Source organism: Nostoc sp. ChiSLP03a (genome assembly GCF_034531215.2).
Classification (GTDB): Bacteria; Cyanobacteriota; Cyanobacteriia; order Cyanobacteriales; family Nostocaceae; genus Nostoc.
Genome location: NZ_JAVRBQ020000185.1, coordinates 1 through 57,671 on the forward strand (window position 1 = coordinate 1; position 57,671 = coordinate 57,671).

Below are 57,671 nucleotides of genomic sequence, written 5' to 3' on the forward strand. Positions count from 1 at the left end.
ATTTAATTGACACACTTTCTTAAACGCCAAGAAATCAAAGTTAACAAGTGAACAGAAAAAAGAGAACAAGGAGTTTTCATCCAACCGAGTATTTGTTGAACACCGAATTCGTTCTGTAAAAATCTTTCGAGTTGTTCAAGAAAAATTTCGATTAAATCCTAAAAAGTATGCTGAAGTAATTTTGACAATTTGTGGAGTAGTAAGATTCCGAATTGGGGCACTTGTATTACCAGCAGAAATATACGCGTTTACCTGAGAGAAAATGAATGCACATAGCCACGTTTTTTTGTCGGGTTATTAACAACAAACATCTCAAACTCCTATTCTCTCGTCGAAACTAGCTAATTGCTCTCACTGGCGATCGCACCCTATAAGTTAGTCACAGAGATACTTGGGCGGTTTTCGGAGATGTCTTTTAGTTACTCTAACTATAGAATCTCCATTTATATAATTTGAAGTATAATTGGGCGTTAATGGTAGATTATCACCCGATTCTAGTACTAAAATAACTCGAAAAAAGTATTCATCTATACTAGTATGAATCCGCTCAAGCTTAACATCAGTAATCTCGTTCAAAGAATATTGAAACAATGTTTTTCCTAACGTTCCAAACCACCTGTAACGACTAAGTTTTACAGTATTTGTTTCTTTATCAAAATTACAATTGATAAAGAAACCTAGTGACGCTACTAGCAACGCTAATATTCCACAGAATACAGTAATCATGACAGAAATGTAACCAGTAAAAGTCTCATCAAGTATAACCTCTAAATTCTTCTCTATAGGGTTTTTCAAAAAAGTATTAATTCTTAATACTATTGATTGCAATTCTTCAAGGTTCAATTTTGGGTATCCTGCGCGTGAAAAAGGAAAACTATCTCTATCATTTAATAGTAAAATGTTATATTTATAATACTTAGCCTGACCATCAGTATCAATCTGAGTTTCCAATTTAGCCTCTAGTAACTCAGAAACTAGCGTTTGACGAGGATTAGCTAGAGTCAAATAACATCCAGCACCTAAGTTAATTGTCAATAGGATGACAAATAATAAAAGAGTCATTTTATTTGTTGCTCCAGAACCGCTTTAGCAGATAGAAATATTACGGGTTTACCAATTAGATAATAAATTCAAGAAAGAATAACCTTAACTAGTCTTCTGTAGCTAGCGCCATCGAATATGCCGGCATTAATGGAATTCAAGTACTGTGATTTCTGTCCAGGCTCGGACTTTGCCACTGCTAATTATTACCTTGCTGATAAAGCAAGATGGCAATTTCTAATTTCAGTTCATCCTCAGTCATGTTTGATGCTTGGAGGATGTCATCGGGAATTATGACGCTCATAAATAAGGGAAAACTCCAATTCATAGTTTATTCTAATTCTTCTGTCATGCTGGGCAAGATTTTTAAACGCACAGAGAAGTAGCATCGGAGGAAACTTCCGTTTATAACTTTGGTGGGGCGCAGAGTCTTGCCGAATCTAATTCGCTAAGAATTAATGAGATGCTGTACTTAGCCATTCAAGTTGGGCTTCAATGGCTGCCAAAAGTTGGTGTTGCTGCCAATCTTGGCTAAGATGGGCGGCTATGCAAGCGGCTCCAGCGCCCATGCCTTCTTTGACAAAGCCCTGCTCATAAGCTCTCAGTTGGGGATAACGAGAATCAGCAAAGCTCAGATGAGTTGCTAATAGAGAAGGGGTTTCTCCACTTGGAGTTAAGCTGTTTTTTCCTAAGTTGAGGGCTAAGTCAACTGTAGCGCCAGTAGGGTCTTCCGCTACCCAACGGGTTGTGCCTACAACTACTGCTTCTGGTTGCCATGATAAGGCGTAAGCTTGAGCGATCGCACTCATCAACGCATAAACCGCCAGCATTTGTGTCCCTCCAGCCAGCATCACACCACAACGACGGCTAGCAGCGATCGCCATCCCAGCTACCACCGCTTGCATCGGATCGCCCACGGCGGCGACAAGTTGTAAGGGATCTACAGAATTTTGGATTTGAGATTTTGAATTTTGGATTTGAGATTGGAAGTTTATCTCCCCCTGCACCCCCTGCCTCCCCTGCACCCTGCTCTCCCTCATCTTCTCCAGTCCAGCTTGCACTAGTGCCCATTTTTGCGCATGGTTACAAACAGGGTGGCTACTGTTAACTTTTCCGGCAGCATCTATACCTAAACCAGTTAAGATTGCCAGGGCAGTTGTAGTACCTCCAACGACGCACTCACCGAGAATCAAATACCCCTGTTGAATATTGGCGGCTAGGCGTTCTCCCCAAAGTAGTCCTTGTTCAAATAAGTGATGTACTGTTGTAATTTCCATAGCAGCCCCTTGACTTAAACACTTAGCAGGAGCGCCACCCAAATTAATTACTGGCACAGCAGGAGCTTGGGGTAAACCAGCATTAAATAAATGAATTGGTATCTTTAGTGACTCAAATACCGCGCGAGAAATCAGCACAGGTGAAGCGCCAGCCGCCAATGGTGGTAGAGGATATTGGGCTTTATGTTCTGGGCCGTGATACAAAAACTCAGCATCGGCACAAGCTGTATATTTCCGATCCTCCGGAGTGCGACCAGCTGCTGAAATTCCTGGAATTAAACCAGTTTCAGTAAATCCTAAAATACAAGCAAATACGGGTAGACAGCCACGATACCTTCGCAGCCATTGTTCACCCTGTTCTTTTTGAGTATAAATACTAATTTGGGAATTGGGCATGGAACATTGGTTATTAGTTAGAACCGATCGTTTAACCAATGACAAATGACAAATGACAAATGACTAATAATTATCCCTCATAATCCATGAGAACTTGTACCCAGTGTGGTGGGCGGGGAATAGGGTTGCCCAGGCGGTCAAAAAGCAACCATGCTGCTAGGTGTACCACAAAAAGGTAGATAAAGTTGTTGAGTAAAATTAAAGCGATCGCTCCCACTTGAATCAAAAATACACTGGGACTCGCCAACAAACTCAAGTTAAAAAATACCCACTCAATGAACTCAGTCACCTGGGTAATCACATAAATCCATAGGTCTTCACCCGACAAAACCGACAGCAACCACAGCCTAAAAAAGACTCCTAAAGTACCCAATAGCGTACCCAAAGTGATAGAAACAATCCAGGGAAGACGACGACGACACCATGTAGCGCCCAAAAGCACGCCCATGAACCCGTAGGGCATGACAAACAGCAAACTGCGGGCTGGCCCCATCAGTACCGTCAGCAGTAACCCAGAGGTGAGTGCTGCCATCCATGCTGCACGTTTGCCCCAACGCAGATAAACTAGAGCGATCGGCACTGGAAAAAATATCCGCAAAACTGGGCCCAAAGGAAAGTAAAAATTTATAAACCAAATTAAGCTAGCGGTACTGGCTAAAAATGCCGTTTCCACCATCCTCAAGGGCGCATCAGCTTTGATTTGAGGAGGCATTAACTGCTGTTCTTTATCTAACCAATGATTCTGAGGAGTTGGAGATTCAGAGGATGGATCTTCCTCCGGTTCATCTGAGAGAGAATCTAAAATACTCATATCTGACAAGTTTTTAAACGATCATTCTTTCTAAGGCTGACAAATCGGGAATACAAATAGTGTCTTGATCCCGTTTAATCAAGCCTTTTTTTTCTAGCCTTGTCAATACTCGTGTCACCGTTTCCCGCGCCAGTCCGCTCAAACTACTTAATTCCCGATGAGGTAAATTGGGGATTTCGGTTCCGGTTTGCCCTTTTTTTCCCTGTCCTTCTGCCAAAAATAACAACGTATCTGCTACCCTTGACTGGCTATCAGATTCCCGCAACCGCAATCGGCGATTTACTTGCCGCAAACGTCGTGCCATTAGTTGCGCCAATCGAACTCCCGCCAAGGGTTCTATCTGAAGTAATTTGACAAAATCCTGAGCAGGCATACTACCAATTACCGTTGGGGCCAAGGTAATAACGTCGGTGGATCGAGGTGCTTCATCTAGCGCCGCCATTTCACCAAACAATTCACCTTTGCCAATAATATTCAGCGTTACCTCTTTTCCTTCCAGATTGTATGTGCGGATTTTTACCCATCCGTCCATAATAAAATACACAGAACCACCCCAGTCATTTTCCAGTAGAATCACCTGATTGGCTGGATGAGTGCGGGTAACAAGATGGGTGAGGGCTGATTCCACAGCAGTTTCTGGCAACCCTTGAAAAAAGGGAGCGGAGGCGATCATCCAGGAATTAGCCTGTGCTTGCAAGCTATATCGATCTTCCATTACGACATCTTTAACTCAAGCTGCTATGTACACACAAAAAACAGGAGCGCCATTTGTAGCCTAAGCTATCATTGCACAGCTCCCTTTCAAAGAAAAAACTAAACTATGCTACACAAGAAAGCGACAAGAAGTTTTTCTAAATAATCTTTACCTATAAGTTTAAACGGGATAAAAGTTTTGCAAAAAGTAGTTTATAGCCTGCGGTTGGATTGCTTAGGGGCTAGCTGCACTGCAAACTTGATTAGTTATGAATATAGGCAAACAACATTAATGATACTAAAGGGAGTAAATTATTGCTCAGGTATTTTAGCGATTTTCAAAAATAGGCAACCAATGACCTGCAAAATTAAGCTTTTCGAGCAAAGGCTGTCTGAAGAGGACAAGGAGAGGGAAAGACAAGGAGATGGGGGGACAAAGAGAAACTTTTTTCCTTGTTTTCTTCGATGATTGAAGATTGCCACGACTCCCAGTAATCCATAACATAATGACAGTCACAAGTCCAAGTAGCGGCTTTTGCCACTCAAAATTTCTTCTATGGTAGATGCTGCGCGTAGCAAGATCCCCATAGGGATACGGTGATTGTAAATTAATTGTCACATTAGTTGACATACATTTTTAAGTAAGGTAATCAAAGTGACTTTTAGTACAGATGAAATTCAAAAGCTGATCGCAGACATTGACAACTTACTTGCCAGCGGTGGCAAGCGCCTGTCTAAATTTCTGTCTGGTCAGGCGCAAGAGCCTAAAGAAGTTTTAGAGCGAATTCGCGACTTCTTGGTGAGGTTACAAGAAAAAGAAGCATTAGAGAGCAGCATCCCAAATCAGTCTTCTGAAGAACCGCGATCGCCCTTGGCAAAGCCATCGCCTTTGTTAACAAAATTTATCGATCGCGGTAATAACCAGTATCCACTACCGCAGCCCGAACTCACTCAGGAAGAGAATACTGTTGGCGCAGAACAATTAAATAATGAATTTTCGAGATTGATGCAGCCGTTGCGATCGGAATTAGAATTGCTTTTGCAAGAGCGAGCCACTCTCATACAAGAAATTCGGCAACTAGAACAAAAGCGATTGCAAAACTACTCCTTAGCGCAGCAGTTGACAAACCAGGAACAAATGATTACCGAGTTTTTACAGGTACTCATGAGTCGCCTTGTGCCAACTTTAACACCACTGATTGGACAGACGAGGGAAAATTCCGCCAGTTCTTCAGGAGGAACTAATTACACAAACTCTACAAGTCAATCTTTATTAGAATCCTCTGACGATGTGGAGCGCTTAACCCAGCTAGCTAGGGAGTTAGATCGACGCCTATTATCACTAGATGGGACGGTGAATGTAGTCTTTGAAGCACTACAGCGCAATATTAATACTTATTACGAATCCTTGTCCCAAGCACTGGCAAGAATGCATAGCAAGGGGATGCAAGGCGAACAGCTGATGACCAGCTTTGTCAACAATTTGACTCAGCATTTGCAACCAGAATCCTCTAGTTCGCAGTCATCTTTGCCGGGAGGAGAATCTGAAACACTACCATCATTGACTGAACCAACCGAGATTGCTGCCGGAGTTGCACCCCAATCCTTGGAGCTTATCCAGCCAGAAACTTCATCTCCACTCGCAATTGAGCCACAGGAAAATACGCTTACAGAGGATCTAGATGCAGTGCTGTTGCAGCTTGGTGTAGACTCATCTGAATATTCTCAAACCCCGACCGAATTACCGGAAGATATTTCTGCGGCAATTGGTGATGAAGTAGACCAACTTTACGCCAGTTTGTTTGATGCTGGTGATGTTAATAATCCCAGCCTTGATGTTCCTATCAATGACTTATCTGCTTCTACACCATCTCCATCACCGTTGAACATCACCCAGACCCCGCCTGTCTCTCCAAGCATGGATTCTGCGGCTGTGACTCCAGATACAGGTCTTTCAACTCAAGAGACTTTAGGCGAAACCACAGATTCATCAGAGCCACAGGAAGAACTATTTTTTGAAGAAGAGACTGACCTAGATTCACCTCTTAGCTTCTCTACTCCACAAATAGACAGTTTGCCACAAATTGGCACTCAGCCAGCTAGCGTTGATACAATTAATACCCTAACTGAGTTATTACCTGATGCCGATAGTGAACTGCAATTGCTGGAAGTCTCATCTTCTGTAGATAATGCCACAACTACAGCAACTGACTTATTGCCTGATACAGATAACGAACTGCAACTTCTGGAAATCTCATCTTTTGTGGATGATGCCACAACCACAGCACCAGTGGCTCCAGAAGTATCAGAAATTGCTTTGGCAGAGCCTACCGAAAGTATCCCCACATCAGAAGTATTAATTAACAGCGATCACTCCGAACTGTCTTCAGATAACTATATTGCTGCTTCACCCCAAGAAAACTTACTTTCTATTGAGTCAAACCAGTCTCCAGCCATACCAGATATTTCTTTAGATGAAGAACAGTTGCAGCAATTAGATCGGGATTTGGCTAATTTTGATCGGCAGCTAAATTCTGAGTCGCAGCCAGCTAATAACTTGGATGTTTTCTCGGAACCACTTAATAACATTCAAGACACAATCACCACAACTTCCCCTGAAAATCTCCAAATAGCAGAGAATACATCAACAAATGATTTCTCAAGTTTGGCAGTTACCCAGGTAGAAACTGAAAAAAAAAAGGAAGTCACAACTCCCGTACCAGAAAGTTCTTTACCTCCAATTGCCAACTCCATAAATAATCCAGAAGTTTCGTTCAATACTTTAGAATCAGTCTGGTATTTAGGAATTGATTTAGGTACAACAGGAATTTCCGCTACATTATTAAATCGCTCGACTTTTGTTGTACATCCTATCTACTGGTCAGCAGAAAATCCGCCAGGAACAAGTTCCTTTCAGCAATCGTTTCGTTTACCAACAGAGGTTTATCTGCCTACAGCTTCTGTACCCCACGGTGAAAACGAAACTATCGAAGCACATGAGCAGACAGCACCTGCGGCTGTTGCCCAAGATAAAGCACCCGATCGCTCGGCTACTACTCCTGCAACACCAAAATCGACAGCAGATCCGACGAAAAATAACCTCTACTCGGCGCAGTTGAAGCCTTACTTACAAGTAGCCATTCCCTATAAGAGCGAACGACAGAAATGGGAACCTGTTTTGCAATTAAATGAATTTTCGGCAGGGCCTTTGATTTGGGTTGTGCGATCGCTCTCTAAATTACTGTTAACTCTCAAATCCGAAAAAACAAGTACCACCCCTAGTTTAGTGGCTGCCGCTGTTGGGATCGGCGAACAAGATTTTCCCCAGATTATCAATAATATTGCTGGTGTAATTTGTACTTGTCCATCTAGCTGGTCGGAACAATACCGCTTTAATGTGCGGGAAGCTTTACTCACTAGCAAACTCATTCAACATCCGCAGCAAGTCTTTTTTGTTGAAGAAGCGATCGCTAGCCTACTTTCGGAACTTGATGCTGCTAATGGTGAGCAAGTAAAACTAAGCGATGCTCAAGGTACTCATCCAGCAAAAACTAGCGAACATCCGATTGTTGGCAACACCCTGGTGATTAACATTGGGACAACTGCCACAGAAATGTTGCTGGTGAATCTACCAGAAACCTTGCAGCAATTGACATACAATGATTTCATGCTCCACAGTTTTGCTTATGCTGGCAAGGGTATTGAACAAGATATAATTTGCCAACTGCTATTGCCACCGAAATCTCGGCAATCACGCAGAGAAACACCAAGCGATGGCAAAACTACCACGAGTAATTCTTGGCAATGGCAACCGTCAATTCCCGGTTTAGACCAAATGCATTGGCAGACTTTAGGGTTGGAAGAATTAGAACTACCTAGAGTTGGAGAACCAGATATCACCGCTCGAATTCGTCTCCAGCAACGTCTAGAAAGTTCTTTACTGGGACAGGCGGTATTAGATGCGGCATTAGCCCTAAAGCTGATTTTGCAACACCAAGACTCTTTTACCCTAGAATTAGCCGATCAGCGGTGGGTTTTGCAGCGACGAGACTTAGAAAGCCAGGTATTTATTCCCTTTGTGCGCCGCCTGAACCGAGAACTTAACAAGTTATTGGTAGCTCGTGGTATCCCCACAGAAGCGATTAATCAAGCGATCCTGACTGGTGGAGTGGCTTGTATTGGGACGGTGAACCGCTGGTTACGCCAAAAACTTCCCAGCACTAAGATTATTCAAGATTTATATCTCGGTGAAAACGGCGCTCCCAATTGCAGCCGGGTTGCTTATGGTTTGGCGATGCTGCCTTTGCATCCGCAGATTTTAGATATACCCAGGCAACAATACACTGATTATTTCTTGTTTACAGAATTGTTGCGATTGCTACGAGACCGCCCCTTATCTTTCGGTGAAGTTACTCAGTTATTTGAGGGTCGTGGGATTAATACTCGCATTTGTCAGCAACGGCTGCTGGCTTTTTTGGAAGGTGAACTGCCTTCCGGTTTGATACCTTCAATCACAGAATCAACCTGGCTGACCCAGAGTTCGCAAGAAAATCCTGACTATCAGGCGATCGCCACAGCACCACTTTTTGAAAAACAAGGAAGTCTCACTTATCGTCCCAATTCTCAACAACTGTTGTCTTTACGTCGCTATCTAGATGCAATTAAGGCTAGTAATCAGCAATCACTGGAGGAACCATATACGGTGAATTTTGCCTTAGAGGTCGATCGTTGAGACTAGCAGATCGCGCTAGAAATAAGAATACTACTCAAAATTCCAAATGCTTATGTTACGAGCATTTGGAATTTTGCGAATTACTACTAGTACTTCAGCACAGTAATTTTTGGGATATGTGGGATATGTACGATAGTATTATCTTTTTATTAGATGGATAAAATACCGTAATTTTACAATCTATCACTTGAATTGAAAGATTCTGTAAATTTTTGGTTTTTGGTTTTTATATCGGCTAAAATTTGTGTATATTAACACTCAGTAGTATCGACAACAGTAGAAAAAATCGCCTAACAATCATGTCTATGTCTACACTACTAATGTAAAAATTCCTGTTATAAAACTAAGTTAGTTCTTGTGAATAATCTTTATCTTTATTCAGTTAATTGTTTGCAACAGCCTTCACACCCGTCAACGTTAAGCGTGAGAAAACGATTAATTGACATTGTTGGAGCCATTGTCGGGCTGATTGTTACATTTATAATAGCAATTCCTGTAGCAATTGCTACTTTTATTCATGAGCCAAGTCCAATATTTTATTCTCAAATTCGCTGTGGTTTAAACGGAAAAACTTTCCGCATCTGGAAATTCCGCTCAATGATAGTCGATGCTGATAAATTCAAGCATTTGGTTGAGAACCAAGCCAAAGGTCATATTTTTAAATCCGTTGACGATCCTCGCATTACTCCTGTTGGGAAATTTTTGCGGCGTACTAGCTTGGATGAATTCCCTCAATTTTGGAATGTTTTGTTAGGGGACATGAGTTTAGTTGGTACTCGTCCACCTACTCCTGATGAAGTCAGCAATTACGATCCACATCACTGGGATAGATTGCGAGTCAAACCAGGCATTACCGGCGAATGGCAAGCTAATGGGCGTTCCAGCATTACAGACTTTGAAACCATTGTGAAAATGGATATAGATTATCAACGCAAGTGGTCTGTAACTTACGATCTGAGTCTGATTATTAAAACTATCTGGGTAGTCTTGAAAAAGACTGGGGCTTATTAAATTAGAGCATTGGGCATTAGGAGTACTGTTAGCGTCAGCGGGGCGTTTAGCCCGTGCTGAGTTAAGAGTTAAGAGTTAGGAGTTTTGTTTATCTCCTTGTCCCCTTGTCTCCCTTGTCTCCATCATCTCCCTCATCTACCACTTTCTTGTTCTGACTTCTGAATTCTGAATTCTTTTTTCATCCCTTAACACCGCTACCTGTTTCTGTAGGTACAATGTAACGTTGTAAAAACAAAAATAGTAATAATACTGGAGCGATCGCAATTACTGAACCAGCCGCTACTAACCGCCAGTCAAGGGAAAATGTACCTGCTAGCTTTGCGACTCCCAAGGGAAGAGTGTATAAATTTTCGTCTTGGATGACAATTAAAGGCCACAAAAAGTCACTCCAAGCACCAATGAATACGAAAATAGCTAAAGTTACCAGTGCTGGGCGAATTGCTGGTAACATAATATGCCACCATAATCCTAACTCTGAGCTGCCATCCATCCGAGCGGCTTCTTCTATTTCTTTCGGGACACTCATGAAAGCTTGGCGCAACAGAAAAATGCCAAAAGCAGAAGCTAAACTCGGAAAAATCATCCCTAAATAAGTATTTCTCAAACCCATCTGGACTGTCAAAATATAAAGGGGAATCATCACGATTTGGAAGGGAATCATAATCGTAGAGACTATTGCTACAAAAATCCAGTCTCGTCCGATAAAGGACAATCTTGCCAAGGGATAGGCAGCTAAAGCGCAAAACAGCAGATTTAAGCCCACAGTCAGTACTGACACCAAGGTACTGTTATACAGGTATTGTCCAAAAGGTAGGGAGTTCCACACACTAGAGAAGTTATTGAGTGTCGGTTGACTGGGTAGCAACTGTGGCGGCGACTGAAAAATATTTTCCGTTGGCGATTTCAAGGATGTACTGATTAGCCATAGTAAAGGAAAGAGCATCAACAGTGCGATTGTTCCCAACAGCGCATACATTAACAGATTTTGCGATCGTGATTTTTTCCAGTTCAGCATTTGATTAATAAATTCCAAATTTTGTAAATATTAATTTTTGACTAAGAGATTTTTTAATCTATTATTTAATAGCTCAATTTGAATTAATAAATGTCTCAATACTTTTAGTAATTAGCTGCCTTTCTTCATAACTAAAACTTCTATAACATTCATTTAGAGGTAGATTATTGCCTGATACTAATTTCAGATTAAAGCGATAAACTTTACCATCTTCACCATCACCTTCTTCTATTTGTAAACCTATAATTTGACTTAGCGGATATTCAATTACTTGAGTACTAAACCATTTGTAAGTAGTCATTTTTATCCTATTAGCTTCTCGACCTTCTTCAGTCAAATATTTGACCAGCGTTTCTCGAAGGTAATTTTCTGATTCTGGAAGTGTTTCTGGTGGTTTTTCAGGTTGTTGAGATTTGACAGATAATTTTACAATGCGCTCACCAAATTTAAACGGAGCCATACTCCAATATTGAATCAAAAGTGGATTTCCTAACTTTTTGCTACCAATTTTTTGCAAGATAGCAAAGGCGTAACCAAGTTCTTCCAGCCGTTCTGGGGAAAGTTTTCCACTACCTGCTTGGGAAAGGTCGGCGTAATCACGAACATCTTTAGTCAAGAAAATAGGATAATTGTTAAGTATAAAATCTTGAGTTTTTTCTTCATCATCCAAGACTTTTTGCCCCTCCACATTCATCACCTTGATGGCGATACCGCGAACATCAGGCTGGCTGTCGGAGTGGAATTTCCCACGTTTTTCAGGCGAACCACCACTAGAGAAACGAATCCACGCAGGATAGGTTTGAGGCATTTTGAACAAACCTACTCTCAGGTCTTCAGGAAGATTGGGTTCAATAATAAACTCTCCCCAAACGAGTCCATGACTTTTGCTATGAATTTGGCGGAGGTCTGGGCCTGTTTTTTGTTGAGCTTGGAGACTAGTTGCTATAATTTCGTCAATTATTGCTTCCTGCTCAGTGGTAGATGACGTTGGATTAGTCATAAAACATTTGATAATGTGTCCTCATTATCCTGAATCCAGGAACCTTTATGAGTCAATCCGGTTTCCGTACAAATAACTTGTAATGGTTTATCCCAAGGTTCAATAGGTATATGAGACAAATAGGCAAAATCAAAGACAATTCCGATAGTCGGCTTTGTCTGCCATTGCGGTAAACTGAGCAAGCGATCGTAATATCCGCCACCATAACCCAAACGATATCCTTGATAGTCGCAAGCTACACTGGGGACGAGAATCAAATCTACTTCCGCAGCATCTAATAGGGGAGCGTCAGGGTGTGGTTCAATAATGCCATAAGCACCGCTTTGGATAGAATCGTTAGGTGTCCAAATATGCCAAGACAAGGATTTATTAACGCAGCGAGGAAATCCCCAACGGTATTTGGTGTTTGTAAATAGGGGACTGAGGTCAGGTTCTTTGCGAAAGCTGAAATAAGCGAGTATTGTTTTTGCTTGAGTGAATAAAGTGGAGTTTTGTAAATGGGAGCATAAGCGATCGCTTTTTTCTCTCCATTCTCCAACGGACATTGATTTACGTCTTTTAAGTAGAGTGCGGCGCAGTTCTGCTTTATTTAGTTGATGATTAACTTTGTCCATATAAATAAAAATTTTCAAAAAAATAAGCTGGGCATCGCCCAGCTTGTATCACTCTACATTCAGCAGTACATTGTTATGCAGCGTGTTGACGATACCACTCAATGGTATTCTTTAGCCCTTGCTCAAAGCTCACCTGAGCCGTGAAATTAAAGGCAAGATTTGCCCGTTCAGTATCTAAACAGCGGCGGGGTTGACCATTAGGCTTATCAGTTTGCCACACAATTTCCCCCTTAAACTCCATCAAGTCGCAGATTAGAGTTACTAAATCACGAATGGAGATTTCATAACCAGTTCCCAAGTTAACTGGTTCCGATTCGTTATAGAATTGAGTCCCCATTACAATCCCCCGCCCTGCATCTTCTGAATAGAGAAACTCACGGGTAGGACTGCCATCACCCCAAACTTGAAGTTGCTTTTCTGCATTAATTTGGGCTTCGTGAACTTTGCGAACTAACGCTGGAATGACGTGGGAGCTTCCGGGGTCAAAGTTATCTTCTGGACCATATAAATTTACTGGCAGTAGGTAAATCCCATTAAAATCGTACTGCTGACGGTAAGATTGCAATTGAACTAAAAGTGCTTTTTTTGCAATTCCGTAAGGGGCATTGGTTTCCTCTGGGTAGCCATTCCACAGATCGTCTTCTTTGAATGGCACTGGAGTAAATTTAGGATAGGCGCAGATTGTGCCAACACAAACAAATTTTTCTACTCCCGCTTGGTAAGCAGCGTGAATTAGCTGGGTTCCCATGATCAAGTTATCGTAGAACAACTCTGCGGGTTTTTCACGGTTTAAACCGATACCACCGACATGAGCTGCTAGATGGATGATTATGTCTTGCTGGTCAACTGCACGTTGGCTATTTTCCCAGACACGCAAATCCTGATCGCGCGATCGCGGTACTGTAATTTTCTCGCGATCGGCTCCTGCTTTACACAATTGATCTATCACCTGACGGCCTAGAAACCCCGATCCACCAGTGACTAGAATCCGTTTATTTTTTAGTTCTAAGGCGGTCATATTTTATCCTCTGTGATGCCAAATCAGAAGTGCAAAGCGCCCAGTGTTTGACGAATAGTCGCAATGTCATCTGGAAATTGCGAACCTTTTCCATTGGGTGAAGTATGACCCAATGCTTGTAAGTCTGCTTCTACCATTAGGGAAACTAGTTCTTCAAAGGTTACTGATGGTGCCCAGCCCAAGTTCTGCCGTGCTTTGGTAGAATCGCCAATCAACAACTCTACTTCAGATGGACGCAGGTAACGCTCATCAAACTCTACATAATCTTGCCAATTGAGATTCACATAACTAAATGCCAGTTCCAAAAACTCTCGTACCGAGTGGGTTTCACCAGTAGCAATTACGTAATCGTCTGGTTGGTCTTTCTGCAACATCAACCACATTGCTTTGACGTAATCCTTCGCATAGCCCCAATCTCGCTTGGCATCTAGATTACCCATATAAATCTTTTTCTGCTTCCCAGCAACGATACTAGCTACCGCTCTAGTAATTTTGCGGGTTACAAAGGTTTCACCCCGCCGTGGTGACTCGTGGTTAAAAAGTATGCCATTACAAGCAAACAAATTATAAGATTCACGATAGTTTACAGTTTGCCAGTGAGCGTAAACTTTCGCACAGGCATAGGGACTGCGGGGATAAAAGGGCGTTGTCTCAGTTTGAGGTATTGCTTGTACTAAACCGTACATTTCTGAAGAACCCGCCTGGTAAAATCGCACCTGAATTCCGGTACGATGCTGGTAGTCTCGAATTGCTTCCAACAGACGCAATGTCCCCATTCCTACTGCATCTACTGTGTATTCTGGTGAATCAAAGCTAACTCTGACGTGGGATTGAGCGCCGAGGTTGTAAATTTCTACTGGCTTTACTTCTTCTAAAATACGCCGTAATGTTGTACCGTCTGTCAAGTCACCGTAGTGAAGAAACAAGCGCACTCCCTCTTTGTGGGGGTCTTCGTAAATGTGATCGATGCGGTCTGTGTTGAAGGTAGAAGTCCGGCGAATTACCCCATGAACCTCATAACCTTGTTCCAACAAAAACTCACTTAGATATGAACCGTCTTGTCCAGTAATACCAGTAATTAACGCTCGCTTCTGTTGCGTCATACTCAATTATGCCTTATTGTCTTTGATTAAAAATTTACAGCCAATCTGATACAACCTAGCAACTAATTGCTGAATTGCCTAATGGGAAACCTACGAGTTCTTATATGCTATGAGACTTTTTCCGTAAATAAATATACTGAAGAAAAAGCAATCTAGCACGTAAGTCCAACATTTAGATAACTCAAAATTATTTAATTATGTATATTTTCTTTTACCAGACGATCGAGATTATTTTTATATATATTTTTTGTTAAAACTTCATATATCTCTAGTTATGTGAAGACTTAATAAAATAGCCATTTGAAATTAGACTTATGGCAAAAGTACCAAATATTCACACTCACAGAAGTCTGAATTAAGTAGAAAAGCACAAATGATAGAAATAAACATGAGCAATCCTGTGAGGGGAGAATTGGTACTTAGGGGCATTAACTGCCCCACAGAATCCACCCTAAGTATTTACTTAGTATGCGCCGTTATTTTTGGGTAGAATTACTACATCAACAGTTTTCAAGATGATCCATAAATCAAGCCAGAAATTCCTAAATTTGACATAATGCAGGTCTATTTGGACTCTCCGAGGATAGGGAATGTCATTACGCCCAGATACCTGCCACAAACCAGTAATTCCTGGACGGATTGTTAAAATCTCATCAATGTGATAACCGTATTTTGGAAGTTCTTCTCTTACCAAGGGTCGGGGCCCGACTACACTCATATCCCCTTTTAAAACGTTCCAGAACTGGGGAAATTCGTCTAAGCTAGTAATTCGCAAAAATCGACCAATTTTGGTAATCCGGGGGTCTTGTTTTAGCTTAAAACTGCTCTCAAATTCTTCTCGCAATTCGGGCGATGTTTCCATCATTTGCATGAGGATTTCATCCGCATTGCTTACCATTGTTCGGAATTTAATACAATTAAACGCTTTGTAATTTTTCCCTACCCGTTCCTGGACATAAAATATTGGCCCTTCTGAGCTGAAGGCAATCAGCAAGGCCAAAATTAAGTAGACGGGGAAGAACAAAATCAATACCGACAGCGAAAACACTATATCGAACAGTCGCTTGGCAAACTCTCCGTTTAAACCCTGAAAAGATAAACCTTTGGGCTTAACTTTTGGCGTCTTCGTTTTTTGACCGCGTTTTAAGAAACGCACAGACGCTCTAGTGTCTTGCCTTACGCCTCGCTTGCCGGAGAGGAGTGAGCTCTGGGCAGTCATCATACTCCTTAATAATCCACACCACACATAGTCCCAATATTAAAGCCAAAATGAGATGCTTCTGGGGGAAATTGCCAAAAGCCTAAAAAAATAAGACGTTAATCAAGACCATCATTGCAAAAATGGTCTTTTTTCGTTGCACTTGTTTACAAAATCTAGATAACGATCTGCAAAGATTTGCGGTGAAAACTGCGCAGCGTGCGATCGCATATACTCGGAATTGAATGAACCCTCATACATTTCAAATTTTTCTACTGCCTCCACCAAAGCCGCCTCTGTTTGCGTCTTGAAAAATATACCTGTCCCTGTATCCGCACCAGAGCGAATATCTCGCACTGTTTCTAAAGCACCCCCTGCACCATAAGCAATTACTGGCGTGCCGCAGGCTTGTGCTTCCACTAGGGCAATACCAAAATCTTCACAAGCTGCATACACAAACGCCTTAGCCTTAGACATATATTTTTTTACCACATTATCGGGTTGCCAACCGAGTATTTGGATATTTGAGTTTGCCATCTCGCGAATTGTGTTCATTTCATCTCCTGTACCAATGACTACTAATGGTCGTTTTAGTTGATTAAAAGCCTTGACAATCAACGATATTTGCTTGTAACTCACTAACCGGGAAACTGTCAGGTAAAAGTCCTCTTTCTCAGATACAAACGGAAATTGAGCAATATTCACTGGTGGATAAATGACTGTTGCTTCTCGCCGATAGCAACGCCAAATCCGCCGAGCTGTATGTTGCGAGTTGGCAATGAAATAATCAACGCGATTGGCACTCAATACATCCCACTGGCGCAAACGATGTAATAAATATCGCGTCACCCATCCAGGTAAGCCACTACCCAGTTTGCTGTGGCGCAGATAATCAAAGGTCAAATCCCAGGCATAGCGCATCGGGCTGTGACAGTAGCAAATATGCATCTGTTCGGGAGTAGTAAGGATTCCTTTGGCAACAGCATGGGATGAAGACAGAATGACATCATAATGCCGCAAATCCAGCTGTTCGATTGCCAAGGGCCACAAAGGCAAGTATTTTTGTATACCGTTGCGGGCAGATGGAAAGTTCTGGAGAAACGTCTTGCCAATTTGACGCTTATATAAATAACTTTCTCTATTGCTGGATTCAAAATCTATGAGAGCATACAAATCAGCATCAATGTGATTCAAAATTTCTCGGACAACGAGTTCTGAACCACCTGTGGCTTTGGGTGTCAGCCACTCATGCACTAGAGCATATTTCAAGGGCACAGCTAAACAATTCAAAATTCACGCATTCAAAATTGAAGATAGTTTTTTTAGACTCCGACTGAAAAGTTTCCTCTTGTGATTAATTAACGGGAAGTGCTTCAGATTAGCAAATGGGACGGAATCTTTCCCTCAGAGGTTCCAGATGGATACTACAACCTGATAACCTCAGATTGTGAATGGGACATTGGGTATTGGGGATGGGTTATTCTCCTTGTCTTCTTAGTCCCTAGTCCCCAATACCTACTCCCTTAATGACAACTGATATAGAAAGGGTGAATTTATGCGAATTCTGATTATGGGTGGTACTCGGTTCATTGGTGTTTATTTGACTCAACTACTAGTGGAAAAAGGACACGAGGTAGTGCTGTTCAATCGTGGAAATCGGCCAGCACCTTCTTTACAGGGAGTAGGACAAATTATAGGCGATCGCACTGATGCTACTCAATTAAAAGCAAAATTATCACAAGAAAGCTTTGATGTCATTTTTGACAATAACGGGCGAGAACTTACTGATACTCAACCACTAGCAGAAATTTTTCAAGGCCGAGTGCAACATTTTGTCTATATGAGTTCTGCGGGAGTATATCTCAAATCCGATCAATTGCCCCATGTAGAAGGCGATGCAGTAGATCCCAAAAGTCGCCATAAGGGTAAACATGAAACAGAAGCTTACCTGACTCAATTGGGATTGCCTTTTACTTCTATTCGTCCTACTTATATTTACGGGCCTCGTAATTATAATGAGTTGGAAGGCTGGTTTTTTGACAGAATTGTGCGCGATCGCCCCATTCCCATCCCCGGAAATGGTTTGCATATCACCCAGCAAGGTCATGTAAAAGACTTGGCACTGGCAATGACTCAGATTTTGGGCAATAAACAAGCCATAGGGCAGATTTATAATATCTCAGGCGATCGCTTTGTCACTTTTGATGGTTTAGCCCGTGCTAGCGCTGTTGCGGCTGGCAAATCACCCGATGCTGTCAAAATCGTCCACTACGACCCGAAAAAGTTTGATTTCGGCAAACGCAAAGCTTTTCCGATGCGGGTGCAGCATTTCTTTGCTTCGGTGAATAAAGCGCAAACAGAATTAAACTGGCATCCTGAATATGATTTGATTTCTGGGTTACAAGATTCTTTGGAAAATGATTATTTGGCTAATGCAAAAGACAAAGCTGATGTTGATTTCTCTGTAGATGAGGAAATTTTACAAGCTGTTTCATAACTAGATTCCCGACTTATTTAAATAAGTCGGGAATCTGAACCTTATATTTCAACTGGATTAATACCTAATTCACACGTTTTTGTGAAGTAAAAATATATACTTTTATTTAATCTTTAAATTAACTACTTATGGGACAATATCCACTCCACAATGTTCTAGAAGCCCGTGCCCGCTTGGGTGAAGGCCCGATCTGGGACTCTACCCAAAACCTACTGTATTGGGTTGATATCTACAACCATCGGGTGCATCAGTTCAATCCTGCTACGGGGGAAAATTGCTTTTTTGATGTGGGAGATGTGGTAGGTGCGATCGCAACAGCAGGGAAAGATAGATTAATTATGGCACTACGTCATCACCTGGCATTTCTCAACACCCAGACAGGCGAAGTTACTCCCATTTTGGAGATTGAAGCAAATCTGCCAGAGAACCGCCTCAATGATGGCAAATGTGACCCTCAAGGCCGCTTTTGGATCGGTTCAATGTCTTCTTCAGAAAAACCCCAGGCTAACCTCTATCGCTACGATCGTGACGGTTCATTGCATGTGATGGAAACGGGATTGACTATCTCTAATGGTCTGGGGTGGAGTCCCGATCAAAAAACGTTTTATTTGAGTGATTCTCCTCAACAAAAAATTTATGCTTACGACTTTAATTCAGTTACAGGTAACATTACTAATCGCCGGATTTTTGTTGATTTAACTCATGAATCTTTTTACCCAGATGGTTTGACAATAGATAGTCAAGGAAATATTTGGTCAGCCATGTGGGATGGGTGGTGTGTGATTCGTTTCAACCCCAAGGGTGAGGAGATATTGCGGATTAATCTACCCGTTCCACTTGTAACGAGTTGCACCTTTGGTGGCGAAGATTTGCAAACACTCTACCTCACTACTGGTTCCGTTGGACTCAGCCAAGCCGAAATTGATAAAAGTTTCTACTCAGGTGATTTGTTTGCTCTGCAAACTGATGTTACTGGATTACCTAGCTATAATTTTTAGGAATGAAACTGAAAGGAAACGTTTGCAGTCAAAGGCTTTGGCAATGGTTTTCCTTGGGCTTGGTAATCTTCAATCAAAAGTTCCAGCACTTGCTCACCATTATTTAGAGCATCTGCGTAGGTATTTCCATGAGTATGTGCATAGGGGCCAAACTCAGGTAGGCTGACAACGTACTTTTTATCTTCATCAGACCACTGAATAACAATACTATATTGTGGTTTCATTCTTGTTCTCCTTTGTTTTCTTCTTCCTCCAGTTGTTTTATTTCTATGAGCGCATTTTTAACATCTTTTTCTTAGTAACGATCTGCATCTGCCCCATATTTGCCAGTTAAAAATTTCTGACTAGCTACAAATATTTTGTCATGATTATCTAGGAAAATCTCAGACTTATAACGATCATACAGTAGATGTTTTTAATCAGCAGTGCTAACTTTTTGTGGTAAAAGATAAATACCCCCAGATATTAAAGTCAAGGTGACAGAAACCCAAAAGGCAATCAGAGAGTGAGTTTGCCAGACTTCAGGTAGGGGTGCAATTAGAAGTGCGATCGCCACTATTTGACTAACAGTTTTGAGTTTACCCCAAATATTCGCCCCGGTAATTGTTGTTTGATTCACCCGCCAACCAGTGATCGCTAATTCCCGCGCTAAAATCAAAAACACTCCCCAAGCTGGCACTTTTCCTAGTTCAATAAAAACCATCAACGGCGCAAGTACCAGAAATTTATCCACTAAAGGGTCAAGAAATTTACCCAACTCACTAATTTGGTTGAGTTTTCGCGCTAAATAGCCGTCTAACCAATCAGTTAACGCCGCAACGATAAAAATCGCCAAACATATCCACCTAGCTTGTGGTGTGGGGTTGTACAAGCCATAAAGTAGAAATGGTACACCTAGAAGGCGAGAGAAGGTAATCCAGTTGGGTAGAGTCACGTTGCTTCGCTCCGAATTCAAAATTCAAAATTTAAAATTCAAAATTAATAATCCCCATAAATAAATTTAGTTGCCCTGTTATCAGGAAGAGGGCGGAGGGGACAAACTTACTACAACTTCTCTTTGTCTCCCCACTTTCTCCCTAAGCGTGGGAAAATCTGTTTTCTGAAGCTCTCTTAAAACAATACTATGACTGAACACACAGACTCTCAATTCCGCATCGAACGCGATTCGATGGGCGATCGCCAAATTGCTAGTAGCGTTTATTACGGCATTCAAACGCTGCGGGCGATTGAAAACTTCCCCATTAGCGGCATCAAGCCTTTAGCTACTTACGTAGATGCTGGATTAATAATTAAAAAAGCTACAGCAATTGTGAATGGAGAACTAAATTGTATGCCCCAAGATATTAGTCAGGCGATTGTGCAAGCAACTGATGAAATCTTAGCTGGGAAGTTCCGAGAGCAATTTGTTGTGGATGTTTATCAGGCGGGTGCTGGAACATCCCACCATATGAATGTCAACGAAGTTCTGGCAAATCGCGCCTTAGAAATACTTGGTGAAGAAAAGGGCAATTACAAACGTGTTAGTCCTAACGATCATGTTAATTATGGACAGTCTACCAATGATGTGATTCCGACTGCAATTCGGATTGGTGGATTATTGGCATTATCTAAAACATTACACCCAGCAATAGATAAAGCGATCGCATCTTTAGAAAAGAAAGCTGTAGAATTTCAAGATATCGTCAAATCTGGCAGAACTCATTTACAAGACGCAGTACCAGTGCGCTTGGGTGAGAATTTTCGGGCTTGGGCGCAAATTCTTACAGAACACCAAAACCGGATTTATACCGCCTCTGGTGATTTGATGGTGCTGGGTTTGGGAGGTAGTGCAGCCGGAACGGGATTAAATACTCATCCTCTGTATCGCGCCCGCGTGGTAGAAGTTCTTTCAGAATTGATTGATACTCCTTTAGAACCTGCGCCCCATCTCATGGCAGCTATGCAGAGTATGGCTCCATTTGTGAATGTTTCTGGTGCGTTGCGGAATTTAGCCCAGGATTTAGCCAAAATATCTCATGATTTACGGTTGATGGATTCGGGGCCAAAAACTGGTTTGAAAGAAATTCAACTTCCCCCAGTGCAACCCGGTTCCTCGATTATGCCAGGAAAATATAACCCAGTCATGGCAGAGATGACATCAATGGTGTGTTTTCAGGTAATGGGTTACGATAGTGCGATCGCTTTAGCCGCCCAAGCCGGACAATTAGAATTAAATGTGATGATGCCGCTAATTGCCTATAACCTAATTCACAGTATCGAAATTCTCGGCAATACCATCGCTGCACTCACCGAACGCTGCATTGAGGGAATTACTGCCAATCAGGAACGTTGTTTAGCTTATGCCGAAGGCAGTTTAGCTTTAGTAACCGCACTAAATACCCATATCGGTTATTTAAATGCCGCAGCTGTCGCCAAAGAATCTTTAGAAACTGGTAAATCTCTGCGGCAAATTGTTTTAGAACGAGGATTAATGAGTGAAACAGATTTAGCCACAGTGTTAAATCTAGAACAAATGAGTGGTATCTTACCGCTCAAAACAGAATAATAAGGTATTGGGGACTGGGGATTGGGTATTGGGTATTGGGTACTGAGAAAGTATTCCTAAATATTTATTTCTTAGTCCCCAGTCCCCAGTCCCCAGTCCTCTATCTATACCATGCAGACTCAAAAATCATCTGTCAGTCTCATTCGGGCTACATCCTATGAAAAAGAGGCTTTACGGGAATCTTTAACGATTCTCCTGGAACCTTTTAGAGGTATGGCAGCGTTTGTAAAAAAAGGCGATCGCGTTTTACTCAAACCGAATCTACTTACAGGATCGCGTCCTGGTAAAGAGTGTATCACCCGTGCCGAACTAGTTTATGAAGTTGCCCAAATGGTAATTGAAGTTGGCGGTAAGCCATTTTTGGGCGATAGTCCTGCTTTTGGTAGTGCCAAGGGCGTAGCAATAGCAAATGGTTATCTGCCTATTTTAGAAGAACTCAATCTTCCCATCATCGATTTTCACGGTCAGCGTTACCAAACCGTCAGTGACAATTTTAACCATTTGCGACTGTCTAAAGAAGCAATGGAAGCAGATGTAGTGATTAACCTACCGAAAGTTAAATCACATGCCCAGTTGACATTAACACTGGGTGTAAAAAACCTGTTTGGTTGTGTCCCCGGCAAAATGAAAGCTTGGTGGCATATGGAAGCGGGAAAAGACTCGAATAGATTTGGTGAAATGTTAGTAGAAACTGCCAGAGCGATTAACCCTGACTTAACGATATTAGATGGTATCATCGGTCACGAAGGTAATGGCCCCAGCAACGGGGAACCTCGCCAACTGGGCATTTTAGCAGCTGCATCAGATATATTTGCCTTAGATCGGGCAATGGTAGAAATCCTCAATGTTTCTCCTGAACAAGTGCCCACAGTTGCAGCTTCTCAAAGGCTAGGAGTTTGTCCAGAACTTGCTGCCATAGAGTTTCCACATTTAAATCCTGACTTATTAAAAATAGAAGATTGGCGGCTACCAGACAAGTTAATGCCCATTGATTTTGGTATGCCCCGCGTCATTAAGTCTACCTTTAAGCATCTTTACACCCGATTTATCAAGGAACCAATCAGTGTTTATGGAAGGCAGTAGGGAGTGAGGAAAAAGCATGGGAGGCAGGGGAGGCAGGGGAAGCAGGGGGAGAATAACTCTTAACTCCTAACTCCTAACTCAGCACGGGCTAAACCTTAGCTTTCCGCTAAAGGCACTGTTTTGATCGATCCTCAATTTAGTGCAAACGTCGTTACAGCAATTTCATTTATTAGCAGAGTAATCTGTAATTACCCTCCGATTGCTTAACTAAACCGCCCTATTATATTTAGTGGCGGTTTTTTTAGCTGATTAATTTGTTATACAATTTCTCATCTGAGATTTTGATTTATTCAAAAAGTTATACGGATTTAGAATCTGGAAATTGGGATTGGGGATTTTGTTCAGATATGGGGATTTGGTAATAACTTACTATACCTCTAGGCTACCTTCTAAAACTTGTTTACTCTATCTTTATGTAGATTGACAAAACGGCTGTAATATTACACAGATTGCAAAATTTAAATTCTTAAATATTTGTTTAGTGATATCACTGAATTCATTCAGCCTTATACAGTTAATGTATCTGTGTTTATTCGGTAGTTATCATTGGTTACAAAAATCATTACTACTATTTCTTCTCTGGTGTCAAATATTTTGTGTATAACTACTATATAACAATCAAAAGCACTGAATATCTATCAGTGCAATTGCGGTTTTGTGTCCTGTATCACAAATTAGCAATTCCAGTAAAATGACCTTATCAAAAGCTTTATAGAATGTTATAATCATGAAGTATCGGATAAATATGTTTTGCTAATTAATCTTTAATCAGCGAAAAAATGTAACTTATGATGCTGTCAAAGTTTGCTTTGCGTATGCAACCCGTTACACCATACAAGGAAACACCTGAAAATATTAATTACAAAATAAAACATGATTTGTTGACTTGTAACTTTGTATTAAGAATTCCATGTATAAAAAGGCTACTATGACAGTTGTATAACTGGTTTAAATTGTAGAATGCTACACATTTTACAGTTTAAAAATAGCTAAAATAGCATTAATACTCTCACTCAGAGAGTAAACCTACACAGTGTTGCGAAGAACTTCAATTTTGTATGAATTCAAATAGCCAGTCTGCCAATGCCGATACATATTCCCAACGTTTGGCAGACATTGTGGGAACTGCGATCGCTCTGTTGACTCTTACCCTACCCGTATTTGTCATCGCCCACTATTCTTCAACTAATGTTCAAAATAACCAGCAACCTCTGATCCAAAACATACAAAAAAATCAAGATTGATCGAGCTTCCCAGTCGCATTTTCTCATAAGGATATCTACAAAAAAGCAGAACACTGATTTTGTAGAGAATCTCTGAAGATGTGGGTGTAGTTAGTCAAAAACTAAGCTAAATCTGGATTGTGTGATTCTAGATTTCAGGTGTGTTAAACATTGTTAGGACAGACATCCCCCTAACAGCAATTAAGGGCGGAGGATATCCATAATACCCTCTTGGAAAAAGCGTTGCGAAGTTTGCTCGTAACGCTTTTTCTATTTTTTCCCCTCCGCACCTCTGCTTCTTGTACCCAACGACCCCATGCCATATAACAAATACCTTGGGAAGAGATCCATATTGCCCTAAAATTCTACACGGGGAGCGAAGCTGACAGAGTGCCCCCATGATTCACAGTTATCAGAGGAGTTTTTTGTGGACTTATCTCGTATTCCTGCCCAACCGAAACCTGGTCTAATCAACGTTCTGATTGAAATTACTGGCAAAAGTAAAAATAAATACGAATACGACAAGGAACTACAAGCTTTTGCTCTAGACCGAGTACTTTATTCCTCAGTACAATATCCTTATGACTACGGCTTTGTACCCAATACTTTGGCTGATGATGGCGATCCCCTAGATGGTATGGTGATAATTGATGAGCCAACCTTTCCCGGCTGTATTATTGCTGCGCGACCAATTGGCTTTTTGGAGATGATTGACGGTGGCGATCGCGATGAAAAAATCCTTTGTGTTCCTGACAAAGATCCGCGCTACACTCAGGTAAAATCTCTGAAAGACGTATCACCACACCGCTTAGATGAAATTGCTGAATTTTTCCGTAGTTATAAAAATTTGGAAAAAAAGGTGACTGAAATTCTCGGTTGGCAAGATCTAGACAAGGTTGCAGCTTTAGTAGAAAAATCCGTCAAAGCTTATAGAGGATAATAGAGGAGTTAGGAGTAGAGACGCGATTAATCGCGTCTGTACATGAGTTAAGAGTTAAGAGTTATGAATTTTTATTCCTCACTTCTAACTCCTAACTCCTCACTTTTTATTTCTAACTCCCATACAGACGCGATTAATCGCGTCTGTACTCATAACTTTCGCTTGTTACGGATCGCAAAAACTGCCACCAAACCCAAACCAGAATGCAGCGTACTCTCCTTTTGGCAAAAATTCATAACTGCACCCTTACAGGGGCAAATATCAACTACGTAGGTAGTATTAGTATTGATGAAATCCTTTTGGAAAAAGCTGGTATCTTACCTTATGAGCAGGTGCAAGTAGTTAATAGTGCCAACGGTCAGCGCTTTATTACTTATGCGATCCCCGCTCTAGCTCATTCAGGAATCATTGAGCTAAATGGGGGTGCGGCACGTCTAGGCATTATTGGCGATCGCTTGATTATAATGACTTACGGGCAGTTCACTCCAGAAGAGTTAAAAAGTTACTCTCCTACGGTAGTCATTGTGGACGAAAAAAACAGGCTGTTGGAAGTGCGGCGCTACGATGACCTGCTCACTAAGGTCTAATTTCAAGGAAAATGTCAAATTTTGAGTTGTCGGATTCCCAGAGCTACATAAGAGAAAAGTCATCTACCCTGCCAAGTAGCCCAGCAGGTGAGTTTATCGTGCAATTCTGGGGTGTAAGAGGTTTAATTCCTACTCCCAGTAGCAATACCAGTCGTTATGGTGGTAATACCGCTTGTGTAGAAATACATGTAGCTGGGAAACGTTTGATATTTGATGGCGGTACAGGCTTACGCATATTGGGTAAAACTTGGCAAGAACTGCAACAGCCACTAGAAGCCCATTTATTTTTTACCAACTGCCAATCAAACCGAATTCAAGGATTTCCCTTTTTTGCTCCTGCATTTATTGGGGAAAATTGTTTCCATATTTACGGTACAGCTGCCTCCAATGGAGCTTCAATCAAACAATGTCTGTACGATCAGATGCTCCAGCCGCACTTTCCTTACCCTTTACAGGTAATGCAGTCAGAATTGCAATTTTACAATCTGACCCCAGAAAGTGACGTAAAGTTAGATGATGTCACCATTACCACTGCATTAATTAATCAAACTCAGCGGTCAGTTGGCTACCGAGTTAGTTGGCAAGACTATAGTGTTGCTTATATCACAGATTTGCACCAAAATGCCGATCAAGTGGAGCGAGAACGGATTTTAGAGTTGATTAAAGGCGTTGACTTGCTGATTGCCAATGCCACTTACACTCCGCCTACATCTCACAACCATGATTCTGCTGATTTACTCTGGCAAGCTGCGGTGAATGCAGCTCTTAGTGCTGGCGTTAAACGGCTAGCCATTTCTCATCATCACCCAGATGACCATGATGATTTTCTTGACCAGGTTCAAGTCGATATTAAATCTGCTTTTCCTCAAGCCATATTAGCCCATGAAGGTCTAGTATTAGCTGTTGGTAAGTGAATTAATCTTGTTGGTATGAGCTGCAAAAAAGCTCGCTTAATCAGCGACCATTAGACCTGGAGCGATCGCACCCTTTTTTAACTATATTTTAGTTGAAGTCGGGCTTGCTGGCGCTGAGAAATTAGATGTAGCCTCACAAAGAGCATTCCCAGCCAGAGGCTGGGAACGAGAGAAAGCTTTTCTAGACTGTCTAATATGCTTAAGTTGACACCAATAACAGATGTGTTCTACGAAGCATTTTGCAACTCGGCTGTACGGACTGAAAGCTGCTCTGTCTTATTACCTCGTTGCACTTTTACCTGTAATACTTGACCAAGACGACTGTCTTCCACAACATTCTGCAATTGTTCGGCACTGGTAATAGCTTTACCATCAATTTGCAGAATTACATCCCCGCGTCGGATACCCGCAGATGCGGCTGGAGAATTGGGGACAACTCGCATAATAAAAACACCATTAATTTCTGGTATCTGAATCGGAGAGTTGGGATCGGTGTTATTTTGCTTGGCGAGATCGGGTGTCAAAGTTAGCATTTGCACGCCTAGATAGGGGTGAGCAACTTTGCCATCGCGTTGTAGTTGTGCGGCGATCGCTTTAGCTTTATCAATAGGAATGGCAAACCCAATACCCATCGCGTCGGGACGAATGGCTGTGTTAATACCAATCACTTCCCCTTGACCATTCAATAATGGCCCGCCAGAGTTACCAGGGTTAATAGCAGCGTCTGTCTGAATGAAATCCAAACGTTTGTCACTAATGCCAACTTGGGCGCTGGAACGTTTGAGGGTACTGACAATTCCCAAGGTAACAGTGTTATCGAATCCCAAAGGATTACCAACCGCGATCGCCCAGTCTCCTACTTGGACATTAGTGGAAGAACCCAAAGGCGCGACTGGTAAATCGTTACCAGCGTTAATTTTGACTACTGCCAAATCTGTGACTTCATCAATACCTTGAACTTTTCCTTCAAAAGTGCGGCCATCTTTGAGTCTGACTGTTACTTTATCGGCCTTATCGACCACATGAGCATTAGTCATAACTAACCCGCTCTTGTCAATAATGAAACCTGAGCCTAAACCACGTAACTGCTCAGACGGCGGCATTTGTTGGGAGAAACCGTCACCAAAAAACCGACGGAAAAAGGGGTCTTCCATAAATGGATCGACGCGGCGAGTAATTGTTCGCTCAGTATCAATGCGGACAACTGCTGAACCAACACGATTCACTGCTGCTGTCACAAAGCTACTGCTTCCGATCGCAGCACTAGCTGGTGATTGCCGTTGAGCAATTAGATTTGAAGTATCAAGAGCAGTTATTGTGGGTGCTGGTTCGGCTTGGGAAGGTGACACTTGCAATGTGCTAACCGCTAGCACAACTCCCAGCGCGATCGCTAAAACATGAGTACTTAGTTGCCGTAAAGACCGAGATAATTTGGGAAATCGCATAATCACAACCTAATTTATAAGCTTAATTGTTGCTTAGTCGTGACAAATCTATTTACAGTTATTTTTATTTCAGGTTTCGCTTGCTCTTTACCCTACTGGGGTTAGGGCATTTTGCGAAATACCTATAATCAACTTAATAGAAAATTTAACCCAAAAGCTATTATGGACATTACCCTTTCAAGTTCGGTTTTTACCCATCAATAAAACTTTTGGATTGCGAATAAGATTAGTCCGCTCTCTGTTCTAACTGTAGATTATGGAAGTCCCTAACTTTTGTATAAAATTTCATTCCGGTTAACTGCACCTAGTTGGGGTAAAGAGTTAATGGCTGAGTGGGGAGTGAGGTTAACAGGAACGGTTGGAGGTAATTGTAATTGTTTAACAACACTTTGCAAGAGTTGATCTTGTCCAGTCCGCAAACCCCAGACATTTGTGCCACGGTTGATAATAGCAAACCAAACCAAACCGCGATCGCGTGTGGGCATCACTCCCGCTAAAGCGCTCACATCCCGGAGAGTACCAGTTTTGATTACAGTCGCCAGGGGAATGTGTCTGGCGTGCAGTGTCCCCCGGTGATCGAATCCAGACATGGGGAACAAGTCAGCTAGATTCAGTTGATGGGCAGATGCCTCAGCTTGAATAGCCATCAACATGGCACAAGCCGCTCTGGGGGAAATGCGATTTTCGGGGCCCAGTCCAGAACCATTGATTAACTGAATTTCCACTTGTGGCACCCTCGCCAGGTGAGCAGCAGTTGATCGTACTACAGTTGCTCCTCCTACTGAGTCTGCCAGCATCTCTGCCATATCGTTGTTACTGTAAACGTTCATCTCCTTGATTAGTTGCTTCAAGGGCAATGAGCGATGACGCAGTAACAAAGTTTGTTGAGGGTTTGGTTGCGCCTCAACTTTCACCGCACCTGCAATGATAACTTGAGGCTTGGGTGTTCCCTTGGGCATGATTGAGTGGGTGTAAATCGCAGGGCGTCCCCAAGTGGCCCGATTTAGTGTTTGCTTGAGCATCAGACCGGCTAGCATTGGCTGACGTTGAAAATTCATGGCAAAACTGCCAGTAATAATCAAATTCCCCTTTACTTGCTTGATGCCCATTTGATTGAGAGTATTACCAAGAGCGATCGCTTCTTCCCAAACAAACAAAGGATCGCCACGACCTGTAACCACCAAATCGCCCTGCACAACTCCATTTACCACTGGGCCAGTGACACTCACCAAAGTATCAAATTGGTAATCTGGCCCCCAAGTTTTCAAAGCAACTAGTGAAGTGGCAATTTTAGTTAAAGAAGCAGCCGGCAGAGGTGTCGTACCTTGGTGATTTGCCATCAGCATTGGTCCCGACTGCATCCAAATTCCCTGACTCTCAGCCAGATTTTGCGCCACCACTTTTGATGTGATGAGCTTTTTCAAATATTCCTGTACCGTAGTCGCCCCCGTTGGATTTGGATCGGGGGCAAGAACAAAGCCAGGGCTACTTTGCCAAGTTAGTGCATCTAAGGCATCTAGAGGTTTGATTTGTACTCCAGCCATTTCCAGCCAAAGCGACACCAAACCTGAACCCAATAATTCCAGCATTTTTTATTCCTCTGTTAGGATCTCAAGCGTTGTTTACTGTGCTAATATACAAGCTTTTTTACAAAAATCAGTATTGAGTCATAATAACTGGTGTTTTTCTCATCTGTAAGTAGGGTGAATTATATTGTTTTCGTGGCTTGCTTTGACTGTGCCAAACAAAATCCCCATAGACAGCGATTCATCGAGTCTCTTACCTTAACCTACGCGCACGGTATCGCAGCCTGATAATAAAAGGCTTTATGCTGTGCGATCGCTCTTGGTAATTCCATAACCTTGAAACAAGGAAAGGGAAAGTATTCAAAATTCTCTCCCTTTTTTCCCTTAATACACTAATCAGCATTCAAGTTGCATAATCAGGGCGGACATCTTATCCGCCCTACAAGATAGTGAGAAAATTTTAATATGCAAATTAGATGTGTTTTAGCTTACCTACTTTCTTTCTGGATGCGCTGCATCCTCTGGTGAAGGAGTACCCATCCGGTTAATTGTGGCAATCATCTGATACAAGCGCCCTAAATCGCGTTGATTGAAGTATAAAATGAGGCGAGGTAATCCAACAGTTTCATCTTGTGCTTCTTGAGGTAATGCCTGACTTTTTTCAATTCTTCCTTGAATAATAATGTCGCTAAAATCAGCATTAAGTTTTTCTAAAAGAGCGTCTGATATATCTGTCTTCAGACGGATGACTAACTTATCGCTTACATAACGACTGGAATGATAAACCTGGTAAAAACCGGTGATAGCATCACAAGCCACATCCAGGTTATCTGTCACCGTGTAAAGGCTGGGGTCTTCAGGATTGACAAGACCGTTTTGCACTAATTGCTTATCAATATATTCGCTCCAAGAGCGCCAGTAATCACCACCAGGGCGATCGATTAAAACTAAAGGTACTGGCCCAAACTTACCAGTTTGGCTTAATGTCATACATTCAAAAGCTTCATCTTGAGTACCAAAGCCTCCTGGAAACAAGGCTACAGCATCACTTTCTTTAAGGAGAAACAACTTGCGGGTGAAGAAATATTTGAAGTTAATTAGCTTGGGATCGCCCTCTATAAAAGGGTTTGCTTGCTGTTCAAAGGGTAACTGAATGTTTAATCCAAAGGAATTTTCTCGCCCAGCACCTTCATGACCCGCCTGCATAATTCCACCACCACCACCAGTCATCACCATAAATCCTAATTGAGAAACAGCGCGAGCAAACTCAAGGGCCATTTGGTATTCTGGTCTATCTGGCGCTAGACGAGCAGAACCAAAGATGGTGACTTTGCGAACGTGTCGGTAATCATAAAAAAGCTGGAAACCGCGCTCCATATCTGCTAATGCAGCGGATAATATTTTCCAATCGAGACGCTCAATTTCGGTATCAGCTAGACGAACAATAGTAGTAAGTGCTTGCTGAATAAATTGCCGATTTTTTAATGTCGGTAAACGAACGATCAATTCAGCGATATCCGCCTGTAAAGACTCTAATATGTCAAACGACGCAGATGAGGTCATGAGAACTGCTGCAACAATGGCACTATATTTTACGTGAACTACTCACACTCTAGCAAGCGAGAATAACTCTCTGATGTGCAGTTAGCAAATTCATAACTGGTTTTGAAGCTGGAAATTCTAAAAATCTTTTTGATAAAGCTTGTTGTGATACTTCAACTTTTCAAAACCATAGCAAGTTATCTCGGTCGATTGATTGACATAACTTCCTCACTTAGGTTAATGTCCGTCACAATATACAGCAGATTTCAAGGAAAGTGAGGTACACAAGCTCGCGTCTGTTGCCCAAATATAAAGCGTCTTTTACTCCTGAATTCTGAATTCTGTATTCTGCTGTATATCAAGATTTGTATAAAATGCTTTGACTTACATCTATAGCGTATATCAAAAGAAAATTTTGTATCTTATTGCCAGATTTTTTGGGAATTAATGCTCATAATAAAAGCACTCTAACCCCAATCAAAGAAAGTAAAAAAGCTCTCTAGACCACAATACCGTTTAGTTCAACCTAAAATCCTTGGTAGAGACACGAAATTGGACTGAGCAACTCTTGGAGATGCTTGCGCTAACGCCCAGCTATGCTAACGCGTCTTTACAGGTCAAAAATCAGTACAAAAAATCCTTAACTGAAGGGTATTGATCTAAAGGATCTTTTGTCGAAAACTGTCTCAATTAACGTGAGTTCGACAAGTCTTTTTTTGACCTCTCCCCAACTCCTCTGCGACACGGAGAGGGCAGGGTGGTTTCATACAACGAGAGAAAAACTAAAAATGGGTTTCAAAGCCTCTCTCCGCTTGCCTAACGGCAGGCTGACGCCAACGGGGAGAGGTTTGGAGAAGGGTCAAAATCTATCGTTATACATGAAAAATCAAGACTTATATATTTTTCTTTTTTCGTATGAAACCACCCTGCTCTTCGTGTCGGAGAGGGGAGCCAAAACCCTAATTTCTGGTTGCTCCTCCTTTTACCCGTGGGAGAGGGAGATTGTCCGGGAAAGGTTCATCGAACTCACGTTCAATTACACTTCGACACATTAGACTTCTTGCAAAAGTCGGGGATAAGGGCGGGGGAAAAGGGTAAAGAAAATCAAAATCCTTTCTCTTTCACATGCACCCTTTTCCCTAAGAGTGCAAAAATATATTTTTGCAAGAGGTCTATTAATGCATAATGTGACCTGTTTGTTTAGTGCCTAAATCCTAGTAGAATAATTTCGCAAATCTAAGTAGGAAGATAGATGGAAGTTTTTGGACGCAACATCAATTACCCACTGAATCCTCCTCCCCCTCTTGAAGATTTTCCCGTCCTTCAAACTGAAAAATATACCCTACGGCTGGCTTCAACTGAAGAAGAATTAGAATCAATTTTTCGGTTGCGTTTTGAGGTTTTTAATCTGGAACTAGACTTAGGATTTCCTGCTTCTAACTTTAACCAGATGGATATAGATAAGTTTGATGCGGTTTGCCATCATTTAATCTTAATCTCCAAACAAACGGGTAAAACGATTGGAACTTATCGGATGCAAACCTATACAATGGCTTCTCAAAGATTGGGTTTTGATGCTACCGATATATTTAATCTTAATGGAATTCCCAATTCTGTACTTCAGGTAGCAGTGGAAGTTGGGCGTGCATGTATAGCCAAGGAATATCGCAATATCCAAGCACTTTTACTACTCTGGAAAGGGCTGGCAAATTATCTCATTTGGAGTAAAAACCAATATTTCTTTGGTTGTGCATCATTACGGACACAATGTTCTTGGCAAGCTACTTGCGCTTATAATTATTTTCAGCAGAATGACTTGATGCATCCGAGTATTTTGGTTTATCCAAATCCACAATTTTGTCTAGAAATGCCTCAAACTTATCCAGATAAATATAATTTTGAAATTCCTAAAATTTTGCAGGCATACTTGAATATTGGAGCTAAAATATGCAGTGTTCCAGCTATCGATCGGCAGTTTAAAACTATTGATTTTTTAACTATATCTAATGGCAAAGACTTTGCTAGATGGCGCTATCAAATTTTATAACAAATTATTGGGAAAAATACTTATGCACCATCTCAAATTTGCTCCGAGTTGGCTGCGATTTTTAATTATTTTCTTACTGACAATGGGTATATTGTTTCGCTTTTCTAATCTTGATGGGAAAGTTTTTTGGCAGGATGAGACTTTCACATCATTACGGATTTCTGGTTATACGGCAAATGAAGCCAAACAGCAACTTTTTAATAATCGGATCGTTGGTGGAGAAAGTTTTGCCCAGTTTCAAGGTGCAAATCCAGAAAAAAGCTTAAATGATACAATTATGTCTTTGGCAAAACAAGATTCTCAGCATCCACCGTTATATTACATAATAGCCAGATTGTGGGTGGAAATCTTTGGTAATTCGGTGACGGCAATTAGAAGTTTATCAGCCTGCATTAGTTTGTTGGTTTTCCCTTGTATTTATTGGCTATGTCGAGAATTATTTAATGTGCCATTATCGGTTTCTGGTGTTGCGATCGCACTCATGGCTATCTCTCCAATTCACTTGGTATACGCCCAAGAAGCACAAGAATATATTCTTTGGTTAGTCACCATTTTACTATCCAGTGCGTCTCTGCTGCGAGCCATGCGGCTAGAAGATGAGCTAGCAGAAGAACGACAAAAACCAGATTTATTTGCTATTTGGAGCCTTTATGCAGTCACCTTAGCCATTAGTCTTTATACATTTATTTGGAGTGCATTTGTAGCAGTTGCTCACGCAATTTATGTGATGATAACTGCTAAATTTAAGTTTACTGAAACTGTGAGAACTTATCTGCTAGCATCACTAGTTGGTTTTTTAGCTTTCATGCCTTGGATAACAATTGTAATCGGTGACTTTTTTCAATTTTTAATTTCAGCAGATAAAACAATAACACAATTTGATTTAATACCTATATTTCCATTTTTATCAATGCAGTTAAGCCGGACTTTTTTTGATATAGACCTTAGTTCAGAAAATCCTTTAGGCAATTTAATTGCACTAAGCTTTTTAATTTTAGTAGGATATTCTATTTATTTTATTTGCCGAGTAACTAACTATAAAGTCTGGTCTTTTATCATCACATTAATTGTAGTACCAGTATTACCCATAATCCTGCCAGATTTAATTACTGGGAGTATACGAGCATCTACCGAACCATATTTAATCCCATCTTATTTAGGAATCCAAATAGCTGTTGCTTATCTATTAGCTACGCAACTATATAATGGCAGCCGATCGCGTCGGAGCTTTTGGCACATAATCATGGCATTAGTGATTATTTGTGGTTTGATTTCTTCTAAGGTAAGTTCCCAGGCAGAAACTTGGTGGAATAAGGGTATGAATTATGGCAATCCTCAAGTTGCCCAAATCATTAATCAAAGTAATCGTCCACTTTTGATTAGTGATGCTTTGGGTAATAATTATGGTAATGTCTTTTCTTTAAGCTATCTTTTAGAACCAAAAGTGCGATTTCTGTTAGTGAACAATCAAAAAATTCCGAAAATTTCTGATAGGTTTACTGATGTGTTTTTACTTAATCCTTCAGAGGCTTGGGGTAAAATCATAGAAAAAAAGTATAAATTCAAAACAGATATTGTTTATAGCGATAACTATTATTCAATTTGGAAATTTACTAAGACTCGTAATTTGCGCCGACGTAATATCTCATCTAATAATCAATTACCTACCGAGCTATCAACTAAGCAAACAATTCTTCCATAGCTACCAACTCTTGAAAAGTTCTTTGTTGCACAAATAAGCCTGCTTAGATTACATAAACCCACTTCTCCCACTTCACTCAACAAAAGTTTTTGTAGCTAAATATACAATTTTTAGTTTGCACAATAAACTACTGATAATTACTACCTCCGCTACTTGACTAATTCATTATCTATAATTGCAACCCACCATTATTTGGTTAGATATTTTTAATAACTAGTTTTGAGAGTCATAAAATTGTTTCGTTAAAGTAGATAATTGTTGTACAAGTTATTGTGAAATTTAGTTATGCGGCTCCAACTTGCTCCCAATAGGTTGCGGTTTATCATTGTAGTTTTGTTAATGGTGGGTATATTTTTTCGTTTTTTTAACCTCGATCGCAAAGTTTACTGGCACGATGAGACTTTTACTTCATTGCGAATTTCTGGTTATACGTCAAATGAAGCCAAGCAGCAAATATTTAATGGTCGCATAATTAATAAGGAAAGTTTTGCCAAATTCCAAAGTCCCAATATGGATAAAGGCTTACGTGACACAATTATATCTTTGGAAGTAGACGATCCACAGCATCCACCACTGTATTATATACTCGCTCGGCTTTGGGTGGGAATCTTTGGCAATTCGGTAACGGTAATTAGAAGTTTATCAGCATGCATCAGTTTGTTGATTTTTCCAAGTATTTATTGGCTGTGTCGAGAATTATTTAAATCATCAGTATGGGTATCAGAGGTTGCGATCGCACTCATGGCAATCTCCCCTATTCACTTAGTATACGCCCAAGAAGCACGAGAATATATTCTCTGGATAGTGACTGTATTACTATGCAGCGCTTCATTACTACGAGCATTACGATTGGAATCACAAAATGGAGTACTACGTATACTAAATTGGGGAATGTATGCAGTCACTTTGGTGCTTAGTCTCTATACATTTTTGTTCAGTGGATTTGTTGTAGTCGCTCATGGGATTTATGTAATTGCCACTGCAAAGTTTAGGTTTACTAGAACAGTAAAAGCCTATCTATTAGCATCTTTAGCAGGGTTTTTAGCTTTTACACCTTGGATACAGGTTGTGATAGTTAACTTGTTGCAATTAAAAAGTTCAACAGCCTGGACAAAAAGACATTTACTCTTAGATGATTTAATTAAGTCTTGGCTTTTACAGTTAAATCGGATTTTTCTTGATTTAGACTTAGGCTTTGAAAATCCGTTTACCTATGTAATTACGCCATTTTTTCTAGTTCTTTTTGGATATTCTATTTATTTTCTTTGTCGAAAAACTACCTATAAAATTTGGTTGTTTATTATCACGCTAATTACGGTTCCTGCATTACCTTTAATGCTACCAGACTTACTTTTTGGGGGTATACGCTCACTTGCCGAACGTTATTTATTGATTTCTTATTTAGGAATTCAACTGGCTGTTACTTATTTACTTGCTACGCAGCTACATAATAAGAGTTTAGTACGTCGGCGAATCTGGCAAACAATCATGGGACTAGTAATTATTTGTGGACTAGTTTCTTATGGAGTGAGTTCTCAGGCTGAAACTTGGTGGAGTAAGGTTATTAGCTATGGTAATCCACAAGTTGCAAAAATTATAAATCAGACTAATCATCCACTTTTGATTAGTAATGATTCTGGTATTAATTATGGTAATGTCTTTTCTCTCAGCTATCTTTTACAGCCAAAAGTGCAGTACCAATTAGTAAAAGGCCGTTCTATTCCCAATATTCCTGATGGTTTCACTGATATTTTTTTACTAAATCCTTCAGATGCCTGGCGTAAGCAAATAGAAACAAATTATAATTATAAAACTTTTGTAGTATACGCTGACAAAAATTACTTATTCTGGAAAATAGAAAATCCACGTAGCAATGTATTTTTTGAAAAAATTAGGACTTAACCAAAACTAGACGCTGTAGTTATGGGCAATTCATATAAATAAATTCGCATTATACAGATAAGGAACTTAATTGTTTTTCAATGATTATTTGCATAATTTTATATTCAAAAATATATGAAAAAATTTGCTAAATTTATTATTTTTTATAAGATATTTAAATAGTTTATTAGTCCTATTGTATAAGTTGAATAGACCCCCCTTTATCCTCCATTATAGGGAAACAAGGGAACAAGCAGATAAATAAAACTCCTAACTCTTAACTCAGCACTCAGCACGGGCTAAACCTTAGCTATCCGTTAACAGCACTTAGCACTCCTAATACCCAATGCTCAACTATGATAATTTACTTGCCTAATTATTGTAGTGGCAGAGTGACAATTACTGTTGTACCAGCACCCTGCTCACTTTCTAATTGAATATGACCACCATGTAACTCCACACATTTTTTAACTATAGTGAGTCCTAGTCCTGTTCCTTGAATTACACCCACATTGCTGGCGCGATAGAAGGTTTGAAATAGATGAGTTTGATCTTTGAGAGGAATCCCCATTCCCCGATCTTTGATTTGGAAAATTGCGAGGCGATCTTTGCAAATTAAATCAAACCAAATAGTGTCATTTTCAGGAGAATATTTAATGGCATTGGAAATCAAATTAGTTAAGATACAATTTAATAGGTCTTCATCAATTTGGGCTTGGGTTGATTCACCTTGACAAGTAAAGATAATGCTGTGCTTACTACCTGCATTGAGTTGAAGAATATCTGTGAGTTCGCTACAGAAATTTTCTAAATTTAAAAGTGTAGGTTTGTATTCGAGTTTAGTTGCTTCCGTTTTACTCAAGAATAATATCTCATCTAAGAGATTAAGCATCTGGTTGATAGCATTTTGTATTCGATCGAAATATTTAGTTCTTCGGAGATCAGTTAGTCTATAACTGTTGTATTGAAGGATATCTACAGCCGTCTGAATCGTAGTCATAGGGGTGCGGAACTCGTGAGAAACCATTGCTACAAAGTTTGACTTTAACTCGTTGAGTTCCTGTTCTTTTGCCAGCGCTTGACGGGTGCGTTCTTCACTCTCGCGTAGTTGATTGAGAATTTCGCTTCTTTCAATGGCATAGCGAATGGCACGCACTAACCATTGTATAGTGATTTTATCTTTAACTAGATAGTCTTGCGCTCCTTCTGCTAATGCTTGCAGTGCTAAATCTTCATCATCAACACCTGTTAATACCACAACTGGGATATCAGGTACTGCTGCCATAAATTCTTTCAACGTGTCCAGTCCAATAGAGTCTGGAAGGCTGAGGTCTAACAAAACTAGGTCGAATCTGCGTTGCTTTCGACTCTCTATCTGAGAATTATCAAGGTTAGACGTAGAATTTTCCCTGCTAGCTTCTATCGCCTCAGATAACTGTTCAACATGTAACATTTGCCATTGTTCTTGATCTGAATTTAAAAATATCCGGCGTAGGAGATAAGCATCACTTGCACTATCTTCTACTAATAGAATGTGAATTGTGAGCTTTTCCATAGTACAGGGTTATATCAATTTGTTAGATAATCACCTGATTTCCTATTTTTTAGATAGGGCTAGAATTAATACGCTTATTAGAAGGTTAATAAGCGCTTATTAGATATATTTTAAAGATACCTTAATTTGCGTTGAAGGTAAAATAAAATACTGTTCCTACGTCCGGCCCAGTTTCGACTCAGCCCAGATGCGATCGCCATATCGCTCAACGATTTTTTTGTAGATAGCTAGACCAATGCCAGTACCAGAAAATTCTCGACGAGTATGAAGACGGCAAAAAACTTCAAAAATTTGCTCAAGATATTGAGATCATTATCCTGAGCGATCGCTATATGTAAATTACTAAGAGCTAGGCTGGGGGCAGTATTCCAGTCAAGGAAAACAAATTCATGATTGCAAGTACCCACACGAGAATAAACATAGCTGCGGTAAGCTACGCTAACGCCCCAACGTAGAGACAATGCAATTTTTGATACAAAAACAAGTGGAGATGTAGTGTAACACCACATTTCCACTCTAAATTTAGTGTATTAGGGTTACAACAAAAGACCCCACGAGCTGATTAAAACTTGAGAAAGTTCAAATTAATTAACGTGACTCAGTTCCTTGATTGGGGCTACCTGCTACACCATCGTTTTCTGGAGCTTCTGGAGTAGCAGTGGATTTAGCATCACTGCCTTGCGCATCACCAGTTTTGCGAATACTTTCGTCAGTAGGGGTTTCGCCGTCAGCAGAAGCAGTAGACGCAGGTTGTTCATTATTAGATTTTTGTTGTTCAGCCATGATTACATCCCTTATTATTTATCCTTGGGATTATCTTAAAAAATTAGGAGTATGAATGCATCTATCCAGATATAGTTATGACTGATTTCTACCTCTATCGGAAGTATTGTTTAGTATTACTCATGTATGCTGAAAAAATCCATAAATATAGAGTTATTTAACCTTACAACCCTTCCTATGGCTAAGGTAGAATCTGGAACGGGTTTTATCTCCAAGATGCTTTTAAAATTGCTTTATTGATAGTTGTCAGTAAATGGCAAGCGATCTGAGTCTGGCTAGGCGAATAATATGGTGTGATGATGGTGATACAAACTATCAAAGTCTAATTAATGAACCAGAACAATCTATCGTTACCATCTGGATGTATCCTTCGCAAGGCAACCTCTGGGGATCAGTGGTCGATTCGATTGCTGGTATTTTCAGCGAAACTCGATCCAACCCAATTAAATTGGCAGCAATTTTGGGTAATTGAATACAATCAGAATCTGATAGCTTGTGGACAGCTACGTAATTTCTCAGGGGCACAAGAACTTGGTAGCTTGGTTGTTGCATCAGCTTGGAGAGGTCGCGGTTTGGGTAGTTTGCTAACGCAGCATTTGATTAATACAGCAGTGCAACCACTTTATCTGGAATGCTTAGGTCAACGACTGGTGCAGTTTTACAGTCGCTTTGACTTTGTGCCAATATCTTTTGAAGACTTGCCACAATTTCCCAAGACAATAGGCTTATCTACGCTCAAGGAGAAATTTAGATTCTCGCAGTTAGCTAAAAGGCTGCTCAAAGTTCCTGTGGTATTTATGGAATATCGAGGTCAGACCAATTCGTAATTCGTAATTCGTAATTCGTAATACTTCGGCTCCTTCGACTACGCTCAGGGCAAGTCGCTCAGTACAAGTTCGTAATTCGTAATTTAAGATATGCAGAACAAGGCTTGATACAAGATGTTTCCAACTTTTTATTGCCTCCATTTTCAAATCGGAGGTTTAGCAAAAATCGTTAGTAAGACAGGCCCTAGTAAATAATGGTGATTCAAACACAATAACCCAGCCGAGGAGCCAAGAAGTTGACGTTGATTGGGGCTGTAGAGTCTAATTCCACGGGGAGAGATTGGTAATAATTGAGGTTCTGTCTCTTTTTTGGAAGTCATGTCAACCAAATAAAAGCGTCCACCGGGAGAAAGTACCCGTGCTATCTCACTAACCACCTGTTTTGGTTCCAAATAGTGCAAGAAGCTGATAGTACTGAAAATGGCATCAAATTGACCATCAGCAAAGGGAAGAGACTCAGCCTTGCCCTCAATATAAATTAAGCGTGGACGGTGGCGGTTGTTCTGTCTTGCTACCCGCAACATATTAGCAGATAAATCCAATCCGGTAGCTCGGAGATTGGGAAACTGAGTAGCAAGGCGCTCAAGCAAGCGTCCGGTACCACAGCCGATATCAAGTACATTTGCTAGCTCTGGTAAATCGACGTACTCCAGTAACCGTTGGTGAATGGCTCGATAAAACACTGAAGGAAAGAACCAATCGTAACTTGATGCCCATAGGTCAAAAAGTAGTTTTTTGTTATTGAAAAAGTTATCAGTCATTAGTTTTCGCAGCTTTCTTAAAGCTTGATGCTTTTTGAGAGTAAGTTTAGCTGCGCCTCCAAGAATTTGGTTAATAATACAAATTAACTATAGCGATTCTGAATTAGTTGTAATATCGGACTTTTGTTGGCTTTGGCTTAGTTACACGAAGCTAAAGACAAGCTAATATCTAGGTTCAATGCCAGATAAAATTAATGTTTCTGCCAACTTGCGATTGAGGGGTTGGGAGAAAAAATATCCCTGTGCATATTTGCATTTCATCACTTGAAGTTGTGCCAGTTGCTCTAATGTTTCTACGCCCTCTGCTATGACATCTATATTTAGACTTTGTGCTAGAGCGACGATCGCTTGAACAATCTCTAAGTTTTCTCCATTAGCACCAATCTTAGCAATAAAGGAACGATCAATCTTCAAGGCATTACTGGGAAAGCGATGCAGATAACTCAAGGATGAATAGCCGATGCCAAAATCATCTAAGTGTAATTGGATATTCATCTGTTGCAGTTGCAAGAGCATAAAAGTTGCTAATTGCATATTCTCCATAAGTACGCTTTCGGTAATCTCCAGCTTTAAACTGCCAACTTCTAAACCAGTCTCTTGGATAATTTGGTTAATTTTCTCAATCAGCCCAGGTTGTGAAAACTGCTTAGTGGAAAGATTTACACTGATTGTTAAAGGTGGGTCAGTAGGAAATTGTAGTTGCCAAGCACGCATCTGCCGACAAGCCTCGCCTAGTATCCAATAACCAATAGGGATAATCAACCCAGTTTCTTCTGCCAGAGGAATAAAGCTGTCTGGAGATATTAATCCGTGTTGCGGGTGCTGCCAGCGAACCAGAGCCTCGAAGCCAATAATTTTGTAAGTTTCTAATAAAATAATTGGTTGGTAGTAAACCTGAAACTCCTGGCGTTCAACTGCCCGTCGTAGATCCATCTCTAACTCTAATAGCTGCGTTACTTGGGTGTACATAGTTGAGTCAAATATCTCATGGCGTGCCTTACCCAATGCTTTAGCGCGATACATTGCAATGTCAGCATCGCGCAAGAGTTCTTCCGGTCGGTTGTAACTACCCTTGCTCAGGGCGATGCCAATGCTGACGGTGGTAAATACCTCGTACCCACTAAGTTGGAACGCAGATGTTAGAGCTTCTTGTATCCGCTCGACTACGCTGATTACGTCATTAGCATTTTGGAGATCGTCGAGCAAAATTGTAAACTCGTCTCCCCCTAGACGGGCAACTGTGTCTCCAGTACGCAGGCAATTTTCCAATCTGCGAGCAAGGGCAGTTAGTAGTTGATCGCCAATTGTATGGCCGAGACTGTCGTTGATAACTTTGAAGCGATCTAAGTCTAGAAAGAGAACAGCGAATGTATAGTTCGCGCGTCGTTTTGTCAGCATGAGCGCTCGTTCTAGCCGTTCCATAAATAAGGCGCGGTTTGGCAGACCAGTTAGTATATCGTGAAAGGCATCATGAATTAATTGCGCCTCTGCAAGTTTGAGAGCAGTAATGTTACGAGCGATACTTAAAACAAAAGATACTGAACCGTCATTAGCTAATTCAGGGACAAGGCGGGTATGGTAATGTCTTGTTTGCTGGCCGATCGCTAAACTGCATTCAAACTCCGTTTCTTTTTTCGTTTGGAAAACTTGCCTAAGCTTGCGATCGCATATCCAGCAAAATTCTTCTGGTAGATTTAACTCTGCATTTGTTTTGCCGATAAATGTCTCGGCTGATATTCCTGTAACTTTTTCAATAACTGGATTAACGTAAACATAGCGCAATTGAGGGTTAAATCTGGAAATAATATCAGGCGCATTTTCAACTAGTGCTTTGAATTCTTGCTGGCGACGTGCTAATGCTTCCAGAATTTGGTTGCGTTCGGTGATATCCTGAAAGACTAAAACTGCACCCGTGATATTACCGTTATCATCTTTAATCGCTGCAACACTATCATCAATTGGTATTTCTGTACCGTTTTTAGCGATAAGTATCCTCTGTTCTGGTAGATCGATAGTAACGCCAGACTGAAGGACTTGCGTTACAGGACTTTCAATTATTATACGAGTTTTTTTAGGAGCAATATTGAATACTTCTGCTGCTTCTTTACCAAACGCATCTGAATAATTCCAACCCGTCAATACCTCCGCAATTGGATTCATAAAAGTCACAGTTCCAGATTCGTCGCTAGTAATCACAGCATCTCCAATACTTTTAAGTACAGTAGTCAGCCATTGTTCATTCTGTTTTAATTTTTTTTCCGTCCGATGTTTAGAAAGAGTAATTTCAATCGTGAACTTTAATTCTTTTTCTTTAAAAGGCTTGAGAATGTAGCCAAACGGCTCTGTTACCTTGGCTCGATTCAATGTTGATTCATCTGCATTAGCAGTCAGATATATGACTGGAATCTCAAAAATATTATGAATTATTTGAGCGGCTTCCACACCGTCCATGTTTCCTTTTAGGTGAATATCCATTAAAACTAAATCTAAAGAATCATCTGCTGCTTTCTTAATTGCTTCTTCTCCAGAATCGGCAAGCCCTATAACAGTGTATCCAAATTTCCTGAGCCGATTTTGTATATCCATTGCCACGATGAATTCATCTTCAACAACTAATATATTTACTGGGTTCATGTTTTTATTTAAATTTTAAATTTATAAATTTTTAGTCGGAAATATAATTTTATACTTTACTCCGTTATTGCTGCTAAAATCGATATTGCCTTTTAGCTGATGTGTTAGACCTTTTACTAATCGCAGACCTAATGATTCTGTATTGTGAAAGTCAAAATCTTGGGCAAAACCGACACCATTATCACTGATGGCAAGTATATATAAGTTTACTCCATCAAAGCGAAAGTCAATAGAAATTTCTCCCCCCTCTGTTTGGGGAAAAGCATATTTTAGGGAATTTGAAATAAGTTCGTTGATAATCAAGCCGCAAGGAATAGCTGCATCAATGGCTAGAAAAACCTCCTCAACATTCATTTTCAAAGTAATATCGCTGGAATTAACGTTGTATGAATAAAATAAATTAGTTACTAAATCTTGGATATAGTCGGCAAAATTAATCCTTGCCAAATCTTGAGATTGATATAGTTTCTCGTGGATCAGAGCCATTGATTCAATCCGGTTCTGGCTATCTTTGAATACCTCAAGAGCTTGATTGTCCTTGAGATACTCTGCTTGCAGGTTGAGCAGACTAGAAATAATCTGCAAGTTATTTTTTACTCGATGATGAATTTCTTTCAATAGCACCTCTTTTTCTTGAAGCGATGCTTTAATCTGCTCCGATGCTTGTTTACGCTCTCGTCTCACTAGTGCTTCGCGCAACTCGCGGGCAACAGCAGGGGTTAGTCGCGCTAAATTGCCTTTGATAATGTAGTCATGGGCACCAGCTTTCATGGCGGCGACTGCCGTATCTTCACCAATCGTGCCTGAGACAATAATGAATGGCAAGTCAAGTCCACTTTCCTTAACCTGCTTCAATGCCGCCGGAGCGCTAAAGGTGGGCATAGAATAATCGCAGATCACGATATCCCATATTTGCTCTGCGATCGCAGCTTTCATGGCTGTAGGTGTATCAATCCGTTCAAAGGTTACTTCATAGCCACCACGTTGCAGTTCGCGCAGTAGCAACAAAGCGTCATCTTCTGAATCCTCGACAAGTAATACACGCAGTGGTATACCCATGTAATTCGTAATTCGTAATTGAGAAAGTCAGCCTTACGTCTATAACCTGATTTTGGAGGATTGGGAGAAGCTATATTCTTGGTGGTGATTCATTTAAGACAAACCAGTACAATCCTAGTTGTCGCACTGCTTCACTGAATTGGGAAAAGTCTACTGGTTTGCGAACATAGCTGTTGGCTCCCAAGCTATAACCATTAATTAAGTCTTGCTCCTCTTTGGAGGAGGTGAGAATAACGACGGGAAGGATTTTTGTCCTGTCATCGGTTCGTAGGTGTCGCAAAACTTCTAGACCATCCATTTTAGGCAACTTCAAATCTAGAAGGATGAGATTCGGCATAACGTTCATGTCGCGATCGGCGTATACACCTTTACCAAAGAGATAATCTAGGGCTTCTACCCCATCGCGCGCTACTACTACCTCGTTCAGAATATTGTTTTTCTTCAGTGCGCGTAGAGTGAGCGCTTCATCATCAGGATTGTCTTCTACAAGTAAAATCATGTTGTATTCCTCTAGTTAAAGGGTGAAGTAAAATGTTGCGCCTTGCTCGACTGCGCTTTCAGCCCAAACACGGCCACCATGACGGTGAACAATGCGCTGTACAGTAGCTAGTCCGATGCCAGTGCCTTCAAACTCAGTCATGGCGTGTAAGCGCTGAAAAGCACCGAAGAGTTTGTCAATATAGGCCATATCGAAGCCTGTGCCATCATCACGGACAAAATACACGTGGCTGTCATCTTGCTGCAAAAACCCAAATTCTATCCGTGCTTTTTGATGTTTACCTGTAAACTTCCAGGCATTACCCAGTAGGTTTTCTAACACGATCCGTAACAGATGAGCATCACCATTAGCAACCAATCCCGGCGTAATGATAAACTCTACTTGGCGTTCTGGTTGGGTTTTGTGCAACTCTGTAGCGATCGCCTCCACCAATCCGCTCAGATCGACCTTTTCGTAACGCATCTCACTACGCGTTAATCGTGACAGATTTAGTAAATCGTCGATCAGTTGTGCCATTCGCTGGGTGGCTGCACGCACTCGCTGGAGGTAGTTTTGACCTAGTGCGTCCAGCTTGTCAGCATAATCTTCTAGGAGTGCTTGACTAAAGCCATCGATGCTCCGCAAGGGAGCGCGCAGGTCGTGAGACACAGAATAACTAAATGCTTCCATCTCTTTGTTAGTGGCTTCGAGTTGTGCTGTGCGTTCTGCAACTCGCCCCTCAAGCTGGACGTTCAGACGCAGAATCTCTGACTCCGCCTTTTTGCGCTCATTAATTTCAGTTTGCAATTCTTCGTTAGTGTTTCTCAGTTCGGCAGTCTGTTTGTTAACCTCTATTTCTAACCGATCGCGAGCCTTTTGCAGAGAATTTTCCATCCGCTTGCGTTTGACAAGTTCCTGATTGGTAATTGTGGCTGCGAAACCGACGATAAGAGAAGCGATAATGCTACCAAAAATAGTCAGCAAAGTTGTTTGATGAGCGCTGGCGTTCGCCTTCATCAATCGCTTTTTCAACAACTCATTTTCTTCATTCTCCATAGCTGTAGTCAGCATTCGGATGTCCTCCATAATCTGCTGACCCCGATCTGTCTGAACTATTTGCAACGCGGACTCTAAATTTTTGCTCCTAGCGTTAATCGTCTGTTCAATCAAAACCAGTTTTTTAGTTATCAGAGGTTCAAGGCGATCGAGCCGTTGCTGTTGATTCGGGTTATCCGCAGTCAATTGGCGTAGAGCCTGAAGTTTCTCAGCAATCTGTCCAGTTGCAGTGCGATACGGTTCCAGATACCGTTCTTTGCCTGTGAGAAGATAGCCCCGTTGTCCAGTCTCTGCATCTTTGATCTGTGACATGACTTCTTTTGTTTTTTCAAGCACTTCGCGTGTATGTGTTACCCTTTGAGCGTTTTCTTTATACTGAAGCAAACTAAGATATGAGATAACCCCAACAGCAGTCATAATTGCGACTGCTATTACAAAACTGCCTGTATTCTTTTTGTAAATAGCCCATTCCATTTTTTACCTTCCTAGTTGAAAAAATAGCTGCTGGCTAAATTGGTAAAAACGGTGAGCCAGTGCTGTAGAACGGTAACAATCAGTCTTTACTGGCTATCTTGTTTTCTCTACGTTCGCGAACAGCGTGTCGAAGACAGAGGCTGCGTTAATGAGACGAACCGCGATCGCTGCGTTAGCGCTGTTACAATCGTCACGCGTTCCCGTCTTTAAAAGAGAAGGGTGACTAGCAGCCCAACTACTCGTCATAGTTTTAGTAACTGATACCAAGTTTCTTAACTTTGAGAGCGAATTAGCTCTAATAAAGGATATCTATATTAGTTAATGATTGTGAGCGTATATTTTCTGAGACATGAGAAAGCAAATAATAAATTTTGTTAAATAATTCAGTATATTTCCATAGCCATCTTCACGATATTTTCGCTTGCATAAATTATGTCAATGTGCTATACAACATCAGTGATTGCACTTAACAATCTTTACTTATATTAGCTTGATATTAAATTGATTGACAAATGCGTAGACTAAATAAAAACATAAAGTACTATCAGTAACCTGAAAAATTCTGCATCCTCAGGGATTGAGCCGAAATGTTTGTCAAATAGTGCCAATTTGCCCAAAAGCGTTATCCTGTCACCTTTTTGCCCTGAAAATCGAGCTTCTCTACGAGAGAAAGGTTAGGGGGTTCAGTTTTGGATGGGTTTTTTAATATGAAGTGAAAAGTCAGGACAAATTATCGGGAACTGTAGTACTTGAATGTGTAGTTAACACTACAATTTCTACCTCTGTAGAGAATCAAAGAAAAAGTAATAAGTGCATAAAACTATAAAACCGATCTGTATCTATTTATAGAGGTTCAAATACAAAAAGCTCAATCTAGTTTGAAATTATCAAGGTGAAAAATTATGACAAGCTTTATTCAAGTTCGCTCACACAACGACCTACTGCACCCAGTCCGCGAGTGGTTGGAAACGATAGAAATTCATAACTCCAAATTGGCTCATTTGCTATGCAAAGCTATTCCTGCTCAATGTCCCTTTGAGCGAGACATCATGCTGCTTGGCCGGAAGCTATTTCATATTCCACCTATGTGTAAATTAAATCCTCTATACGAAGAAGTGGTTGGTTTGCGTTTTAGAGCGCTCTGTTATCTCGCCGATGAATGTGGTGAAGATATCACAGCTTATTGCTGATCGCCAGTTGGATTGTTCTTCGATCGAGCAGCGATCGGTAATTGCAGATTTACGGTTGTTACTTACTTAGGTTTATACTAAGCTAACGTACACCTAATTAGATGTTTGGCTATTAAGTAGCTGGCACTATTGTTGCTTCCCGTATCCTGCTGAAATTATTAAGATCATCATGACGCACATCTTACTGATTGAAGATGAAGTCAAACTGGCACGATTTATCGAATTGGAATTGAATTATGAAGGCTATCAAGTCAGTATTGCCTACGATGGATTAACTGCACTCACCGCAGCCAGAGAGTTGCATCTGGATTTAGTAATCTTAGACTGGATGTTGCCTGGTTTGTCGGGGTGGGAAATTTGCAGCCGCCTGCGGAATATCGCCCAGAAAGTGCCAATAATTTTATTAACCGTCAAAGATGAAGTAAGCGATCGCATTGCAGGTTTAGACGCTGGTGCTGATGATTACCTCGTTAAACCCTTCAGCGTTGATGAATTATTAGCCAGAGTCAGCGCTCGCCTACGAAGAAGCAAGTAGAGTACGCAGATGTTTTATAATTTGAAGACCTAAGTTTAAATCGTCGCACGCGGGAAGTATACCGAGATCGGCGTTAATTGAGTTAACTGCTAAGGAATTTGATTTATTAGAATATTTGCTGGCCCATCCGCGACAGATAATTAGCTGCGATCGCATTTTAAAGGAAGTCTGGGGTTATGACTTCATGGGCGATGCCAACATTATTGAACCTTACATTAACTACCTGCGCCTGAAACTTGAAGCCAATAATGAAAAATGTCTCATTCCAACTGCGATTGGTGTTGGCTACACATTGCATGATTGAATTGGGGATTGGGGGAGACAAGCGAAAGACTTTTCAATAATTCTTCCTTATTCCCTCAGTGCCTATCGCCCAAAAGCAAAACTGACCAGTATAGCAACCTTTGGCGTTTTTGGCAATCTCTACAAAAACTCATCCAACTTAGAGTTAATTATATTAGGATGCACAAAGCTATCATCCAAAATCCAAAACTCAAAGTGGCATGACCTATCTAGAAACAGCAGCGCAGTTCTACCGCGAAGTTGCCCAAACCCCGCAAGTTGGACTTTGTTGTGTACAAAGTACGCCCCTGCAACTACCAGGATTGAAAATTCCTTTGTCAATGCAGGAAATGAATTATGGTTGTGGCACCACTGTTCACCCCACCGAACTAGGAAACCAACCTACTGTGCTGTACGTCGGCGTTGGTGGCGGCTTAGAAGCGTTGCAATTCGCTTATTTTTCCCGTTATGCAAGTGCTGTAATTGCCGTTGAACCGGTTGGGGCCATGCGGGAAGCAGCTGCACGTAATTTGGAAATTGCTGCTCAAGAAAACCCCTGGTTTAACACCAGCTTTGTGGAAATCCGCGAAGGTGATGCTTTTAACTTACCTGTTGCTGATGGTAGCGTCGATATCGTAGCCCAAAATTGTCTTTTCAACATCTTTGAACCAGAAGATTTAACTCGTGCTTTAAAAGAAGCATATCGGGTATTAAAACCAGGTGGACGCTTGCAGATGAGCGATCCAATTGCGACTCGTCCCATTCCAGCACATCTTCAAGATGATGAGCGGCTGAGAGCCATGTGTTTATCAGGCGCACTCACATATCAAGAGTATACTGAAAAGATTATAAATGCTGGTTTTGGTCAAGTTGAAATTCGTGCCCGTCGTCCTTATCGCCTACTAGATTCCCAGACTTATAATTTAGAAGAAAACCTACTTTTAGAAAGTCTGGATTCTGTTTCATTTAAAGTTGTAATTCCAGAAGATGGTGCTTGCATTTTCACTGGAAAAACAGCAATTTATGCTGGTTCTGAACCTTTCTTTGACGATTTGGCAGGTCATATACTTCAGCTAGGTATTCCGGCTGCGGTGTGTGATAAAACGGCTGCTAAACTTGCTGATAGTAAGCCAGCAGAAATAATTGTTACCAATTCAACTTGGCACTATAGCGGTGGTGGCTGCTGTTAATTTATTCAGAAAGAATTCAGGTGTCATAATTCAGAATGGTTCTGTGCGACTGGGCAATAAATGCACAATTTGAATCTTTCACTAATTACATTCTGAATTCTAATTTCTGAATTCTGACTTCTTCTTTATAGACTCCAAAATGTTGTTAATTAGTATTTTTTTAGCTACGCTTTTTTTAGCATATTCAAATGGAGCAAATGATAATTTTCAAGGTGTAGCAACACTGTTTGGTAGCCGAACTAGCAGCTATCAAACAGCAATTTTGTGGGCAACTTTCACAACTTTTGCTGGTGCAATAACTGGGATTTTTTTAGCAGGAGCATTAATTAAAAACTTCTCTGGAAAAGGACTATTACCTGATGCGATCGCTAATTCTCCAGAGTTTCATCTTGCAGTGGCGATCGCTACTGGATTGACTGTAATCATTGCTAGCCTCATGGGGTTTCCCATTTCCACAACTCACAGTTTAACAGGTGCGCTGGTTGGCGCTGGATTAGTTGCGATCGGACTACAAGTTAATTTTGCAGCTTTAGGAACTTCCTTTATTTTGCCTTTATTACTCAGTCCAATCATGGCTATTCCCTTGTCCGCAGGAATTTACAGCTTATCTGGCTATATTAATTCAAAATGGCATCTACCAGTCAACCAAAAAATAATTGATGCTTGTCATTTTTTCAGCGCTGGAATTGTCAGTTTTGCTAGAGGATTCAATGATACTCCTAAGATTGTTTCACTCCTTCTAATTATTGAGTACTTCTCGATTCAGGGAGGAGCGATCTTGATAGCGATCGCAATGGCACTTGGCGGTTTACTCAACTCCCAAAAAGTTGCAATAACCATGAGTGAAAAGATTACTTCAATGAATCATACTCAAGGCTTATCAGCAAATATAGTAACTGGAGTTCTAGTCATTGCAGCTACTCGGTTTGGGCTTCCAGTTTCTACTACTTACGTTTCAGTTAGTTCTATTTTTGGTGTTGGATTAATTAACAAAAAATCTAAATATAATACTCGTGTTTTTTATCAGATTTTACTATCGTGGATTTTAACTTTACCAACTGCTGCAATTATTAGTGCAATAACCTACAGATTACTGCAAGGTTAGAAAAATTGAATATTGTTGTGCAACTTTTTAGGAGTAGTAACTAATGCAAACTCAACCAAAAATTATCCGAAATACAGCAGTCACAGCCTTTCAAAATAAACTCAGTTCACCTTTGACAAAAAAAGGAATCACTGTTTTACAAATTAATCTAGGTAAGCGTTGTAATCTTGCCTGTACACACTGTCATGTCGAAGCCGGGCCAAAACGTACAGAAGAACTTTCTCCTGAAATTTGCGAACAATTGACTTCACTAATCCATAAATTTCCTGAGATTAAAATTGTGGATTTGACTGGTGGCGCACCTGAAATGAATTATGGATTTAAGCCACTGGTAGAAGCAGCAAAAACAACTGGCAAACAAGTGATTGTCCGGTCTAATTTGGCGATTTATTTTGAAGATGGATTTGGTGATTTACCAGAATACTTTGCTAAACACCAAGTAAGAATTGTGGCTTCTCTACCCTGTTACCTAGCAGATAATGTTGATAAAATGCGCGGTACTGGTGTTTTTGATAGTTCAGTCAAAGCTTTGCAGTGGCTTAACCAAATGGGCTATGGTAAAGACCAAAATTTAATTTTGGATTTGGTTTTTAATCCTCAGTTACCCACCGAGGAAAAATTTTCTTTAGCTCCCGAACAAAGCAACCTAGAACGAGATTACAAAATGTTCTTACAAGAACATTTTAATATTGTGTTTAACAACCTCTTTACCTTTACTAATCTACCAGTTGGTAGAACCAAAATGCATTTAGAACGGAGAAAACTTTACGCTAGCTATTTGCAGTTTTTAGAGTCGCATTTTAATCCCAGCACAGTTGAACATTTAATGTGTCGCGATGAACTTTCAATTGACTATCTGGGCAATGTATATGATTGTGATTTTAACCAAATGATGAATTTGCCTGCAAAAACTCGTAATGGTGAAACTTTGACAGTTGGCAAATTGTTAGAAGCTGGTAATTTAGACCTGATTAATGAGGTACAAACTGCTGCTTATTGCTATGGTTGTACTGCTGGGTGTGGTTCTAGTTGTGGTGGCGCTTTGCTCTAATGTCTTTTATCGATGAAATTAATCCTGTCAATGCTTTGATTGTGGGAGCCAGCCAAGGTATTGGTTTGGGTTTTCTGAAAAAATTGCTACACGATCGCACAATAGCTAAAATTTATGCAACTTCTCGTCAACCGAAATTGTCCTCAGAGTTAATAGCTCTTGCAAACGAATATCCTGAGCGATTAATTTGTTTGGAGATGGATATTACTGACGAGTTACAGATTATTGAAGCTGTTCAAAAAATACATAATCAAGTTGATAAATTGCATTTGGTAGTCAACTGTGTAGGACTGTTACATGAAGATACTTTGCAACCTGAAAAAAGCTTAAAACAGATCAATTCAGAAAATTTGCTGCGCTACTTTCAGATAAATAGTATTGGTGCTGTCTTACTGGCTAAACATTTATTGCCTCTGTTTCGTCATGGAGAACGCAGCGTGTTCGCCACTATTTCTGCTAAATTGGGCAGTATTGGCGATAATCAACTTGGTGGATGGTACGGCTATCGGGCTTCTAAAGCAGCACTCAATATGTTGATGCGAACTGCGGCAATTGAGTATAAGAGAAGTTGTCCGAAAGCATTAATAGTAACATTACATCCTGGTACAACTGATACCCGGCTTTCTCGTCCTTTCCAAAGAAATGTACCTGCGGAAAAATTATTTTCAGTAGAACGTACTGTTACCCAATTATTGGCTGTGATCGAACAGCTTCAAGAAGGTGATAGTGGACAGTTTTTCTCATGGGATGGGAGCAGATTACCTTGGTAATTGCGTTACGCTGGTGCTAGTGAAACTCATGTTATTCGTAACCAAAGCCTATGAAGTTTTTTGTGCCAGCAACCAAGGATAATATCAAAACAGAGAAGGTATGACTAACATTCAGATTTCCTTACCTGAGTCGATGAAAGTCTTTGTCGAAGAACAAGTAGCTAAAGGCGGTTATAGTTCAGCCAGTGAATATCTTCAAGAGCTAATCTTTCAAGACCAACAGTGCAAAAGCCAAGAAGGAAAATGCGCTCAGTTGATGGCAAAGCTTCAGACACAGGCTCAACTGAACAATGAGGAGTTTGAAGTCGTTGCAGATAAGTTAGCTGAAGAATTTGCGCTATGTGTTGGGTCAAATTTAGCAGTGCTGTCAGATTATGCTGTGAGTCGTGAGAGTATTTATGAGGATCATCCTTAGCAGTGGTATACCTCATAGACACTAACATCCTACTGCGTTTTGTAGATCGCACTCACCCACTACACCCAATAATACGAACTGCGATCCGAAAACTGCGACGCGATGGACATACACTGCAAATCACCGTGCAAAACTGTGTTGAGTTTTGGAATGTTGCTACAAGACCAGCCACAAAAAACGGATTTGGCTTAACACCAACAGATACAGATCGGCTGCTACGACTGATTGAGCGCCTCTTTCCATTGTTGCCTGATATGCCTACTACTTACCCTGAGTGGCGTAAGCTTGTCGTCGCATTCAGTGTGTCAGGTGTCCAAGTGCATGATGCTCGTCTCGTTGCTAATATGAAGGCAAATAGTGTGACGCATATTTTGACATTCAATAGTAAAGATTTTATGCGCTATGCGTCTGAAGGAATTGTAGCGGTTGATCCAACAACACTGTAGTTGTTATTTTTCAATGTGCGATCGCTAGGATACTATAGCCATGATAACTCCAGAAATACTTATAAAACTCATAGGTGATGGCGAAACTCTGACTGTAGAGTTTAAGAGCGATCGCAATTATTGAAGTATAGCAAAATACCTGTATTTGAGTGATTCATCCCGCATTTATGCAATGCCCATTATTCATATCCTTAAGCTTTGTGGCTACGACGCGCTACGTCTATGCATTGCTTGACGATAGAGTAATTAAGCCTCTGTACTAAAAGCTAAGAACTAGGAAACTCTAACTCAGCGTTTTCCCGTCCTAACTGCACTACCTCAGATGGTAGGTGTTGCTCCAACCAATCTTCTAAATCAGCTAGTACCTCGCGATAATTGAGGTCACTCTGAATCTCATGATAGGCTCCCGGATACTCAATTCTCAGCTTATCTTTGCAGTTTACCCGTTGGCAAAAGATGTCGCTTCCTGTTGGCAAAGCCACTTGGTCTGCGCCACCGTGGAGAATCAACAATGGTAATTGCCAATCACCTGCGTGAGCATTAATCCAATCAACTGTTGCAAAGAATTCTGTAGCTAAACGGGCAGTAGCAAGGGTATGTCGCAGTGTATCCTGAGCGATCGCAGCTAAAATCTGCGGATCTCGTGAAGCAGTACTGATGTCAATGCCTGTATTCAGTGTAAAACGCGGCCACACCCGTGAGAGCATTTTTCCTAAAAGTACCCGAATCGGTGAAACCCCAACTTTCCCCAAGGTTGGCGCAAGAGCGATCGCACCCTGCAATAATGATGCTTGTTGGGGATAGCGCAGAATATAATCTAAGACAATCACCCCACCTAAACTGTGACCCAAGAGAAAAACTGGACATCCAGGATTTTGAGTCTGAATTAACTGTAAAAAAGCTCCCAAGTCTTCACGAAACTCACTCCAAGCGTTGATATAGCCTTGCTGACCCGGTGAGCGTCCATGACCGCGCAAATCTAAGGCGTAGATAGCGTATTGCTTGGGTATCAAATGCTCAATTACATTACTGTAGCGATCGCTGTGCCCTCCAAGTCCATGCACAATGGCTAATATTGCTCGGACTTTACCCTCTGGATGCCAGCTTTGGTAATACAGTTCAAGTCCTCCAACACCTGGAAATCTGCCTTCTTTACGACAAGCTAGGCGATCGCTATGGTCAATCATAGGGTTAATTTTTTACGTATTTTCCAACAAGTTACTAAAAAGTCAACATTTATAGTAATTACAGTTAATTGAGTTACCCTCATCTATTTAAAGTATCCTGAAAATAATTCCACAACTTCTAACCGTGGGTTGGTTAATGATATAACCTCAAGAATTACGATTATTTTATGAATTCAAAGAGGGTGTTATCAAATAGCAACTCAAAATCTAGCCATCAGCAAGAAAATAGAGTCCAATCAGAAACTTTGCCATCCTTGAGTACCGCATTTACTCAATCATATATAGCATTTCCTAGTCTGTTGAGGTACAAATCTCTGTGTACCTCTGCGCTTTACTTTGCGTCCCTCTGCGTTTCAAAATATTATCTGTACCTCACTTAACAGGGAATCGCTATATTGCGATCGGAGATTATTTTTCTAAAAAGTTTGTAACTTTGAAATTTGATGTTCCCTCCCAACAGTGGTTCAGAAATGCACTTACCTGGGCATCTGCTGAATCAGCCGATTCCCTAGATGCATTAAATTGTACTGCTGTCACAATGTATTCAAAGATAATTACAAACTGCTTTTGCGGTGAAATTCTTTCGACTACAATTGTTTCACCTATCTTCGGGATTTGAGGCAGATTTACCACAAACGTCTCAATTTTCGGTTTATCTAATGGATTTTTGAAATTGAAGTATTTACAGTAAACAATAATTTTCACTTAGACAACCACCAATAAGAATTCAAAATTCAAAATTCAAAATTCAAAATTTAAGAGTAGATGTAGGGTGTGTTACGTTTTACTAATGCATCCTACGTTTATGCCAAAAATCTGAATTGGAAAATTGTGAATATTATAGTAAATTTTGAAAAAATATCTCTTAACTTATTTCCCTTGCCAAAGCTGCCGCAACGACTGAAAAACCTTTACAAATCTTTCTTCTAGCCAGACCATAATATAATCAAGCCATTCTAAAAGTTGCTCTAAGGGGTGCTTTTCATAACCAGTTGAAGTTGCTGTGGTTTCTATCCAGTCTGGCTGTGCCTCAACATGACTACTTTGATGAAATTGCTGTTGTAAAATTTCTCCTTTACGACTCTCGCTTTTAGTTTGGGAAATACGGGTTTGAGTTTGTTTAACAGAGGCGACTTTTCCAGATGTTTTTTGACTTGAGGCGAGATTACTACTTGGTTGTTTTCTTTGTACCAAACCAGATCCGAATTTAGGTTGTTTTACACTCAAATTCTTTTGTGGAAAATGCCTTATTGATAAACTTGGGGCTAAAGCAGGATTTTTTTCTTCAGAAAGTGTAACTGGCTTGTCAGCAATAGTTTCGGTGTCACCAAATAAATCATTCCACGTTAGCCAAGGATCGTTTGTGAAATCCTGGTTCTCTCCTAGAGGGCTTTTGGATAAGGCTTTTCTAAGGCGTGACGAAAAGAGTTTACCTGGCATCTCATTACTAATCGTTGTCTCAAGTGTTTTTCTATTACCAACACCAAAAAAGTAATTAAGCGCCGCCTCAATCAAAGCCTGAAAATTCTGCGAATGAGTTTCTAAACCATCAGCGTTGGGGGCAATCTCTCCTTTGGCAGCTAATTGATCTTTGCCATAAAGAAATATGTTTAACTGGGTTTGAGCAACTTGGATAACTTCCTGGCTACGTTTTTGCGCTGGGACTAAAGCATTCGATTCCAACTTAGCAACGGCTATATCTAGAAATGCTAATAATTTATCTGTATTAAGTAAATCTTTTGGTACACTCTCGGCTAAAACTGGAATTTTCGCTGGATTTACGTCAGTGAGTTTTGCTAATAATCGGTCAATTTGTGGTAATAACTGCGTTTCTTTTTTAGCTATAATCAAACGCCAACACTGCCAGTAATTAGCAACTTCGTTAATAATTCGGTCTTCTAATTTTGCCTGTTGTTCCCGTGTTAAGATATCTAGAATTTCATTGTCGGCAGTAACAAGTACTAAATTTCGATTCATCAAATTTGTGGCAATTCCTTGCACTATTGGAAGACGCTGTTGAAGGGCATTGTCTAATTGTGAAGGGTTGAGACTGAGAGCTTGATTAGCCGTAATATTTGATGATTGAGTAAGATTAGAGTTCTTTTCAATGAATTTCAGCCGAAAAACTCCCAATAAAGCCAAGGGATTGAAATGTTCAGATGCTTTCGTAGGAGTGGAGGCGGGTTCATCTGGTGACAGGTAATTGACTGCCTCTAGTACATTTTGAATGGGACTATCAGCATTGGGTAGAGTTTCAGGCTGGAAATCGGTATCATTTGGTTGTAACTTTAATCTAGTTTGTGGTTCTCTAGTATGTAGCGTTTTCCCAGATGATTCAGATGACTGAAACAGTAGATACACTGGGTAAAGTAGTACCTCGACACCCCACTTAGTGGCGACTTGCAAATGCCGAAAGGTATGTTCCCACTGTTGTGTCACCCGCCGAGATTGCTGGTGGACAAAGTTAAATAGTCTGCTTTGATAACGACCAGAGGAACCAGAAGACATAGTAGTAATTTTTTAGTTCAAGTCTTGTTAAGTTGTGAGACTCGCGCCAAACAATAAAAACGACCAACACCTCATCTTAGCGAATATATGACCCCGACTGTCTCTCAATCCCAGACCAAATTTATCTCACAAACAATTGAGCAACTGCGCTCTTTTTGTCAAGTTAATATCCAGTCTACGTGGCTGTATCAGGAATCTGACTTAGTTATTACTGATGTTGTAGCTGCTGATTTGTCTGATTGGCAACCTGTCCAGTTGAATGCTAAAGAACATATTGCTTGGACGGGCGGGAAAAAAGTGCTATGGCTAGTGCAAAGATTGGTGGTTCCCCAAGATTTACAGGGTTATCCCTTAGCTGGGTTATCTTTGCGGCTGGCGCTGGTTTGGTGGGCGGATTCTGCTGAGATTTATGTAAATGGCGAGTTAGTGCTGGAGGGGGATTTATTTGATTGTTCGCCGAGAGTGCTTCTGTGTCAGGGGGTGACGCCTGGGGAAGAATTCACTGTGGCTTTGCGGTTAGTGAGTC

At 40.8% G+C, this 57,671-nt stretch carries 52 protein-coding genes and 2 pseudogenes (1 of these 54 running past the window's edge); 25 read left to right on the forward strand and 29 right to left on the reverse strand.

The features are described from left to right. Positions 1–37 precede the first annotated feature (37 nt). Positions 38–256: pseudogene (locus RMY32_RS30890) on the forward strand (transposase family protein); the annotation flags it as partial. A gap of 119 nt (positions 257–375) precedes the next feature. On the opposite strand, the gene RMY32_RS30895 reads toward RMY32_RS30890, so the two are convergent. The 5 genes from RMY32_RS30895 to RMY32_RS30915 form a co-directional block, all read right to left on the reverse strand. Further along, positions 376–1,062 carry a hypothetical protein gene (locus tag RMY32_RS30895; protein WP_322713479.1) on the reverse strand — a complete coding sequence of 229 codons (687 nt, stop codon included), beginning with the start codon at positions 1,060–1,062 and terminating at the stop codon, positions 376–378. Between the two features lie 178 nt (positions 1,063–1,240). Then, a complete protein-coding gene (locus tag RMY32_RS30900; protein WP_322713480.1) occupies positions 1,241–1,369 on the reverse strand; it encodes a hypothetical protein in 129 nt (42 codons plus the stop codon). 127 nt (positions 1,370–1,496) lie between these two features. After that, on the reverse strand, positions 1,497–2,714 hold the full coding sequence (gene cobT, locus RMY32_RS30905; protein ID WP_322713481.1) for a nicotinate mononucleotide-dependent phosphoribosyltransferase CobT: 1,218 nt from the start codon (positions 2,712–2,714) through the stop codon (positions 1,497–1,499). 70 nt (positions 2,715–2,784) lie between these two features. Beyond that, on the reverse strand, positions 2,785–3,525 hold the full coding sequence (locus tag RMY32_RS30910) for a DUF2232 domain-containing protein (RefSeq protein ID WP_322668773.1): 741 nt from the start codon (positions 3,523–3,525) through the stop codon (positions 2,785–2,787). Positions 3,526–3,538: 13 nt separating this feature from the next. After that, positions 3,539–4,240 (reverse strand): Crp/Fnr family transcriptional regulator, encoded by a 702-nt coding sequence (locus RMY32_RS30915; protein WP_094349203.1) that lies wholly within the window; start codon positions 4,238–4,240, stop codon positions 3,539–3,541. Between the two features lie 633 nt (positions 4,241–4,873). On the opposite strand from RMY32_RS30915, the gene RMY32_RS30920 reads away from it, so the two are divergent. Both RMY32_RS30920 and RMY32_RS30925 read left to right on the forward strand, forming a co-directional pair. Then, positions 4,874–8,950: a hypothetical protein gene (locus RMY32_RS30920; protein WP_322713482.1), complete on the forward strand. Its 4,077-nt coding sequence runs from the start codon at positions 4,874–4,876 to the stop codon at positions 8,948–8,950. A 357-nt stretch (positions 8,951–9,307) separates the two neighbouring features. Continuing rightward, complete coding sequence (locus RMY32_RS30925) at positions 9,308–9,961, forward strand: sugar transferase (protein WP_322704964.1); 654 nt, start codon at positions 9,308–9,310, stop codon at positions 9,959–9,961. 178 nt (positions 9,962–10,139) lie between these two features. Here RMY32_RS30925 and RMY32_RS30930 read toward each other — a convergent pair whose 3' ends face one another. From RMY32_RS30930 to RMY32_RS30960, 7 genes are all read right to left on the reverse strand, one after another. Next, complete coding sequence (locus RMY32_RS30930; protein ID WP_322713483.1) at positions 10,140–10,976, reverse strand: carbohydrate ABC transporter permease; 837 nt, start codon at positions 10,974–10,976, stop codon at positions 10,140–10,142. A gap of 73 nt (positions 10,977–11,049) precedes the next feature. Further along, entirely contained in the window at positions 11,050–11,976 is a 927-nt protein-coding gene (locus tag RMY32_RS30935) for a hypothetical protein (protein WP_322713484.1), read from the reverse strand. Continuing rightward, positions 11,973–12,590 carry a 5-formyltetrahydrofolate cyclo-ligase gene (locus RMY32_RS30940; RefSeq protein WP_322713485.1) on the reverse strand — a complete coding sequence of 206 codons (618 nt, stop codon included), beginning with the start codon at positions 12,588–12,590 and terminating at the stop codon, positions 11,973–11,975. The genes RMY32_RS30935 and RMY32_RS30940 overlap by 4 nt, the downstream gene beginning before the upstream one ends. A gap of 73 nt (positions 12,591–12,663) precedes the next feature. Then, on the reverse strand, positions 12,664–13,608 hold the full coding sequence (locus tag RMY32_RS30945; protein WP_322713486.1) for a GDP-L-fucose synthase: 945 nt from the start codon (positions 13,606–13,608) through the stop codon (positions 12,664–12,666). 23 nt (positions 13,609–13,631) lie between these two features. Further along, positions 13,632–14,711, reverse strand: coding sequence for a GDP-mannose 4,6-dehydratase (gene gmd / locus RMY32_RS30950; protein WP_322713487.1), 1,080 nt, complete (start codon positions 14,709–14,711; stop codon positions 13,632–13,634). A gap of 463 nt (positions 14,712–15,174) precedes the next feature. Next, on the reverse strand, positions 15,175–15,930 hold the full coding sequence (locus RMY32_RS30955; protein WP_322695710.1) for a sugar transferase: 756 nt from the start codon (positions 15,928–15,930) through the stop codon (positions 15,175–15,177). Between the two features lie 111 nt (positions 15,931–16,041). Further along, complete coding sequence (locus tag RMY32_RS30960; RefSeq protein ID WP_322713488.1) at positions 16,042–17,184, reverse strand: glycosyltransferase; 1,143 nt, start codon at positions 17,182–17,184, stop codon at positions 16,042–16,044. A gap of 280 nt (positions 17,185–17,464) precedes the next feature. Between RMY32_RS30960 and RMY32_RS30965 the strand changes: the two genes are divergently transcribed. Further along, complete coding sequence (locus tag RMY32_RS30965) at positions 17,465–18,406, forward strand: NAD-dependent epimerase/dehydratase family protein (RefSeq protein WP_322713489.1); 942 nt, start codon at positions 17,465–17,467, stop codon at positions 18,404–18,406. 128 nt (positions 18,407–18,534) lie between these two features. Continuing rightward, on the forward strand, positions 18,535–19,404 hold the full coding sequence (locus RMY32_RS30970; protein WP_322713490.1) for an SMP-30/gluconolactonase/LRE family protein: 870 nt from the start codon (positions 18,535–18,537) through the stop codon (positions 19,402–19,404). Here the strand turns inward: RMY32_RS30970 and RMY32_RS30975 are convergent. Together RMY32_RS30975 and pgsA are read right to left on the reverse strand one after the other, a co-directional pair. Further along, entirely contained in the window at positions 19,401–19,628 is a 228-nt protein-coding gene (locus RMY32_RS30975) for a type II toxin-antitoxin system HicB family antitoxin (RefSeq protein WP_322713491.1), read from the reverse strand. The genes RMY32_RS30970 and RMY32_RS30975 overlap by 4 nt on opposite strands. Positions 19,629–19,819: 191 nt before the next feature. After that, positions 19,820–20,338, reverse strand: coding sequence for a CDP-diacylglycerol--glycerol-3-phosphate 3-phosphatidyltransferase (gene pgsA / locus RMY32_RS30980; protein WP_322713492.1), 519 nt, complete (start codon positions 20,336–20,338; stop codon positions 19,820–19,822). Positions 20,339–20,527: 189 nt separating this feature from the next. Here pgsA and RMY32_RS30985 point away from each other — a divergent pair, with 189 nt between their 5' ends. From RMY32_RS30985 to RMY32_RS31010, 6 genes are all read left to right on the forward strand, one after another. After that, a complete protein-coding gene (locus RMY32_RS30985; RefSeq protein ID WP_322713493.1) occupies positions 20,528–21,949 on the forward strand; it encodes an aspartate ammonia-lyase in 1,422 nt (473 codons plus the stop codon). A 111-nt stretch (positions 21,950–22,060) separates the two neighbouring features. Beyond that, positions 22,061–23,032 (forward strand): DUF362 domain-containing protein, encoded by a 972-nt coding sequence (locus tag RMY32_RS30990; protein ID WP_322713494.1) that lies wholly within the window; start codon positions 22,061–22,063, stop codon positions 23,030–23,032. Between the two features lie 1,058 nt (positions 23,033–24,090). Then, on the forward strand, positions 24,091–24,276 hold the full coding sequence (locus tag RMY32_RS30995) for a hypothetical protein (RefSeq protein WP_322713495.1): 186 nt from the start codon (positions 24,091–24,093) through the stop codon (positions 24,274–24,276). 406 nt (positions 24,277–24,682) lie between these two features. Continuing rightward, positions 24,683–25,195 carry an inorganic diphosphatase gene (locus RMY32_RS31000; protein ID WP_322713496.1) on the forward strand — a complete coding sequence of 171 codons (513 nt, stop codon included), beginning with the start codon at positions 24,683–24,685 and terminating at the stop codon, positions 25,193–25,195. Between the two features lie 203 nt (positions 25,196–25,398). Next, positions 25,399–25,782: an aspartate 1-decarboxylase gene (gene panD / locus RMY32_RS31005; protein ID WP_094349223.1), complete on the forward strand. Its 384-nt coding sequence runs from the start codon at positions 25,399–25,401 to the stop codon at positions 25,780–25,782. An 11-nt stretch (positions 25,783–25,793) separates the two neighbouring features. Further along, positions 25,794–26,696, forward strand: coding sequence for an MBL fold metallo-hydrolase (locus tag RMY32_RS31010; RefSeq protein ID WP_322713497.1), 903 nt, complete (start codon positions 25,794–25,796; stop codon positions 26,694–26,696). 227 nt (positions 26,697–26,923) lie between these two features. Here RMY32_RS31010 and RMY32_RS31015 read toward each other — a convergent pair whose 3' ends face one another. From RMY32_RS31015 to RMY32_RS31025, 3 genes are all read right to left on the reverse strand, one after another. After that, positions 26,924–28,141: an HhoA/HhoB/HtrA family serine endopeptidase gene (locus tag RMY32_RS31015; RefSeq protein ID WP_322713498.1), complete on the reverse strand. Its 1,218-nt coding sequence runs from the start codon at positions 28,139–28,141 to the stop codon at positions 26,924–26,926. A 266-nt stretch (positions 28,142–28,407) separates the two neighbouring features. After that, positions 28,408–29,730, reverse strand: coding sequence for a D-alanyl-D-alanine carboxypeptidase (locus RMY32_RS31020; protein ID WP_322713499.1), 1,323 nt, complete (start codon positions 29,728–29,730; stop codon positions 28,408–28,410). Between the two features lie 429 nt (positions 29,731–30,159). Beyond that, positions 30,160–31,230 carry an LOG family protein gene (locus RMY32_RS31025; RefSeq protein WP_322713500.1) on the reverse strand — a complete coding sequence of 357 codons (1,071 nt, stop codon included), beginning with the start codon at positions 31,228–31,230 and terminating at the stop codon, positions 30,160–30,162. Positions 31,231–32,461: 1,231 nt separating this feature from the next. Here RMY32_RS31025 and RMY32_RS31030 point away from each other — a divergent pair. The 3 genes from RMY32_RS31030 (at position 32,462) to RMY32_RS31040 (ending at position 36,860) form a co-directional block, all read left to right on the forward strand. Beyond that, complete coding sequence (locus tag RMY32_RS31030) at positions 32,462–33,256, forward strand: GNAT family N-acetyltransferase (RefSeq protein ID WP_322713501.1); 795 nt, start codon at positions 32,462–32,464, stop codon at positions 33,254–33,256. A gap of 22 nt (positions 33,257–33,278) precedes the next feature. Then, complete coding sequence (locus RMY32_RS31035; protein ID WP_322713502.1) at positions 33,279–34,958, forward strand: glycosyltransferase family 39 protein; 1,680 nt, start codon at positions 33,279–33,281, stop codon at positions 34,956–34,958. Between the two features lie 285 nt (positions 34,959–35,243). Then, entirely contained in the window at positions 35,244–36,860 is a 1,617-nt protein-coding gene (locus RMY32_RS31040; RefSeq protein WP_322713503.1) for a glycosyltransferase family 39 protein, read from the forward strand. 355 nt (positions 36,861–37,215) lie between these two features. Here RMY32_RS31040 and RMY32_RS31045 read toward each other — a convergent pair whose 3' ends face one another. The 4 genes from RMY32_RS31045 to RMY32_RS31060 form a co-directional block, all read right to left on the reverse strand. Continuing rightward, a complete protein-coding gene (locus tag RMY32_RS31045) occupies positions 37,216–38,394 on the reverse strand; it encodes an ATP-binding protein (protein WP_322713504.1) in 1,179 nt (392 codons plus the stop codon). Between the two features lie 156 nt (positions 38,395–38,550). Continuing rightward, positions 38,551–38,685 carry an ATP-binding protein gene (locus RMY32_RS31050; RefSeq protein WP_322713536.1) on the reverse strand — a complete coding sequence of 45 codons (135 nt, stop codon included), beginning with the start codon at positions 38,683–38,685 and terminating at the stop codon, positions 38,551–38,553. After that, positions 38,622–38,855 (reverse strand): hypothetical protein, encoded by a 234-nt coding sequence (locus tag RMY32_RS31055; protein WP_322713505.1) that lies wholly within the window; start codon positions 38,853–38,855, stop codon positions 38,622–38,624. The genes RMY32_RS31050 and RMY32_RS31055 overlap by 64 nt, the downstream gene beginning before the upstream one ends. 127 nt (positions 38,856–38,982) lie before the next feature. Then, on the reverse strand, positions 38,983–39,177 hold the full coding sequence (locus RMY32_RS31060; protein WP_322713506.1) for a hypothetical protein: 195 nt from the start codon (positions 39,175–39,177) through the stop codon (positions 38,983–38,985). Positions 39,178–39,506: 329 nt separating this feature from the next. Here RMY32_RS31060 and RMY32_RS31065 point away from each other — a divergent pair, with 329 nt between their 5' ends. Further along, positions 39,507–40,004 (forward strand): GNAT family N-acetyltransferase, encoded by a 498-nt coding sequence (locus tag RMY32_RS31065; RefSeq protein ID WP_322713507.1) that lies wholly within the window; start codon positions 39,507–39,509, stop codon positions 40,002–40,004. Between the two features lie 143 nt (positions 40,005–40,147). Here the strand turns inward: RMY32_RS31065 and RMY32_RS31070 are convergent, their stop codons facing one another. The 5 genes from RMY32_RS31070 to RMY32_RS31090 form a co-directional block, all read right to left on the reverse strand. Further along, positions 40,148–40,765 (reverse strand): class I SAM-dependent methyltransferase, encoded by a 618-nt coding sequence (locus RMY32_RS31070; protein ID WP_322713508.1) that lies wholly within the window; start codon positions 40,763–40,765, stop codon positions 40,148–40,150. A gap of 162 nt (positions 40,766–40,927) precedes the next feature. After that, complete coding sequence (locus RMY32_RS31075) at positions 40,928–43,399, reverse strand: EAL domain-containing protein (RefSeq protein WP_322713509.1); 2,472 nt, start codon at positions 43,397–43,399, stop codon at positions 40,928–40,930. A gap of 21 nt (positions 43,400–43,420) precedes the next feature. Continuing rightward, on the reverse strand, positions 43,421–44,458 hold the full coding sequence (locus tag RMY32_RS31080) for a sensor histidine kinase (RefSeq protein WP_322713510.1): 1,038 nt from the start codon (positions 44,456–44,458) through the stop codon (positions 43,421–43,423). Between the two features lie 70 nt (positions 44,459–44,528). Then, entirely contained in the window at positions 44,529–44,957 is a 429-nt protein-coding gene (locus tag RMY32_RS31085; protein WP_322695077.1) for a response regulator, read from the reverse strand. A gap of 15 nt (positions 44,958–44,972) precedes the next feature. Next, positions 44,973–46,466 carry a sensor histidine kinase gene (locus tag RMY32_RS31090; protein WP_322713511.1) on the reverse strand — a complete coding sequence of 498 codons (1,494 nt, stop codon included), beginning with the start codon at positions 46,464–46,466 and terminating at the stop codon, positions 44,973–44,975. A gap of 51 nt (positions 46,467–46,517) precedes the next feature. Here RMY32_RS31090 and RMY32_RS31095 point away from each other — a divergent pair, with 51 nt between their 5' ends. The 9 genes and pseudogenes from RMY32_RS31095 (at position 46,518) to RMY32_RS31135 (ending at position 53,450) form a co-directional block, all read left to right on the forward strand. Continuing rightward, positions 46,518–46,676: a hypothetical protein gene (locus RMY32_RS31095; RefSeq protein ID WP_322713512.1), complete on the forward strand. Its 159-nt coding sequence runs from the start codon at positions 46,518–46,520 to the stop codon at positions 46,674–46,676. Positions 46,677–47,368: 692 nt separating this feature from the next. Beyond that, on the forward strand, positions 47,369–47,656 hold the full coding sequence (locus tag RMY32_RS31100) for a Mo-dependent nitrogenase C-terminal domain-containing protein (protein WP_322713513.1): 288 nt from the start codon (positions 47,369–47,371) through the stop codon (positions 47,654–47,656). 169 nt (positions 47,657–47,825) lie between these two features. Beyond that, positions 47,826–48,495: pseudogene (locus RMY32_RS31105) on the forward strand (response regulator transcription factor). A 199-nt stretch (positions 48,496–48,694) separates the two neighbouring features. After that, positions 48,695–49,663: an arsenosugar biosynthesis arsenite methyltransferase ArsM gene (gene arsM, locus RMY32_RS31110; protein WP_322713514.1), complete on the forward strand. Its 969-nt coding sequence runs from the start codon at positions 48,695–48,697 to the stop codon at positions 49,661–49,663. Between the two features lie 139 nt (positions 49,664–49,802). Then, positions 49,803–50,768 (forward strand): inorganic phosphate transporter, encoded by a 966-nt coding sequence (locus tag RMY32_RS31115; RefSeq protein WP_322713515.1) that lies wholly within the window; start codon positions 49,803–49,805, stop codon positions 50,766–50,768. Positions 50,769–50,811: 43 nt separating this feature from the next. Then, on the forward strand, positions 50,812–51,819 hold the full coding sequence (arsS, locus tag RMY32_RS31120; RefSeq protein WP_322713516.1) for an arsenosugar biosynthesis radical SAM (seleno)protein ArsS: 1,008 nt from the start codon (positions 50,812–50,814) through the stop codon (positions 51,817–51,819). After that, the gene (locus RMY32_RS31125; RefSeq protein ID WP_322713517.1) at positions 51,819–52,589 is read left to right on the forward strand and encodes an SDR family NAD(P)-dependent oxidoreductase; all 771 of its coding nucleotides are present in this window, start codon (positions 51,819–51,821) and stop codon (positions 52,587–52,589) included. The genes arsS and RMY32_RS31125 overlap by 1 nt, the downstream gene beginning before the upstream one ends. 100 nt (positions 52,590–52,689) lie before the next feature. Next, positions 52,690–53,004 (forward strand): hypothetical protein, encoded by a 315-nt coding sequence (locus RMY32_RS31130; protein WP_322713518.1) that lies wholly within the window; start codon positions 52,690–52,692, stop codon positions 53,002–53,004. Positions 53,005–53,006: 2 nt separating this feature from the next. Next, positions 53,007–53,450: a type II toxin-antitoxin system VapC family toxin gene (locus RMY32_RS31135; RefSeq protein ID WP_322713519.1), complete on the forward strand. Its 444-nt coding sequence runs from the start codon at positions 53,007–53,009 to the stop codon at positions 53,448–53,450. Positions 53,451–53,716: 266 nt separating this feature from the next. Here the strand turns inward: RMY32_RS31135 and RMY32_RS31140 are convergent, their stop codons facing one another. The 3 genes from RMY32_RS31140 to RMY32_RS31150 all read right to left on the reverse strand — a co-directional run bounded on the left by RMY32_RS31140 (position 53,717) and on the right by RMY32_RS31150 (position 57,145). Continuing rightward, positions 53,717–54,637 carry an alpha/beta hydrolase gene (locus RMY32_RS31140; protein ID WP_322713520.1) on the reverse strand — a complete coding sequence of 307 codons (921 nt, stop codon included), beginning with the start codon at positions 54,635–54,637 and terminating at the stop codon, positions 53,717–53,719. A gap of 408 nt (positions 54,638–55,045) precedes the next feature. Beyond that, positions 55,046–55,342 (reverse strand): hypothetical protein, encoded by a 297-nt coding sequence (locus RMY32_RS31145; protein ID WP_322713521.1) that lies wholly within the window; start codon positions 55,340–55,342, stop codon positions 55,046–55,048. A 165-nt stretch (positions 55,343–55,507) separates the two neighbouring features. Next, complete coding sequence (locus RMY32_RS31150; RefSeq protein WP_322713522.1) at positions 55,508–57,145, reverse strand: hypothetical protein; 1,638 nt, start codon at positions 57,143–57,145, stop codon at positions 55,508–55,510. A gap of 87 nt (positions 57,146–57,232) precedes the next feature. Here RMY32_RS31150 and RMY32_RS31155 point away from each other — a divergent pair, with 87 nt between their 5' ends. Then, on the forward strand, positions 57,233–57,671 hold the beginning of the coding sequence (locus tag RMY32_RS31155; protein ID WP_322713523.1) for an alpha-mannosidase. 2,921 nt of this gene lie beyond the right edge of the window; only the first 439 of its 3,360 coding nucleotides appear in the window; the start codon lies at positions 57,233–57,235; its stop codon lies beyond the right edge, outside the window.

What these genes read in the sequence shown, in the direction of transcription:
- RMY32_RS30895 (WP_322713479.1), bottom strand. Translation starts at nt 1,062, where the DNA reads ATGACTCTTTTATTATTTGTCATCCTATTGACAATTAACTTAGGTGCT.
- RMY32_RS30900 (WP_322713480.1), bottom strand. Translation starts at nt 1,369, where the DNA reads ATGAATTGGAGTTTTCCCTTATTTATGAGCGTCATAATTCCCGATGAC.
- cobT (WP_322713481.1), bottom strand. Translation starts at nt 2,714, where the DNA reads ATGCCCAATTCCCAAATTAGTATTTATACTCAAAAAGAACAGGGTGAA.
- RMY32_RS30910 (WP_322668773.1), bottom strand. Translation starts at nt 3,525, where the DNA reads ATGAGTATTTTAGATTCTCTCTCAGATGAACCGGAGGAAGATCCATCC.
- RMY32_RS30915 (WP_094349203.1), bottom strand. Translation starts at nt 4,240, where the DNA reads ATGGAAGATCGATATAGCTTGCAAGCACAGGCTAATTCCTGGATGATC.
- RMY32_RS30930 (WP_322713483.1), bottom strand. Translation starts at nt 10,976, where the DNA reads ATGCTGAACTGGAAAAAATCACGATCGCAAAATCTGTTAATGTATGCG.
- RMY32_RS30935 (WP_322713484.1), bottom strand. Translation starts at nt 11,976, where the DNA reads ATGACTAATCCAACGTCATCTACCACTGAGCAGGAAGCAATAATTGAC.
- RMY32_RS30940 (WP_322713485.1), bottom strand. Translation starts at nt 12,590, where the DNA reads ATGGACAAAGTTAATCATCAACTAAATAAAGCAGAACTGCGCCGCACT.
- RMY32_RS30945 (WP_322713486.1), bottom strand. Translation starts at nt 13,608, where the DNA reads ATGACCGCCTTAGAACTAAAAAATAAACGGATTCTAGTCACTGGTGGA.
- gmd (WP_322713487.1), bottom strand. Translation starts at nt 14,711, where the DNA reads ATGACGCAACAGAAGCGAGCGTTAATTACTGGTATTACTGGACAAGAC.
- RMY32_RS30955 (WP_322695710.1), bottom strand. Translation starts at nt 15,930, where the DNA reads ATGACTGCCCAGAGCTCACTCCTCTCCGGCAAGCGAGGCGTAAGGCAA.
- RMY32_RS30965 (WP_322713489.1), top strand. Translation starts at nt 17,465, where the DNA reads ATGCGAATTCTGATTATGGGTGGTACTCGGTTCATTGGTGTTTATTTG.
- RMY32_RS30970 (WP_322713490.1), top strand. Translation starts at nt 18,535, where the DNA reads ATGGGACAATATCCACTCCACAATGTTCTAGAAGCCCGTGCCCGCTTG.
- RMY32_RS30975 (WP_322713491.1), bottom strand. Translation starts at nt 19,628, where the DNA reads ATGAAACCACAATATAGTATTGTTATTCAGTGGTCTGATGAAGATAAA.
- RMY32_RS30985 (WP_322713493.1), top strand. Translation starts at nt 20,528, where the DNA reads ATGACTGAACACACAGACTCTCAATTCCGCATCGAACGCGATTCGATG.
- RMY32_RS30990 (WP_322713494.1), top strand. Translation starts at nt 22,061, where the DNA reads ATGCAGACTCAAAAATCATCTGTCAGTCTCATTCGGGCTACATCCTAT.
- RMY32_RS30995 (WP_322713495.1), top strand. Translation starts at nt 24,091, where the DNA reads ATGAATTCAAATAGCCAGTCTGCCAATGCCGATACATATTCCCAACGT.
- panD (WP_094349223.1), top strand. Translation starts at nt 25,399, where the DNA reads ATGCAGCGTACTCTCCTTTTGGCAAAAATTCATAACTGCACCCTTACA.
- RMY32_RS31010 (WP_322713497.1), top strand. Translation starts at nt 25,794, where the DNA reads ATGTCAAATTTTGAGTTGTCGGATTCCCAGAGCTACATAAGAGAAAAG.
- RMY32_RS31015 (WP_322713498.1), bottom strand. Translation starts at nt 28,141, where the DNA reads ATGCGATTTCCCAAATTATCTCGGTCTTTACGGCAACTAAGTACTCAT.
- RMY32_RS31020 (WP_322713499.1), bottom strand. Translation starts at nt 29,730, where the DNA reads ATGCTGGAATTATTGGGTTCAGGTTTGGTGTCGCTTTGGCTGGAAATG.
- RMY32_RS31025 (WP_322713500.1), bottom strand. Translation starts at nt 31,230, where the DNA reads ATGACCTCATCTGCGTCGTTTGACATATTAGAGTCTTTACAGGCGGAT.
- RMY32_RS31030 (WP_322713501.1), top strand. Translation starts at nt 32,462, where the DNA reads ATGGAAGTTTTTGGACGCAACATCAATTACCCACTGAATCCTCCTCCC.
- RMY32_RS31035 (WP_322713502.1), top strand. Translation starts at nt 33,279, where the DNA reads ATGCACCATCTCAAATTTGCTCCGAGTTGGCTGCGATTTTTAATTATT.
- RMY32_RS31040 (WP_322713503.1), top strand. Translation starts at nt 35,244, where the DNA reads ATGCGGCTCCAACTTGCTCCCAATAGGTTGCGGTTTATCATTGTAGTT.
- RMY32_RS31045 (WP_322713504.1), bottom strand. Translation starts at nt 38,394, where the DNA reads ATGGAAAAGCTCACAATTCACATTCTATTAGTAGAAGATAGTGCAAGT.
- RMY32_RS31060 (WP_322713506.1), bottom strand. Translation starts at nt 39,177, where the DNA reads ATGGCTGAACAACAAAAATCTAATAATGAACAACCTGCGTCTACTGCT.
- RMY32_RS31065 (WP_322713507.1), top strand. Translation starts at nt 39,507, where the DNA reads ATGAACCAGAACAATCTATCGTTACCATCTGGATGTATCCTTCGCAAG.
- RMY32_RS31070 (WP_322713508.1), bottom strand. Translation starts at nt 40,765, where the DNA reads ATGACTGATAACTTTTTCAATAACAAAAAACTACTTTTTGACCTATGG.
- RMY32_RS31075 (WP_322713509.1), bottom strand. Translation starts at nt 43,399, where the DNA reads ATGAACCCAGTAAATATATTAGTTGTTGAAGATGAATTCATCGTGGCA.
- RMY32_RS31080 (WP_322713510.1), bottom strand. Translation starts at nt 44,458, where the DNA reads ATGGGTATACCACTGCGTGTATTACTTGTCGAGGATTCAGAAGATGAC.
- RMY32_RS31085 (WP_322695077.1), bottom strand. Translation starts at nt 44,957, where the DNA reads ATGATTTTACTTGTAGAAGACAATCCTGATGATGAAGCGCTCACTCTA.
- RMY32_RS31090 (WP_322713511.1), bottom strand. Translation starts at nt 46,466, where the DNA reads ATGGAATGGGCTATTTACAAAAAGAATACAGGCAGTTTTGTAATAGCA.
- RMY32_RS31100 (WP_322713513.1), top strand. Translation starts at nt 47,369, where the DNA reads ATGACAAGCTTTATTCAAGTTCGCTCACACAACGACCTACTGCACCCA.
- arsM (WP_322713514.1), top strand. Translation starts at nt 48,695, where the DNA reads ATGACCTATCTAGAAACAGCAGCGCAGTTCTACCGCGAAGTTGCCCAA.
- RMY32_RS31115 (WP_322713515.1), top strand. Translation starts at nt 49,803, where the DNA reads ATGTTGTTAATTAGTATTTTTTTAGCTACGCTTTTTTTAGCATATTCA.
- arsS (WP_322713516.1), top strand. Translation starts at nt 50,812, where the DNA reads ATGCAAACTCAACCAAAAATTATCCGAAATACAGCAGTCACAGCCTTT.
- RMY32_RS31125 (WP_322713517.1), top strand. Translation starts at nt 51,819, where the DNA reads ATGTCTTTTATCGATGAAATTAATCCTGTCAATGCTTTGATTGTGGGA.
- RMY32_RS31130 (WP_322713518.1), top strand. Translation starts at nt 52,690, where the DNA reads ATGACTAACATTCAGATTTCCTTACCTGAGTCGATGAAAGTCTTTGTC.
- RMY32_RS31140 (WP_322713520.1), bottom strand. Translation starts at nt 54,637, where the DNA reads ATGATTGACCATAGCGATCGCCTAGCTTGTCGTAAAGAAGGCAGATTT.
- RMY32_RS31150 (WP_322713522.1), bottom strand. Translation starts at nt 57,145, where the DNA reads ATGTCTTCTGGTTCCTCTGGTCGTTATCAAAGCAGACTATTTAACTTT.